52 protein-coding genes, 2 tRNA genes and 1 pseudogene (1 of these 55 running past the window's edge) are annotated in these 57,671 nt (G+C 41.7%); 17 read left to right on the top strand and 38 right to left on the bottom strand.

Annotated features, from left to right (window positions below; translation table 11 throughout):
* On the top strand, positions 1-288 hold the end of the coding sequence (locus PPBDW_RS14580) for a DUF1481 domain-containing protein (RefSeq protein ID WP_036788934.1). Its footprint begins 387 nt before the window's first position; only the last 288 of its 675 coding nucleotides appear in the window; its start codon lies beyond the left edge, outside the window; its stop codon occupies positions 286-288.
* Between the two features lie 67 nt (positions 289-355).
* Here the strand turns inward: PPBDW_RS14580 and purD are convergent, their stop codons facing one another.
* Positions 356-1,642 carry a phosphoribosylamine--glycine ligase gene (gene purD, locus PPBDW_RS14575; RefSeq protein ID WP_036788932.1) on the bottom strand — a complete coding sequence of 429 codons (1,287 nt, stop codon included), beginning with the start codon at positions 1,640-1,642 and terminating at the stop codon, positions 356-358.
* A gap of 137 nt (positions 1,643-1,779) precedes the next feature.
* Positions 1,780-3,372 carry a bifunctional phosphoribosylaminoimidazolecarboxamide formyltransferase/IMP cyclohydrolase gene (purH, locus tag PPBDW_RS14570; RefSeq protein WP_036789004.1) on the bottom strand — a complete coding sequence of 531 codons (1,593 nt, stop codon included), beginning with the start codon at positions 3,370-3,372 and terminating at the stop codon, positions 1,780-1,782.
* 227 nt (positions 3,373-3,599) lie between these two features.
* Between purH and zntR the strand changes: the two genes are divergently transcribed.
* Positions 3,600-4,070, top strand: a complete 471-nt coding sequence (zntR, locus tag PPBDW_RS14565) for a Zn(2+)-responsive transcriptional regulator (protein WP_045043676.1) — start codon at positions 3,600-3,602, stop codon at positions 4,068-4,070.
* Here the strand turns inward: zntR and PPBDW_RS14560 are convergent.
* Positions 4,067-4,267 carry a hypothetical protein gene (locus PPBDW_RS14560; protein ID WP_036788930.1) on the bottom strand — a complete coding sequence of 67 codons (201 nt, stop codon included), beginning with the start codon at positions 4,265-4,267 and terminating at the stop codon, positions 4,067-4,069. The genes zntR and PPBDW_RS14560 overlap by 4 nt on opposite strands.
* Before the next feature lie 183 nt (positions 4,268-4,450).
* On the opposite strand from PPBDW_RS14560, the gene ppnP reads away from it, so the two are divergent.
* The gene (gene ppnP / locus PPBDW_RS14555; RefSeq protein ID WP_036788928.1) at positions 4,451-4,732 is read left to right on the top strand and encodes a pyrimidine/purine nucleoside phosphorylase; all 282 of its coding nucleotides are present in this window, start codon (positions 4,451-4,453) and stop codon (positions 4,730-4,732) included.
* Between the two features lie 67 nt (positions 4,733-4,799).
* Here ppnP and malI read toward each other — a convergent pair whose 3' ends face one another.
* A complete protein-coding gene (gene malI / locus PPBDW_RS14550) occupies positions 4,800-5,828 on the bottom strand; it encodes a Mal regulon transcriptional regulator MalI (protein ID WP_036788926.1) in 1,029 nt (342 codons plus the stop codon).
* Between the two features lie 282 nt (positions 5,829-6,110).
* On the opposite strand from malI, the gene malX reads away from it, so the two are divergent.
* From malX to PPBDW_RS14530, 4 genes are all read left to right on the top strand, one after another.
* Positions 6,111-7,700 (top strand): maltose/glucose-specific PTS transporter subunit IIBC, encoded by a 1,590-nt coding sequence (gene malX / locus PPBDW_RS14545; protein ID WP_036788924.1) that lies wholly within the window; start codon positions 6,111-6,113, stop codon positions 7,698-7,700.
* Between the two features lie 75 nt (positions 7,701-7,775).
* A complete protein-coding gene (locus tag PPBDW_RS14540; RefSeq protein ID WP_036788922.1) occupies positions 7,776-8,960 on the top strand; it encodes a MalY/PatB family protein in 1,185 nt (394 codons plus the stop codon).
* A gap of 198 nt (positions 8,961-9,158) precedes the next feature.
* On the top strand, positions 9,159-9,326 hold the full coding sequence (locus PPBDW_RS14535) for a hypothetical protein (RefSeq protein WP_155395133.1): 168 nt from the start codon (positions 9,159-9,161) through the stop codon (positions 9,324-9,326).
* A gap of 326 nt (positions 9,327-9,652) precedes the next feature.
* Positions 9,653-10,876 carry a tyrosine-type recombinase/integrase gene (locus PPBDW_RS14530; protein WP_036788921.1) on the top strand — a complete coding sequence of 408 codons (1,224 nt, stop codon included), beginning with the start codon at positions 9,653-9,655 and terminating at the stop codon, positions 10,874-10,876.
* A gap of 283 nt (positions 10,877-11,159) precedes the next feature.
* On the opposite strand, the gene PPBDW_RS14525 is transcribed toward PPBDW_RS14530, so the two are convergent.
* The 19 genes from PPBDW_RS14525 to acs all read right to left on the bottom strand — a co-directional run bounded on the left by PPBDW_RS14525 (position 11,160) and on the right by acs (position 31,154).
* Positions 11,160-11,870 carry a hypothetical protein gene (locus PPBDW_RS14525; protein ID WP_036788919.1) on the bottom strand — a complete coding sequence of 237 codons (711 nt, stop codon included), beginning with the start codon at positions 11,868-11,870 and terminating at the stop codon, positions 11,160-11,162.
* Between the two features lie 59 nt (positions 11,871-11,929).
* The gene (locus PPBDW_RS22875) at positions 11,930-12,064 is read right to left on the bottom strand and encodes a hypothetical protein (RefSeq protein WP_258179316.1); all 135 of its coding nucleotides are present in this window, start codon (positions 12,062-12,064) and stop codon (positions 11,930-11,932) included.
* A 3-nt stretch (positions 12,065-12,067) separates the two neighbouring features.
* A complete protein-coding gene (locus PPBDW_RS14520; protein WP_036788917.1) occupies positions 12,068-12,187 on the bottom strand; it encodes a hypothetical protein in 120 nt (39 codons plus the stop codon).
* Positions 12,188-12,379: 192 nt separating this feature from the next.
* Complete coding sequence (locus tag PPBDW_RS14515) at positions 12,380-15,625, bottom strand: type I restriction endonuclease subunit R (RefSeq protein WP_207860796.1); 3,246 nt, start codon at positions 15,623-15,625, stop codon at positions 12,380-12,382.
* Positions 15,625-17,004: a restriction endonuclease subunit S gene (locus PPBDW_RS14510; RefSeq protein WP_036788913.1), complete on the bottom strand. Its 1,380-nt coding sequence runs from the start codon at positions 17,002-17,004 to the stop codon at positions 15,625-15,627. Before PPBDW_RS14510 ends, PPBDW_RS14515 begins: the two co-directional genes overlap by 1 nt.
* Entirely contained in the window at positions 17,004-19,370 is a 2,367-nt protein-coding gene (locus PPBDW_RS14505) for a type I restriction-modification system subunit M (RefSeq protein WP_036788911.1), read from the bottom strand. The genes PPBDW_RS14510 and PPBDW_RS14505 overlap by 1 nt, the downstream gene beginning before the upstream one ends.
* Positions 19,371-19,486: 116 nt before the next feature.
* Entirely contained in the window at positions 19,487-20,056 is a 570-nt protein-coding gene (locus tag PPBDW_RS14500; RefSeq protein WP_036788909.1) for an HGGxSTG domain-containing protein, read from the bottom strand.
* Positions 20,057-20,524: 468 nt separating this feature from the next.
* On the bottom strand, positions 20,525-20,935 hold the full coding sequence (locus PPBDW_RS14495; RefSeq protein WP_052671703.1) for a hypothetical protein: 411 nt from the start codon (positions 20,933-20,935) through the stop codon (positions 20,525-20,527).
* Positions 20,936-20,937: 2 nt separating this feature from the next.
* Complete coding sequence (locus PPBDW_RS14490; RefSeq protein WP_036788905.1) at positions 20,938-21,144, bottom strand: helix-turn-helix transcriptional regulator; 207 nt, start codon at positions 21,142-21,144, stop codon at positions 20,938-20,940.
* 87 nt (positions 21,145-21,231) lie between these two features.
* Complete coding sequence (locus PPBDW_RS14485) at positions 21,232-21,816, bottom strand: hypothetical protein (protein WP_036788903.1); 585 nt, start codon at positions 21,814-21,816, stop codon at positions 21,232-21,234.
* Positions 21,817-21,951: 135 nt separating this feature from the next.
* Positions 21,952-22,248 (bottom strand): DNA-binding transcriptional regulator Fis, encoded by a 297-nt coding sequence (gene fis, locus PPBDW_RS14480; protein ID WP_005372656.1) that lies wholly within the window; start codon positions 22,246-22,248, stop codon positions 21,952-21,954.
* A gap of 23 nt (positions 22,249-22,271) precedes the next feature.
* Entirely contained in the window at positions 22,272-23,237 is a 966-nt protein-coding gene (gene dusB / locus PPBDW_RS14475; RefSeq protein ID WP_036788900.1) for a tRNA dihydrouridine synthase DusB, read from the bottom strand.
* A 176-nt stretch (positions 23,238-23,413) separates the two neighbouring features.
* Positions 23,414-24,298 carry a 50S ribosomal protein L11 methyltransferase gene (gene prmA, locus PPBDW_RS14470; RefSeq protein WP_036788898.1) on the bottom strand — a complete coding sequence of 295 codons (885 nt, stop codon included), beginning with the start codon at positions 24,296-24,298 and terminating at the stop codon, positions 23,414-23,416.
* A 167-nt stretch (positions 24,299-24,465) separates the two neighbouring features.
* The gene (panF, locus tag PPBDW_RS14465; RefSeq protein ID WP_036788896.1) at positions 24,466-25,920 is read right to left on the bottom strand and encodes a sodium/pantothenate symporter; all 1,455 of its coding nucleotides are present in this window, start codon (positions 25,918-25,920) and stop codon (positions 24,466-24,468) included.
* Positions 25,913-26,194, bottom strand: coding sequence for a YhdT family protein (locus PPBDW_RS14460; protein ID WP_036788894.1), 282 nt, complete (start codon positions 26,192-26,194; stop codon positions 25,913-25,915). Before PPBDW_RS14460 ends, panF begins: the two co-directional genes overlap by 8 nt.
* 195 nt (positions 26,195-26,389) lie before the next feature.
* Positions 26,390-27,733, bottom strand: coding sequence for an acetyl-CoA carboxylase biotin carboxylase subunit (accC, locus tag PPBDW_RS14455; protein ID WP_036788892.1), 1,344 nt, complete (start codon positions 27,731-27,733; stop codon positions 26,390-26,392).
* Between the two features lie 15 nt (positions 27,734-27,748).
* Positions 27,749-28,210 carry an acetyl-CoA carboxylase biotin carboxyl carrier protein gene (gene accB / locus PPBDW_RS14450; protein WP_036788890.1) on the bottom strand — a complete coding sequence of 154 codons (462 nt, stop codon included), beginning with the start codon at positions 28,208-28,210 and terminating at the stop codon, positions 27,749-27,751.
* A 26-nt stretch (positions 28,211-28,236) separates the two neighbouring features.
* Positions 28,237-28,689, bottom strand: a complete 453-nt coding sequence (gene aroQ, locus PPBDW_RS14445; RefSeq protein ID WP_036788888.1) for a type II 3-dehydroquinate dehydratase — start codon at positions 28,687-28,689, stop codon at positions 28,237-28,239.
* 515 nt (positions 28,690-29,204) lie between these two features.
* Entirely contained in the window at positions 29,205-31,154 is a 1,950-nt protein-coding gene (gene acs / locus PPBDW_RS14440; RefSeq protein ID WP_036788886.1) for an acetate--CoA ligase, read from the bottom strand.
* 359 nt (positions 31,155-31,513) lie between these two features.
* Here acs and PPBDW_RS14435 point away from each other — a divergent pair, with 359 nt between their 5' ends.
* Together PPBDW_RS14435 and PPBDW_RS14430 are read left to right on the top strand one after the other, a co-directional pair.
* On the top strand, positions 31,514-32,686 hold the full coding sequence (locus tag PPBDW_RS14435; RefSeq protein WP_036788884.1) for a 3-phenylpropionate MFS transporter: 1,173 nt from the start codon (positions 31,514-31,516) through the stop codon (positions 32,684-32,686).
* A 203-nt stretch (positions 32,687-32,889) separates the two neighbouring features.
* Positions 32,890-34,740: pseudogene (locus PPBDW_RS14430) on the top strand (hybrid sensor histidine kinase/response regulator); the annotation flags it as partial.
* 83 nt (positions 34,741-34,823) lie between these two features.
* Here the strand turns inward: PPBDW_RS14430 and PPBDW_RS14425 are convergent.
* From PPBDW_RS14425 to aspA, 4 genes are all read right to left on the bottom strand, one after another.
* On the bottom strand, positions 34,824-35,453 hold the full coding sequence (locus PPBDW_RS14425) for a response regulator (RefSeq protein ID WP_036788882.1): 630 nt from the start codon (positions 35,451-35,453) through the stop codon (positions 34,824-34,826).
* 124 nt (positions 35,454-35,577) lie between these two features.
* On the bottom strand, positions 35,578-36,078 hold the full coding sequence (locus tag PPBDW_RS14420) for a thioredoxin fold domain-containing protein (RefSeq protein WP_054262081.1): 501 nt from the start codon (positions 36,076-36,078) through the stop codon (positions 35,578-35,580).
* A 137-nt stretch (positions 36,079-36,215) separates the two neighbouring features.
* On the bottom strand, positions 36,216-37,523 hold the full coding sequence (locus PPBDW_RS14415) for an anaerobic C4-dicarboxylate transporter (protein WP_036788880.1): 1,308 nt from the start codon (positions 37,521-37,523) through the stop codon (positions 36,216-36,218).
* Between the two features lie 112 nt (positions 37,524-37,635).
* Positions 37,636-39,096: an aspartate ammonia-lyase gene (gene aspA / locus PPBDW_RS14410; RefSeq protein WP_080888944.1), complete on the bottom strand. Its 1,461-nt coding sequence runs from the start codon at positions 39,094-39,096 to the stop codon at positions 37,636-37,638.
* 449 nt (positions 39,097-39,545) lie between these two features.
* Between aspA and PPBDW_RS14405 the strand changes: the two genes are divergently transcribed.
* Entirely contained in the window at positions 39,546-40,040 is a 495-nt protein-coding gene (locus PPBDW_RS14405; RefSeq protein ID WP_036788878.1) for an FxsA family protein, read from the top strand.
* 81 nt (positions 40,041-40,121) lie between these two features.
* Here the strand turns inward: PPBDW_RS14405 and PPBDW_RS14400 are convergent, their stop codons facing one another.
* Positions 40,122-41,477: an MATE family efflux transporter gene (locus tag PPBDW_RS14400; protein WP_036788876.1), complete on the bottom strand. Its 1,356-nt coding sequence runs from the start codon at positions 41,475-41,477 to the stop codon at positions 40,122-40,124.
* A 207-nt stretch (positions 41,478-41,684) separates the two neighbouring features.
* On the opposite strand from PPBDW_RS14400, the gene PPBDW_RS14395 reads away from it, so the two are divergent.
* Together PPBDW_RS14395 and groL are read left to right on the top strand one after the other, a co-directional pair.
* Positions 41,685-41,975 (top strand): co-chaperone GroES, encoded by a 291-nt coding sequence (locus PPBDW_RS14395; protein ID WP_036788874.1) that lies wholly within the window; start codon positions 41,685-41,687, stop codon positions 41,973-41,975.
* A 42-nt stretch (positions 41,976-42,017) separates the two neighbouring features.
* Complete coding sequence (gene groL, locus PPBDW_RS14390; RefSeq protein WP_036788872.1) at positions 42,018-43,661, top strand: chaperonin GroEL; 1,644 nt, start codon at positions 42,018-42,020, stop codon at positions 43,659-43,661.
* 890 nt (positions 43,662-44,551) lie between these two features.
* Here the strand turns inward: groL and PPBDW_RS14385 are convergent.
* The 3 genes from PPBDW_RS14385 to epmB form a co-directional block, all read right to left on the bottom strand.
* Positions 44,552-45,010 carry a hypothetical protein gene (locus PPBDW_RS14385; protein ID WP_036788870.1) on the bottom strand — a complete coding sequence of 153 codons (459 nt, stop codon included), beginning with the start codon at positions 45,008-45,010 and terminating at the stop codon, positions 44,552-44,554.
* A gap of 404 nt (positions 45,011-45,414) precedes the next feature.
* Positions 45,415-46,317, bottom strand: a complete 903-nt coding sequence (rimK, locus tag PPBDW_RS14380) for a 30S ribosomal protein S6--L-glutamate ligase (RefSeq protein WP_036788868.1) — start codon at positions 46,315-46,317, stop codon at positions 45,415-45,417.
* 453 nt (positions 46,318-46,770) lie between these two features.
* A complete protein-coding gene (gene epmB, locus PPBDW_RS14375) occupies positions 46,771-47,793 on the bottom strand; it encodes an EF-P beta-lysylation protein EpmB (RefSeq protein WP_036788866.1) in 1,023 nt (340 codons plus the stop codon).
* 33 nt (positions 47,794-47,826) lie between these two features.
* Between epmB and efp the strand changes: the two genes are divergently transcribed.
* Positions 47,827-48,393, top strand: a complete 567-nt coding sequence (efp, locus tag PPBDW_RS14370; RefSeq protein ID WP_036788864.1) for an elongation factor P — start codon at positions 47,827-47,829, stop codon at positions 48,391-48,393.
* A 138-nt stretch (positions 48,394-48,531) separates the two neighbouring features.
* Here the strand turns inward: efp and frdD are convergent, their stop codons facing one another.
* The 4 genes from frdD to frdA are packed head-to-tail and all read right to left on the bottom strand — an operon-like array spanning position 48,532 to position 51,845.
* Positions 48,532-48,894, bottom strand: coding sequence for a fumarate reductase subunit FrdD (frdD, locus tag PPBDW_RS14365; RefSeq protein WP_036788863.1), 363 nt, complete (start codon positions 48,892-48,894; stop codon positions 48,532-48,534).
* A gap of 10 nt (positions 48,895-48,904) precedes the next feature.
* On the bottom strand, positions 48,905-49,288 hold the full coding sequence (frdC, locus tag PPBDW_RS14360) for a fumarate reductase subunit FrdC (RefSeq protein WP_036788861.1): 384 nt from the start codon (positions 49,286-49,288) through the stop codon (positions 48,905-48,907).
* 2 nt (positions 49,289-49,290) lie between these two features.
* Positions 49,291-50,031, bottom strand: a complete 741-nt coding sequence (locus tag PPBDW_RS14355) for a succinate dehydrogenase/fumarate reductase iron-sulfur subunit (protein ID WP_036788860.1) — start codon at positions 50,029-50,031, stop codon at positions 49,291-49,293.
* Complete coding sequence (gene frdA, locus PPBDW_RS14350) at positions 50,031-51,845, bottom strand: fumarate reductase (quinol) flavoprotein subunit (RefSeq protein ID WP_036788858.1); 1,815 nt, start codon at positions 51,843-51,845, stop codon at positions 50,031-50,033. The genes PPBDW_RS14355 and frdA overlap by 1 nt, the downstream gene beginning before the upstream one ends.
* Before the next feature lie 554 nt (positions 51,846-52,399).
* On the opposite strand from frdA, the gene epmA reads away from it, so the two are divergent.
* Positions 52,400-53,371, top strand: coding sequence for an elongation factor P--(R)-beta-lysine ligase (gene epmA / locus PPBDW_RS14345; RefSeq protein ID WP_036788856.1), 972 nt, complete (start codon positions 52,400-52,402; stop codon positions 53,369-53,371).
* A gap of 259 nt (positions 53,372-53,630) precedes the next feature.
* On the opposite strand, the gene PPBDW_RS14340 is transcribed toward epmA, so the two are convergent.
* The 3 genes from PPBDW_RS14340 to rsgA all read right to left on the bottom strand — a co-directional run bounded on the left by PPBDW_RS14340 (position 53,631) and on the right by rsgA (position 56,751).
* On the bottom strand, positions 53,631-54,356 hold the full coding sequence (locus PPBDW_RS14340) for a carbonic anhydrase (protein ID WP_107187125.1): 726 nt from the start codon (positions 54,354-54,356) through the stop codon (positions 53,631-53,633).
* Between the two features lie 252 nt (positions 54,357-54,608).
* Positions 54,609-55,475, bottom strand: a complete 867-nt coding sequence (gene asd / locus PPBDW_RS14335; RefSeq protein WP_036788993.1) for an archaetidylserine decarboxylase — start codon at positions 55,473-55,475, stop codon at positions 54,609-54,611.
* A 223-nt stretch (positions 55,476-55,698) separates the two neighbouring features.
* Entirely contained in the window at positions 55,699-56,751 is a 1,053-nt protein-coding gene (gene rsgA / locus PPBDW_RS14330) for a small ribosomal subunit biogenesis GTPase RsgA (protein ID WP_036788851.1), read from the bottom strand.
* 72 nt (positions 56,752-56,823) lie between these two features.
* Between rsgA and orn the strand changes: the two genes are divergently transcribed.
* The 3 genes from orn (at position 56,824) to PPBDW_RS14315 (ending at position 57,671) form a co-directional block, all read left to right on the top strand.
* Positions 56,824-57,369 (top strand): oligoribonuclease, encoded by a 546-nt coding sequence (gene orn / locus PPBDW_RS14325; RefSeq protein ID WP_036788849.1) that lies wholly within the window; start codon positions 56,824-56,826, stop codon positions 57,367-57,369.
* Positions 57,370-57,500: 131 nt separating this feature from the next.
* Positions 57,501-57,577: transfer RNA gene (locus tag PPBDW_RS14320), tRNA-Met, on the top strand.
* 21 nt (positions 57,578-57,598) lie between these two features.
* Positions 57,599-57,671, top strand: a tRNA-Gly gene (locus PPBDW_RS14315).

Genomic DNA, 57,671 nt, shown 5'->3' with positions numbered 1-57,671 from the left:
ATTACTAAGTTACGTCGGCAGGCGGCTGGATTAGCGACGAGAGTTGAACAACTTAGTCATCGCCAGCAAACTTGGGTGCAGGGACATTGGCAACAACAGCAGTTTATTCCCTGTCAGCAGCATCAAGCGGTTGAAGTGGTGGCTCAAGCGACAGCAGAAAAATTATCAGGCCAAGGCTATATGGCGGTAAGCGGTCAGTTGCAAGGACAACAATTAAACGTTGATAATATTTTATTGCAACGCAAGCAACAACAGTGTTTGGTTGCACCGAATTTATTGGAAAATTAATTTATTCGATGATTTATAAACAAAAAACGCGCCATGTGAGCGCGTTTTTTAGTTATGGATTGTTGCTTTATTGTTCGCGAGCAATAGCACGGTAGCCAATGTCATCGCGGTGGAACATTCCATCCCATGATATTTGTTTTGCTAACGCATAAGCACGCTGTTGAGCCGCTAATACGGTATCACCCATTGCCGTGGCACATAATACGCGACCACCATTTGTCACCACATCAGCGTTAAGATTATTCGTCGTACCTGCATGGAAGATTTTTTCTCCTGCTAGCTCTTGCTGAGGTAAGCCGCTAATAATATCGCCTTTGTGGTAATCGGCAGGATAGCCGCCAGCAGCAAGTACTACTCCGATAGCTGCACGTGGATCCCATTTTGATTCAACGGTATCAAGTTTGCCGTCAATGGCTGCTAAGCAAAGTTCAACTAAATCTGATTGCATGCGCAGCATAATAGGCTGAGTTTCTGGATCACCAAAACGACAGTTATATTCGATCACTTTTGGAGTGCCGTCAGCCATTATCATTAAGCCTGCATAGAGGAAACCAGTATAGGGTGCCCCCTCTGCTGCCATGCCTTCAACGGTTGGATAGATAACTTCTTGCATCACACGATCGTGAATTTGTTGAGTGACGACTGGCGCTGGCGAGTATGCGCCCATGCCGCCAGTGTTAGGACCGCTATCACCATTGCCGACACGTTTATGATCTTGGCTGGTGGCCATTGGTAGTACATTCTTACCATCAACCATGACGATAAAGCTCGCTTCTTCACCATCAAGAAATTCTTCAATCACCACACGGTGACCAGCTTCACCAAAGGCATTACCTGCGAGCATATCGCGTACTGCAGCTTCAGCTTCTTGTTCCGTCATGGCGACAATCACGCCTTTACCAGCCGCTAAACCATCTGCTTTAACCACAATTGGTGCGCCTTTTTGCTTAAGATAAGCCAGTGCTGGTTCGATTTCAGTAAAGTTTTGGTAATCAGCGGTAGGGATCTGATGACGGGCTAAAAAATCTTTGGTGAAGGCTTTAGAACCTTCAAGTTGTGCTGCGGCTTGGGTTGGGCCAAAAATAGCTAATCCTACGGCACGAAACGCATCAACCACACCAATTACCAATGGCGCTTCAGGGCCGACAATGGTTAGTTCAATGTGATTACGTTGGGCAAATTCAACTAAAGCATTAATGTCTTCAACGCCGATGTCGACATTCTCTAATTTTGGTTCAAGTGCAGTGCCAGCATTACCTGGAGCGATAAAGATTTTTTCCACATTTGGATTTTGTGCCACTTTCCAACCCAATGCATGTTCACGGCCGCCATTACCAATAATTAGTACTTTCATCATTTTCCCTTTGAGCGCTGCGCTAAAATTAATATTTTAAAACCGTCGTAACAGTGAACTGCTACGGTATTTCACTACTGTAAATCAATTCAGGCTCGATGAAGAGCCTGAATCTATTCTATCCGTTATTAGAGGTATTAATGACGGAAGTGACGCATACCAGTAAAGACCATTGCCATGCCGTGTTCATCAGCGGCTGCAATGACTTCATCATCGCGCATAGAGCCGCCAGGTTGAATAACACAAGTAATGCCGGCTTCTGCTGCGGCATCAATACCATCACGGAATGGGAAGAATGCATCAGAGGCCATTACACTTCCTGCGACTTCTAGATTTTCGTCAGCAGCTTTGATACCCGCAATTTTAGCTGAATAGACTCGGCTCATTTGACCAGCACCGACACCGATAGTCATATTACCTTTGGCATACACAATCGCGTTTGATTTAACGTATTTCGCCACTTTCCAACAAAATAACGCATCACGTAATTCGTCAGCTGTTGGTTGACGTTGTGAGACGACGGTTAGATCATCAAGCGATACCATGCCTTGGTCACGATCTTGAACTAGCAAGCCACCATTGACGCGTTTAACATCAAAAGCTGTGGTTGTGGTTGACCATTCGCCACACTCAAGTAAACGCAGGTTTTTCTTGGCAGCGATAATTGCTGTTGCTTGCGGTGAGACTTTAGGGGCAATAATCACTTCAACAAATTGACGATCAACGATAGCTTGCGCGGTTGCAGCATCAAGTTCACGGTTGAAAGCAATAATGCCGCCAAAGGCTGAGGTTGGATCAGTTTTATAAGCACGATCGTAAGCTTCAAGGAGGTTGTCACCTAGCGCGACGCCACATGGGTTAGCGTGCTTTACAATCACACAAGCAGGAAGGTCGAACTCTTTGACACACTCAAGTGCCGCGTCAGTATCAGCAATGTTATTGTAAGATAACGCTTTACCTTGCAGCTGAGTCGCGGTTGCCACAGAGGCTTCTTGTGGATTCGCTTCAACATAGAATGCGGCTGCTTGGTGGCTGTTTTCACCGTAGCGCATGTCTTGTTTTTTCTCGAATTGCTGATTGAAAGTGCGTGGGAATTTCGATGCTTGGTCACCTTCTTTGTTGTCGCCATACGAAGGCACCATGGTACCGAAGTAATTAGCAATCATACCGTCGTAAGCGGCAGTATGTTCAAAAGCTGAGATAGCAAGATCAAAACGCGTAGCATGGGTTAATGAGCCGTCATTGGTACTCATTTCAGTAAGGACGCGATCATAATCATGGGCATTGACCACAATCGTCACATCTTTATGGTTTTTAGCGGCTGAACGCACCATAGTTGGTCCGCCGATATCAATATTTTCTATTGCGTCTTCTAAACTACAATTTGGGTTAGCAACGGTTTCAGCAAACGGATATAGGTTAACTACCACCATATCAATTGGATTAATGCCGTGTTGTGCCATGATGGCATCATCAATACCGCGACGGCCTAAAACGCCACCGTGTACTTTAGGGTGAAGGGTTTTTACACGGCCGTCCATCATTTCAGGAAAACCCGTGTAGTCAGAAACTTCAGTGACTTGAATGTTCTGTTCTGCAAGTAAACGCGCGGTACCACCCGTAGATAAAATCTCTACGCCGCGGTTGGCGAGGGCGTGAGCGAATTCAACAATACCAGTTTTGTCTGATACGCTGAGCAGCGCACGGCGAATAGGACGAACGTTTTCCATTGCTACCATCTCTCTAATACACAGTGAATAGGATATTTTCCAACGCCAATCTCAGTTGGATTAGATTGGCGTTGGGAAATATCCTCGGCTAAAATCGAGCAAAGCCAAGAATTAGTGAACGATATGTATCAATCAGGTACCTATTCTACATGAATATTGGCATTGCGCAAACGTTTGCTATTTGAGGGTGATCACTGAAATATAGCGCTAGGCTAAAGGGTGTTTGAATGTATTTAATTGGGCAACTAGCAAAATTATGTAATGTCAGTAGTGATACATTACGTTTTTATGAGAAAAATGGTTTGATAGAACCTGCGGGTCGCAGTGATAGTGGTTATCGCTTATACAGTGAAGGTAATTTATCTCGCGTTAAATTTATTTTACGCGCTAAAGCGATTGGGTTAAGCCTTGGTGAGATTTGTGAGTTACTTGATATTCGACTTGAAGCAAGTCAGCACAGTTGCGCTGAAGTAAAAGCGATAACGCAAGCTAAATTGGATGAAGTTGATAGTAAAATCGCTGAACTACAACGGATTCGAGGTGCATTAAAAAAGATCAATGATGCTTGCTGTGGTCACCGTAATGATGATGCCAGCCATTGCTCTATTCTTGGTGCGTTGAATGACAGCGACGATATGGCGAACCCAGAAGTAAAGCCAGAGCCTTGTAGTTCAGGACAATGTCATTGTGATGATTAATCACTAGTCGCTTGTTTGACATTTTCAATCACATCTTTGGTGGTATCACGAAAGAAATGACCGGTGGCTTTGGTTGCGTCACGAGTCGCATGACCGACTTCGGTTAAACCTTGTTTCATGTCTTGTTTGTTTTGGCTTGAGCAACCTGCAACAGCGAAGATACTTAAAATGATGGCTGCGATAGTTATCTTTTTCAATGTTAATGACTCCAACAAATAACAATTGGGTCTAGTGTAGCTTTTTTTAGTCGTGATCCAAGTCAAAATCTGGTTAGTTTGTCATATTTTTGACGAGTATTTTTCGTTAGTGGTTCATTTAAAATTGTGATAGTTTCAGGTCTTCGAAAATTTGCTTTACCCGTTTAGCAATAAGGAAATTCAATGTTAAAAGTGAATGAATATTTTGATGGCCAAGTAAAATCTGTTGGCTTTGAATCTGCAGGCGATCATGCAAGTGTTGGTGTGATGGTTGCGGGTGAATACACCTTTTCGACAGCTGCCCCTGAGCGTATGACGGTAGTGAAAGGCGAACTTACCGTGAAATTACCTGGCCATGTTGATTGGGAAACCTATGGTGCAGGTGATGATTTTGAAGTCCCTGGTGATAGTGCATTCCACGTTAAAGTAACTAAAACTACTGCCTATTTATGTGATTACTTATAAATTACATAAGTACTGAGCTGTCATTAAAAAAGCTTCGTTACGACGAAGCTTTTTTATTGGCTGTTATTTAAGCGGAATCACGACTGATAAGTTGTGGTGCAAGTATTAAACGTTGAATCATACCATCGTCGCTTTTCATGCGAGCAAGTAAACGTCGGCCAGCGTGTTGGCCTATTTCTCTTATCGGTGAACTCACGACAGTCAGCGACGGTTGGCTTAATGTGGCTTCAGCCATATCATCAAAGCTAATGATAGCCACTTGTTGATCAATATAATTATCTTTACCAACACTTTTACCACTGCGCTTAACACCATATAGTGCCCCTAATGCAATTGTGGGGCTATGACACAAGATTGCGGTTATTTTAGGGTGCTGGGTTAATAACTGCTGCACTGTCGTTGCGGCATGTTGTTGTTGATTATCAGCTTCAAGGATCCATTCATTTTTAAACGGTAATCCGTATTGAATCAGGGTGCTACCAAAGCCCCCTAGCCGTTCTGCTCGAGTTAAAGACTCACCAGAGCCACCGACATAGGCAATATGACGATGGCCTTGTTCAATAAGATATCGACTAGCAATTACCGCTGCCTGGTGGTTATCTGGGCCAATATAATCAACCTCATTATTAACCGTTGCTCGTGCTAAACAAACCGCAGGGATCCCCGCTTGCTGCGCCATTGTAATCACGGTGGCTGTGGCTTCTCTTACTGGGCTAAAAGCAATGCCAGCGACACCTTGTTGAATCATTGATTGCACACATTGGATTAATTTTTGGGGACAGCGATTCGATTGTGCCAAAAATAACAAATAGCCTTGTTGTTCTAATTCATCACTGATACCGGCAGTAATTTCAGTATAAAAAGGATCGGTAATATCCGTTAAGACCAAGCCAATTAAATTGGAGTGAGAGGTGCGTAAATTCGCCGCCGCGGTATTACGAACATAACCTAATGCGGTAACGGCTTGGTTTACTTTATCAATGGTTGCAGGGGAGATTCGCCCTTTGTTACTGAGCACTAATGAGACGGTAGAGACAGATACATCAGCATAGGCCGCGACATCAGTAATTTTGATTTTGGGTGTCTTACTCGCCATAAGTGAATGGATCCTATTCATAATGTTACATTTAAACGTTATATCGATAGCGATTATTCTAACAGCATCACAAATTTGGAAATGGGTGTTAACTCGCTATATTTCCGTGATCTTGCTAGCGATAAAAGTTGATAAAACGTTTTATCATCTGTTGCGTAATTTATCAAAAGCGTTGGCAGAAGTCTTGAGCTCATCTTTGTCGACGTTTTTTTTCAATAAAGAGCTAAAACGATTTACCTCTTTATTATCGACATTGAATGTCTCGTTAGTGAGTGACTCATTATGGATAAATCTGTACCTAAATCTGCACCTAAAACGACCCTATGGGAATTTTTTCAAAGCTTAGGCAAAACCTTCATGCTACCGGTCGCATTATTGGCGTTCTCGGGGATTTTATTGGGGATCGGTAGCTCATTATCGAGCGCTGCAGTAAAAGAAAGCATGCCCTTTTTAGATAACACCATTTTGCAATTGTTGTTTATGTGGATGACTAAAATTGGTCTAGTGGCCTTTATTTATCTACCTATTATGTTTGCTGTTGCGATTCCATTGGGGTTGGCGCGTGAAGAAAAAGGGGTTGCTGCTTTTGCTGGTTTTGTCGGTTACTCGGCCTTAAACCTGTCAATTAATTTCTATTTAACTGTTGCGGGTGTTATTGGTAATCCAACGGAAGAAAAAGCCTATGGAGTTAAGTCAATCCTTGGGGTTGAATCAATCGATACGGGTATTTTAGGGGCCGTAATTGTCGGTATTATTGTTGCAAAACTGCATGCACGTTTTTATACCTATAAAATGCCCGATGCGTTAGCTTTCTTTGGTGGGGCTCGCTTTGTACCGATTATTTCAACCTTAGTCTTAGGTGTGGTGGGTCTAGTTGTACCTGTGGTATGGCCATATTTTGCGATGGGGATCGCTGGGATTGGTAACTTGATCTCTCATGCAGGTCCGTTTGGTCCATTCTTATTTGGTACTGGTGAGCGTTTATTATTACCGTTTGGTTTACACCATGTTTTAGTTGCATTGGTACGTTTTACTGAGGCTGGTGGCTCTTTAGAAGTGTGTGGAAAAACCGTCAGTGGCGCACTTAATATTTTCTACTCAGAGTTAGCTTGTCCAACATCTCAAGGGTTCTCTGGCTCTGCAACAGCCTTTTTATCACAAGGTAAAATGCCAGTGTTCTTAGGTGGCTTACCTGGTGCTGCTTTAGCTATGTATCATTGCGCCCGTCTTGAAAATCGCAGTAAGGTAAAAGCGTTATTATTATCTGGTGTTATCGCTTGTATTATCGGTGGTATCACTGAGCCGCTAGAGTTCTTGTTCCTCTTTGTTGCGCCAGCGCTCTATGTTGTGCATGCAATTTTAACCGGCGTTGGCTTTATGGTTATGGGCTTACTCGGGGTAACAATTGGTAATACTGATGGCAATATCATCGATTTCTTAATCTTTGGGGTATTACAAGGCACCGCAACTAAGTGGTACCTAGTGCCATTAGTCGCTGCAGTTTGGTTTGTGGTTTATTACAGTGTGTTTCGATTTGCGATCACTCGCTTTAATCTTAAAACGCCAGGTCGTGAAGTTGAAACTAAAGAAGCGTTAGCATTTGCAGTAACTGGTGAGAAAACCACGGGTTATAAAGGCGATATTATTTTAGCTGCATTAGGTGGCGCGAATAATTTAGTGTCACTTGATAATTGCATTACTCGTTTACGTCTGTCAGTGAATGACATGAGTTTAGTTAATGATGCAGTGTTAAAAGCTAATGGTGCACTTGGGGTGGTGAAGCTCGATGCTCACAATTTGCAAGTGGTGATTGGGCCTCAAGTTCATATGGTGAAAAACGAAATTCAAGGGCTGTTACCCGCTAGCGCATAACTTACCAGCGGAGCTTAAGGCTCCGCTTTTTTGTAATATTTTTATTGTTTCAGCTCCATTGTTGGTGAGGTTGTTATGTTTGATTTTTCTATTCCTGTTAATCGTTATGGTACCTATTGCACCCAATGGGATTATGTTGCTGATCGTTTTGGCAGTGATGATTTATTACCGTTTACGATTTCAGACATGGATTTTGCCGTAGCTCCGTGTATTCAACAGGCATTAGCGAGACGATTAGATCATGCGGTGTTTGGCTATAGCCGTTGGAATCATGCTGATTTTAAAGAGGCGATTAGTGGCTGGTTTCAGCGTCGTTATCACAGTGATATCGATAGCAATAGTATTGTCTACGGGCCGTCAGTGATTTATATCATTTCGCAATTGGTGCAGTTATGGACTGACGTTGGAGATGGCGTATTAGTACACACTCCCGCTTATGATGCTTTTGCGAATATGCTCAATGCTAATCAACGTCAGTTGTTAACCAGTCCGTTATTGAAAACCGAAGCTGGTAGTTATGAGATTGACTGGCCACAGTTTGAAGCTCAAGCAGCGCGTGCTGAATGTAAGGTATTGCTATTGTGTAGCCCTCAAAATCCAACTGGACGGGTATGGACGCGGGATGAATTGGTGCGTATGGCTAAGATTTGCCAGCAGCATAGCGTTAAAGTCATTTCAGATGATATTCATATGGATATTGCTTTTAGTGATTATATTCCATGGTCACAAGTGGCATGTGATCAGCAGTGGGCATTAGTTTCTTCTGCTTCTAAATCTTTTAATATTCCAGCGCTGACAGGCGCGTATGCTGTGATTGCTGATACAAGTACGCGGCAAGGGTATTTAACTCAGCTCAAAGCCGCTCATGGGCTGTCATCACCCTCTATCCTAGGGGTTATAGGTCATATTGCTGCTTATAATGATGGTGAAGCGTGGCTGATGAGTCTGAAAGATTATCTGCATGCTAATTTGGAATATGTTGCAGATACATTAAATCAGGCTTTTCCGATACTCAATTATCAAGTGCCGCAAGGAACCTATTTAGCCTGGATTGATTTAAACCCACTTAAGATTGATATGGATGCATTGCAGCAATTATTGATTAATAACTATCAAGTCGCGATCATGCGTGGTGATACGTATGGGATCGAAGGTAGTGGTTATGTGCGTCTAAATGTTGGTTGTCCACGTAGCAAGGTCGAGGTTGGAGTCGCGGCTTTAATCGCAGCATTGCAAGAACTTAGAGTCGATAATCTTTAACTAAGCGGTACGGTGATTAACGCTATCTAGAGATGGCGTTATATTGATGAGCTGTAATTAGGATGGGTTTTAAATCGTAAATCAGCTCGTAAAGTGATTAACATCAATTAGTATTATCTTCTTTGTGCAACTTGTTTTATTTGACTCTGGTTTCATATATGCTCTCTATTGCTTATATGTGTTTCAAAGGAGTTAGACATGGACCAGTGCAGTAATTGCCAGTCATATGATATGGAACGAGTACACCGTAAATTTTATCAACGATTATGGGTACGACGTATTAGCGTATGCCGTCAATGTGGAAATATTCAAAAAACATTTAAATATGCTTTCTTAGGTAAGACCAATTCTACTGAAAATCTATAGTGGTAGGTTGCGATGTGTTTATCGTCGCCCAGTGAAATTTGTTTACCTAATCATGATGTGTTTAAAACGAAAAAGCCCATTTCATCGTGATGATGAAATGGGCTTTTTTGCAATAATTAAACCAGAATGGTTTAGTTCATGCCGTATGAATTAATTTAGTGTTTTGGTTTGTGTTGGGTTGTATTTGCTTGTTGTTGTAAGTGTTTGTTTGTAATTGGTTTTTTGTTGATTTTTGTCTATGTTGGTATTGGCAGGTTTTGATTTTTATGATTAACTAAGGGTACATGTGAGGGTACATGAATGGTTTGTGCCCATGGAGAAAATAAATGCCACGGTTATTTGATAAACATTTAAAAGCAATGCTAGATAAACCTCAGACAGGAATAGTTACTTACTCTGATGGGGATGGCTTAGGTGCAAGGGTGTCATTAACAGGTAAGATTCGTTGGCAATACCGCTATAAAATAAATAATAAAAATAAGCGGTTTGATTTAGGGGATTACCCTGAACTTTCACTATCAAAAGCACGAGAAGTAGTGATGCAGTGTCGTTCATGGTTAGCTGATGGATTAGACCCAAAACATCAACGCACAATTCAAATGACAAAAACATTGAATCCAGTAACGGTGAAAGAGGCGTTAGAGTATTGGTTAGTTGAGTATGCTGAGGGAAATCGAGCTAATGTTGAGAAACATCGTGCTCAGTTTAAGCGACATATTTATTCCTATATTGGTGATTTACCTATAGAGCAGCTGGAAACGCGGCAGTGGTTAGAGTGTTTTGATCGTATTCGAAAAGGGGTGAGAGGCGAGCAAAAATCAGCACCAGTTGCTGCTGGATATATTTTACAAAACACAAAACAAGCATTGCGTTTCTGCCGAGTTCGTCATTATGCACATACTCGAGCCTTAGATGATTTGATGATTTCTGATGTCGGTTCTAAACAGCGTAAAAAAGATCGAGTATTAACCGATAAAGAACTAGCAGATGTGTGGGGAATGGTACAAACCCCAAATGCGCGTTACATGGCTTATTATCCTAATTTAATTAAATTATTAATTATTTTTGGTGCTCGAACGCAAGAGATTCGTTTATCTACATGGGATGAGTGGGATTTTGAACAAGGTTTTTGGACTGTCCCTAAAAGTCATAGTAAAACAGATGCCGTTATTATTCGTCCAATACCTGTAGAGATTGTTAGTTGGCTATTAGAATTAAAGTCAATGAGTGGTAATGAGTATGTATTAGGTGAGTTGAAGTCACCAGAAGCGGTAAGTGTTCAAGGTGGTAAAATGTGGAAGCGATTAGACCATAAAGACAAATGGACGTTACATGATTTACGTCGAACGCTAGCCACTAAACTGAATGATTTAGGTGTTGCACCGCATGTGGTTGAACAATTACTAGGTCATAGTCTTGGCGGAGTGATGGCTATTTATAACAGAAGCCAATATTTACCTGAGAAAAAGGCTGCGTTAGAGCTATGGTTGGATAGATTAGATTTACTGATAAATCCTGCTGATAATGTATTAGTAATGAAGCAACATTAAGTTTTCAAATGTAAAAAAGCCAGACGATAAGTCATAAAGACAAATGGTCTGGCTTTACCCACCCCTATCCCATATTACTAAGGATTGTTTCAGCTACTTGGCGTACCGTTCACCTAGCCAGTGGCAAATCACTTAGTACCGGAAATGCTTTAACACGACCTAATACCATTTAGGTAATTAGGTGGTGCAGCTAATGCTTTAGCATTTAAGTAAAGTTGCGTATCCAACTTTGTGTAGGAGATAAGTTCTCCTCGGACTGTTTGGGTTCGATAATTCTAGAATATTATTCTAAAACTTCAATGTCTTTATGTGAGTAACCTAATTTTAGTAAGTTTTCCCTAAGAATAAAGGGTAGTGTCATTAGGTCTGACTTACCAATATCATCTAAGCGGTTGTTGATTAATCCCGTATGAGAAAAATGATCAATAGAATCGATTACTTGCTCATAATTAGTTCGTTTATATCTTGATAAAGTTATCCATGATGCTGTTTCAGAAGGGTGGCTTAACTCTAAAGATATCTTTTGTTCAGTTTGTCTATCATTCGAATATAGTGAAAATTGAAAGTCTCTTCTCTGGTGTAAAATATAAAAAATATGATCGCTATTTTTTATAATTATTATGCGGTAATACGTTATATTTTTTTTATAGCCATGGGATCTCAGATGGTGTTTAAGAATGATTTCACCTGAAACTTTAAAATAATTTACTTTATTTAAAGTATTACCATCTTTTTCGAATTCTTCTAATTCATAAAAAAGATGTTCCATCTTTCGCTTCAATAGATGTTCAAATTCTTTGATGAAAAAATTCATTTGGCGCTCAGTTGCTAGCGCCTTCCCATTACGCCAACGTGATACTAATGCAGTCGATTTCGGACTCAACCCTGCTTTTTCTGCAATGTCGTGATTTGTATAACCATTTTCGATAGCTAGTTTGATTAACTGTTTTGTATAGCGATACGTTTTTTTTGTATTTTCTTTTTGTTCTGTCATTGTCTTACTAACCATTGAAAATGGCTGGAGGATTGATTTTATATCCACCAGCGAAGTACTTAATTATCTAGATAATCATCATTATTTGGATTATGTGCATCAGCCCAATCATCCATATCAGCATCATTATTGGGGTTGTTGATATCAGACCAAATATCTAGTTCATCTTGAGTCATATCTGATGAGTCAGGCATAGCTTACTCCTTATCTTTTAATTGGCGGCTACGGTTATCTAAAACTTTTTGATAAGTTTTATTCGTACCTGTTGTTCCTTTGTTTTTATTTGCTTGATCTGCTTTGTGATTGTTATTGTTCATAATGTGTTACCTCATTCGTTTCGTTGAGGTAACTATATGACTATGAAGAATAAATATTAAGTGATGAGATGGTGATAAATCAGTGATATTTAGTGATTATCAGTGATACATAATCAACTGGCTAAAAAGCAAGCAATAAAAAAGGCTATAGGTAAGTGCCTATAGCCTTTTTTATTATGATGTCAGGGCTTATTACTGTCCCTTCAACATATCAAACACTATCCGAGCAAAGCCTTTCGCCAGTACTGGGTTTGATAGGTATTGCATCATCATTTCTTGGTGTGATTCATTACTATCCATTACCGCATCATCAATTGCTTGTGGGAAGTCGCCTAGCATTGCTTGATCACGAGTATTGTTAGTAATCTGGGTCATTACTGCTTCGTTTTCTGATAACTTGTCACGTACAGTCTTGGCGTAGTTAATCAAATCACTATCGGTCAAGTTCTCAGTACTGAACAGCTCGTTTAAGCGGTTAAGGATCAGCGATAAGAAGTCTTCTTTCTTATCCTTAGGCTTAGCCGTACCAACGTCAGTAGTCGGCTCTAGCTTGTAATCCTCAGCATCTTCTTTGAGTTTGATATCTTGTTCACGGATCTTTGATAAGCGGTAGTGGCTCATTTCGACGTTGCTTAAATCAATCTCATCCTCTTGCACGTTTTGCTCATGCAGTAGGGGACGTAGATAACGGGCAAACAGGCTCAGTTTCTCAAGCTCTTTATCTTCATAATCGACAATTTGTGACATGAACTCAAAGAAGCGCACAAAGCTACCTAAGTCTTTCTTAAAGATTTCTAGGCGGTCTTTTTCCTGCTTACACTCTTTAAAAGCATTTTCAGCATTGGCAATTAGAACTGCATCTTTGGTCTTCTTGGTGCGCTCGAACATATCTTTCGATTGAATATACGCCTCAATCGCTGATTTATAACGATGCTGCCAACGGTCAACCGCAGGTTTACAGATATTACTTACCGCTGCGTTAGATTTTTTCTTTGTTAGGAAGGCAACACAGAATTGCTCAACCTCATTCCATAAGAAAATGCCGCTAGAACGTAGCTTTTCATACAAATCAAACACAAGGTTAGGATCGGTGACATCCACCAGCTCAGCAGTTTGATAGTAAGGTTGGAACGCTTCGAGAATATCATCAGGCTCGTTAAAGAAGTCCAACACAAACGTACCGCTTTCAGCCTTACCAAGATAAGTACGGTTTAAGCGTGAGAGGGTCTGTACGCACTCCACACCACCTAAAGGCTTATCAACATACATCGCACACAGTTTAGGTTGGTCAAAGCCTGTCTGGAACTTATTAGCTACCAGCATCACTTGGTAATCATCACTATCAAACGCTTTACGCATATCCCGTTTTTTTAAATTCGGGTTCATGTTGTTTTCAGTGAATTTCTGATTAAGTAGCGCAAGGCTATCAGGATCGTTGTCGTTAAATTCTACTTCACCCGAAAACGCCACCATTGCTGCAATGCGTTGGTAGTTGTTATCGGTAATGTATTTATCAAATGCCAGCTTATAGCGTACCGCTTCTTTACGAGAGCTAGTTACCACCATAGCTTTTGCCTGACCACCTAATAAGTGCATTACATGGTTTTTGTAGTGCTCAACAATCACTTTTACTTTCTGTGAAATGTTGTAATCGTGCAAGCGAACCCACTGATTAAGCTTGGTCTTGGCTTTCTTGCTATCGACTTCTTTATCAGCGGCTTCCATCTTCTGTACTAGCTTATACGCCACTTTATAGCTGGTGTAGTTCTTGAGTACGTCTAGGATAAAGCCTTCTTCGATTGCCTGACGCATTGAATACATATGGTAGGCTTGTGGCTTGTTTGCTTCAGACGCTGGTTCATCAGGGTTCGGTAAGCGACCAAACAGCTCTAATGTCTTGGGTTTAGGGGTAGCAGTAAATGCGTAGTAGTTAAGATTATTACTGTTCCTACGTGCTGCCATGGTTGCATCAAGAATATCTTCTGACGATAGCATCACATCATCATCGGCTTCTTCGGTCATCAATACTTCTTTAAGCTTGCGAGCAGTAGAGCCACTTTGTGAGGAGTGGGCTTCATCGGCAATCACGGCATATTTACGTTGTTTTAAGCTCACGCTGTTTTCAATCGCACGTAGTACATACGGGAAGGTTTGAATCGTCACAATGATGATAGGCTGTGAGTTCTCAAGCGCAGCCGCCAGCTTTTCAGACTTAGAGCCGTCACCTTCTTTGTTGTTGATGCGTCCTACCACACCATCAGCATGTTCAAATTGATAGATGGTGTCTTGAAGCTGATCATCGAGTACGGTGCGGTCTGTTACCACAATCACCGAATGGAATTGCTTTTCACCTTGCTCATCATAAAGGGTAGAGAGCTGGTGGGCTGTCCATGCAATCGAGTTTGATTTCCCCGAACCTGCACTGTGCTGAATTAGGTATTTGTTGCCTGTACCTTCGGTAATAGCAGCACCGATAAGTTTATTCACCACATCCCACTGATGGTAACGAGGGAAGATCAGCGTTTCTTTCTTGTATTTGCGTCCTTCCCAATCTTCTTTTTCTTCAATTTGCAGGTGAATGAAGCTACCTAAGATTTTAAGTAGGTTCTCAGGCAGTAAAACTTCATTCCACAAATAATCGGTGGCGTAACGGTTTTGATCGTCGGGTACATCGTTGCCCTTGCCGCCGTCTTTTGTGCCTTTATTAAAGGGCAGGAAGAAGGTGTCATCGCCATCTAGCTTGGTTGCCATGAAGACTTCGTATTGGCTGACAGCAAAGTGTACCAATGCACCACGTTTGAAGGTTAATAATGGCTCAGGCTTTTTGGTTTCAGGATCTTTGGGTAAACGAGTTTGCTTGTATTGCTTAATAGCATTGTGTACCGCTTGTTTGAACTCAGATTTCAGCTCAAGGGTTGATACAGGTAAGCCATTTACAAACAGCACCAAATCAATACGCCATGCTTTGGCTTTCTTGCCTGTTAAGGCTAAGTGCTCGGCAGTAGCGTAAGGGCTATAAACTAACTCAGGCACGACACGACAGATATTCTGCTCATAACGTGCCAGTGTTTCAGGGTTGAGGTTGTGCTCAGGCTTAAACTGACACAGCGAGAAACGAGCATTGCGAATCTTCAAGCCATGACGAAGCACGCCCAATGTGCCGTAAGTGCGAGAAACGGCATCTGTAGCGTTACTGTCGGCTTTTTTTAGTTGTGCCACCAGCGCATCAAGAAAGTGACGCTCGGTGTCATTGGGGTACACCTTGGAAAACTTTTCCCACTCTTTAGGTTGAGTGTTTTGCACAAAGTGCAGTGTATCTTCGCAATATAGCGCACGTTCACGATCATAACGGTCAGGTTTACCTCGTTTCCAACCGTTAGCGACCATTTGAGCGATCATTTCGTCCTGAAATATACGTTCTTGAGTGGTGTCATTAATCATGCTGTCACCTCCTGTGCAGCCTCATTTTCATCACTGCTGGTAGTCGGTGCGATCCAATTGCGAACGTCAATCTTGCCTGTGACTGCTGCTGAAATAAGGGCGGTGCGGCGTTCTTGCATTAATGTAATTGTTGATGTTGCTTTATTTATCAGAACATCAAACTTAAATGACTCTTGTTCTATATAGTTGCTAATTGAATCTTGCTCTGTTTCTGATGGTAATAAAACAAAGCAATCACCTAGTTCTTCTGCATTTAAATGCGGTTGAGCTGCTCTAGTTTTTTCTAAATCAATTTGATTATTTCTAATGTAATTGGATAAAAGAGCATAACCTAAAAAACGAGGGGTACATTTCGTTGGTGATACAACCATATCAAATCCTGCAATACTACCCGCATAATTGCGAGGAATAATAGATGAATCACCTGTTCCAGCACCGCTACGGACAACGATAATATCTCCTTCTGTTAGCCATACTATTCGTTGACTTGGAATATCATTAGGATCAACTAAGACAAGGTTAACTTCTGAAATTTTCCCCGATCGTATATTAGTAGCTCGGATCAGGGGAATACCACTATCTCTATACTTAGGTGGCTCTCCAATTCCATAACGTATTTTGGATATATGCTTTAAAGGAGCGGTCCTCCAATGCTCTGGCACTTCACCCAACCATTCAACACCCGAATCTTTCATTGGCGCTTGCGGATTTAGCCCTTTTGTCACTGCATGGCTAATCACGGCTTGGCGTTTTTCTTTTAGCAGTTTGATAAGTTGTTGCTGCTTTTCGATAAGCGTGTCGATTTTTGCCGTTTCGTAATCGAGAAAAACTGCGATTTGAGTTTGCTCAGCTAATGGTGGATAACAGACAGTTAGATTTTCTAATGTTCCCATACCAATATTTTGTTGAGTACCAAATGTCCAACTTAGTTGAACCGATTTCTGGAAAAAATCGGAACGAAGACTATTCAATAAAAAATAAGGATTATAGGATTCCTTGCATCTCATTACCGCAAGAGGCGACCAAATATTAAAGCGTTTTTGTGTTTCAACAATCGCAGTGATCCCTGTTGTAGCACCTGACTTGATCATATAAACGTCATGAAGTCGTGGGCTATATTTTTGGCTAAAAATTTCGTCATCTTTTTCGGAAATATGACCACGAATTTTATTAAAATTAATACGACCACTAGAGACTGCTTCAGCAGATACAAATGGAATACCTTCATCAAGAAATATAGGCGTTGAATGTGGACCATCTGTAATCGGCATCGATAAAATGTGTTTTATATGAGTAATCTCCCAGTGTGATGGGATTTTATCAAGCCACTTATTATTAATATTTTTATATTCAGCATATGCCTGATACTTGCTCATTACGAACGTACCTCTTGCAGTAGACTCATAATCTCATCGCTGACTAATGCTAAATCTTCATCAATGGCTTCGAGCGCACGAGGTGGTTGGTAGACGTAGAAATGGCGGTTAAATGGAATTTCATAACCCACAATGCCAATCTCACCATCTTTCTCATCACGCTTATCGGCGTTGATCCACGCATCGCTAACGTGTGGCAATACTTCACGTTTCACGTAACTTTCAATCAGCTCAGTGGTGGTGATGCTTGGATTTAGTGGTACGTTCTCGTTATCACGTAAGTCGCCATCTTGTTGGAACTCAACCACCTTACCGTTGTAGTTAAATGAACCGTATAACGGCTGTGCGGCTTCTTTGATGACTTTCTTCACCACAGGCTCGGCTTCTGGATTCTTGAACGTTACCGCATCAAAGAATTGTTTCTTCTCTTTGGCATCAAACTTAATACCCGTTGCTTTGAATGCGCCTTTCATGGTGATGTCGAATTGGTTGAAATCGTTGCTTACCAGATCTCGACCACCAGCCATCTCTTTACTAGCAGACATATCTGCAACTGCCGTTTGTAGCTGTTGTGCTTTGTCCATTAGCGAGCGTTGGAATGACCATAACTTGCTGTCTAACAGGTCTTTGATTTGTTTTTCTTTCAGTTCGCTAAATTCGGCTTTGATGAGTGCACGTACTTCGGTTTCAACTTCCGCAAGGTAGCCGTAGTTCTCTGCGTTCCATGCTGTACCAAACTCGTTATATAAACGCTCCATTGGGGCATTGAGTGGCTTGGGTGCAAAGCGAAGGCTTTCAATCGCTGCATCGGTGATTTGTGCAGATAGGCGTAGTGGGCGTTCAATGGTTAAACGACGGTAGCCAAAGTCGGTGCTGTTGAAAATCTTACTGGCGAATGTCTTTGGTGCTGCTGTTTTGCTGGTGGACGATTGACGACCACGGTTGGATTTTTGCTCTGCTGGCTTATCTAGCTCACGGGCATCAACCACTTCAAAGTTACCAAAAGTACGGGTGATGAGTTTGATGTCGTCTTCGCTCATTAGGTTACGTTTAGAGCCTAACGATTTACGCATCTTGCCACACAGGTTAGAGCCATCAATAAGTTGAACTTTGCCCTTACGCTCAGATTTTTTCTTGTTGGACAGTACCCACACATAGGTCGCAATGCCTGTGTTGTAGAACATATCGGTAGGTAGGGCGATGATGCCTTCTAATAAATCGGCTTCAAGAATGTAACGACGGATCTCACTCTCACCGCTACCTGCACCTCCCGTGAACAGTGGTGAGCCATTTAGGATAATACCGATACGACCGCCATCATTTACGCTGCCATCAACGTTGTGAGTATCACGCATCTTGCTGATAAGGTGCATCAAGAACAGTAATGAGCCATCAGACACGCGGGGTAAACCTGCACCAAAGCGACCATCAAAACCTTTTAGGGTATGTTCGTCTTTGATTTCAGCTTCGATTTTCTTCCAATCGACACCAAACGGTGGGTTAGACAGCATGTAATCGAATTGGTCTGCTGGTAGTTGGTCGTTAGATAGGGTGTTACCTAGCTTGATACGGCTAACGTCTTGCCCTTTGATTAGCATATCGGCTTTACAGATAGCGTAAGACTCTGGGTTTAACTCCTGACCAAAGGCACGCATAACCGCTTTAGGGTTCAATTCGTGCACGTATTCCATACCTGATGATAAGAAACCGCCTGTACCTGCTGTTGGGTCGTAGATAGTACGAATGATGCCATCTTGTGTAAGGGCTTGATCGTCTTCCATGAATACCAGTGATGTGGTTAAGCGAACGATGTCACGAGGGGTGAAGTGCTCACCTGCGGTTTCATTTGAGCTTTCAGCGAAGCGGCGGATTAATTCTTCAAACACTAAGCCCATTTCATGGTTAGATACTTTGCTTGGGCTAAGGTCAGTGGTTGCGAATTTCTTTACCACTTTGAATAGCAGGTTTGCGTCATCCAATAAGCCGACAAATTCATCAAACTTGAAGTGTTCAAAGATTTCACGGGCATCGGTAGAGAAACACTGAATGTAGTTTTCTAGGTTATCTTTAATGTCACTTTGACCCATCTTGCCTAGGTTCATCGGTGAGGTATTGAAGAACGACAAGCCATTGGTCGCACGTAAGATCATTTTCTCCTGCGCTTCTTCTGGAAGGTTCATTGCCTTCACTTTGTCAGCTTGAGCAACAACAGCATCTTTGCTTTCTTCCAGTACACACTCAAGGCGACGTAACAGGGTGAATGGCAGAATCACACGACCGTATTGAGATTGTTTGAAATCACCGCGAAGTAGGTCAGCTACAGACCAAATGAAGGCAGCGGTTTGGGTAAAATTAGAATTAGGCATGAAGGCTTCTTAATCAAAGTGACAATAAGATAATTGCGCGCATTGTAGCAGAAGGGATCATGGTGAACATCCACCAGCTTCTCGAATTGGGTGGTTTGCTGGTGGACGAATAATTATTATTTTATGTCTAAGGCTGTACCTTTAAGAGGGTTATGTTTATTAAGCCAATTATCGAGGTATTCCCGTTGTGGTTTGCTTAATTCACCATTGTAACTACTAGGCGTTAACTGAGGCAGGTAAACGGTAAAGCTAAGGTGCGAGCTGTGTTGTTCTTGGTAATAACGGTCTAAGGCTATTTGCAACATCAATAATTCATTGGCTGAGGTTAATTCCATGATTTGATACTTGAGCATTTCAAGCGGTATACGATCTACATCAATTAAATGAAACACCTGTTGCCAGTCGATAGGTTCAGTGGTCATTAGCGCATGTAGTTGTTCAAAGCATCGGTATGCCCGTTGTTGGTAATGTATGGGTATAAGTTTATCAAAGTACCAACAGGGGAATTGTTTTAAGGAATTGAGGCGAGATGCCATCTTCCCTTGTTCTGTTTTTGCCCCTGTTGACTTTCCACCATGCAGTTTGCATCTTCCATTGCGCTTATTGCCTTTACGCTTACAAGGTTCGCCACTACGGGTTTTTGCACCACACAATGGTAATGATTCAAGGTTAAACCGTTTGTTCATTAGGTTGGCTCCTATAAGTGCGCATTATGCTGGTGGGCTAATTGCGCAGTTATTGGTTCGGTTCATGGGGTTTGTTTGAAGAAAAATTAATTTAATGACCACTTGTTAGCTTTAAAGGTGTGTCATTCAATAGCATGGCTTTCAGATTTTGACTGAATTGTTCAACCTTTTGTACGTATTGCGGGGTTTGTTTGTTATAGCTAGGGGTTGAGAGCAAAACCAGCATTTCTGTTATTGGGGCTATAGGATTAGATTGGGCGTTATTAAATATTTTATTAGTGACCATTTTAATTACTCAAAGCATGGTAGATATATTATAGATGAGGCTCATTTTGACCCCATAAACAATCGAAAAACGGCTTGTTAAGGCGTCTAAAACATCCCATAAATCATTTTAAAGTGGTGATGAATTCACCTTTTGGTGTTTATCAGCGACCTTAAATTAGATTTATGGAGCTATTGAGAGCCTCAAAAACGTAAAGAACGTTTTTTGTATGTGACTACGCCATCGTCAAAACGAATATTGGCTGGTGGCTCATCAATATCTAGCCATGACAGCGCATATAAAATTGGCTGTTTATGAAAATGTTGTGCTCTACTGATACGAATCCAATCATGTTTTTCTAGCTCATCACGACACTTGTATAAACGTTTTTTCTTCCATCCCCATTCTTGCATGATAGAAAGTGTTGCTTTTAGCGTGCCATTATTGAAGCCCGTATATTGTTTCGTTATAAGCCAAAGTAATGCCTGTGCGTCATGATTTAATGTTTTGTAGTCTGGATGGTCGAAAATTTGATGCAATGCTTTAGTAAAACGCTCACTATTTTTATGGCGTCCATTTGGAAGCATACCTTTACTATTAGCTTTTCTTCCCATGATTAACGAGCCTCAATCCATGCTAAAAGCTCACTAAGCCGCCATGCGCAGCTTCTAGCACCAAGATGAATACGAGCAGGGAATAGGCCTTTTTTTTCTAATTGATAGCACTGGGCACGACTAATAGACGTGATCAAGCGCCGCTCATCTTCTCTAATAAGACGTTCGGTAGTAATCGTTGCATTTTTAGGGCTGAAAGTTGATGTCATCAGATAATCCTCTTTTGATTTCATATGTATTCAATGGAATTCATTATGAATAAAGGGAAATACTGATGCTCGACAGCCGCTAGCGATTTAGATTAAATTTGGGTTTTGTTTAAAAAATGCTTCTAGCAGTGGAAGTGCTACCGCGCAACTTCGGCCTCGACTTAAGATATGCTCTGGTACAAGACCCGTTAATGCTTTTCGAATAATGCTAACTGAAGGAATAGGTAAGCTTACGAATAAGTAATTCCCAAGGTATTGGAGTAGCGCACCTACTTTCACACGTTGGCCACCTGTAAATTCGACAAACTTTATAACTGCTTGTACAAGTTTTTCGATGAACGGGCGTTTAGCCAGATAGCTAACTCGACCACCATAAATAACCTGCACAATACTCGTTATAGCTCGCTTCAATGCTGATGTTATGGGGTGGCAAGTCCCTATATACTGCTGGATGTCTTTATGACGTAAGACTCGCTGGTAGATATCATCTCTATACTGCAAGTGTTCTTCTTTTACTGTTGCATAAGTAATTGCACGAATAGTTTGAGTGATAGCATTGAGTGGGCTTGGGATCTGCTCAAGTTCTGATGACATTAGCACGCGATGACTGAATAATTCGGGGCTATCTTGTATTTTGCTTATGTCGATATGAATAAAGCGAGTATTCGTCATTATTTTACGTCTTACTTTGGATGGGTATAAGGGGTAAACAAATATTCAGGGGTACATATGAGGGTACATATAAACAAAAAGCCATTTCCATGCGAATGAAAATGGCTTTCTTTACAACACTTTAGTCACTTTTGACTAGTTCATGCCGTATTTCTTAAGCTTCTTACGTAGCGTACCACGGTTGATACCCATCATGGTTGCAGCGCGAGTTTGGTTACCACGAGTGTACTGCATGATAGTGTCTAGTAGTGGTTGTTCAACTTCTGCCAGCACAAGCTCGTACAGATCGTCGACTTCCTGACCATTTAATTGAGCAAGGTAGTTTTTAAGGGATGCCTTCACTGAATCACGTAATGGTTTCTGTGTGATTTGGTCTTGTGAAGTTACAGTTGTTACTGTTAACGCTTCGGAAGTCAGATTTTGTTCGAACATAATTCTGTAAGCTCTTCTAGTATTTATGCAACGTTTTCGAAGTAGCCTTGCAGCGCATCGATTTGCTGTTGAGCATCCTCGAGTGCGTTGAAGGTCCGGCGGAAATCACCTGCTGGTGCATGCTCTTTCAAATACCAAGACACGTGTTTACGTGCAATGCGTAATCCTAGGTAATCACCATAAAATTGGTGAAGTTCCTTAACATGACCCAACATAATTTCACTGATTTCGTCAATTGACGGTGCAGCGAGGTGTTCACCGGTTGTTAAGTAATGGTGGATTTCTCTAAAAATCCACGGCTTCCCTTGTGCAGGTCGGCCAATCATTAGAGCGTCGGCACCGGTATAATCCAGTACAAAGCGTGCCTTCTCCGGGCTATCGATATCACCGTTAGCGATAACTGGGATTGAGATGGCTTGTTTCACCGCTCTAATGTAGTCATATTCCGCTTCACCTTTGTACATGCAAGCCTTGGTACGTCCATGAAGGGCGAGGGCCTGTATGCCGCATTGTTCGGCGAGTTTAGCTATGTTGACACAGTTCCTGTTGTCCAGATCCCAGCCCGTACGGGTTTTAAGCGTAACAGGCACATCTACTGCGTCCACCACTGTTCGAAGAATATCTTCAATAAGATTGGGATACTGCAGTAGCGCAGAACCGGCTAATCGTTTATTTACTTTCTTGGCTGGGCATCCCATGTTGATATCGATGATTTGCGCACCGTTTTCAACACTGAATTGCGCAGCTTCGGCCATCAATTTTGGATCAGCCCCTGCTATCTGAACCGAACGAATCCCTGATTCACCTTCATGAACCATGCGATTGAGCGATTTAGACGTCTTCCAGAGATCTGGATTTGACGACATCATCTCGCTAACTGCCATGCCTGCACCGTAGCGAAGGCATAATTCACGAAATGGCCGATCGGTCACACCCGCCATTGGCGCGACTATCAGTTGGTTTTTAAGTTGATATGGACCGATATGCAAAATGTCTCTACCTGACTATGCCAGTAAGGGCGCGCATTTTACGCATTTTTTACGCTGCTGAAAAGGCCAATAATTGAGCATGATGATTTTGTTTGTCAAAATCGTATGATTTTCAATCAATTGACCCGATAAATTAATTAATAATAATCAACAGCAGCAACCAATTACCGTAAATTTTATGCTTTATGACCCGAGATACGACACCACTCTTCGCGTGCCATTACTGGATCTAATGTGATTTCATCGCTGTAATAGGTCGCAACATCTTGGGCTTGGCTCTCAAGTACACCAGAGATTGCAAGATCACCACCCTTTTTAACCAAGCTCTTAATCACTGGCGATAATTCACGCAGTGGGCCGGCTAGAATGTTAGCAACGACCACGTCAGCTTGAATGCCTTGTGGTTGATCTTGGGGTAGATATAGCTCTAGATTGTCTGAAACGCCATTGCGCTCAGCATTATCACGAGAAGCTAAAATAGCCTGTGGATCGATATCAATACCGATCACTTTTGCTGCGCCTAATTTAAGCGCGGCAATGGCTAAAATGCCTGAACCACAACCAAAATCGATAATGGTTTTACCAGTTAAATCTTGGCCGTCTAACCATTCAAGACACAATGATGTGGTTGGGTGAGTACCGGTACCAAATGCTAAACCTGGGTCTAACAAGACATTAACGGCATTTGGTTCAGGTGCTTCACGCCAACTTGGGCAAATCCATAAACGGCGACCAAAACGCATTGGGTGGAAATTATCCATCCACTCACGTTCCCAATCTTTATCTTCTAACTGCTCGATTTTATAAGCAAAATCATCAGCAATTAGCGGGCTGTTTTTTAGCATGTTCAGCACGAAATCCATGTCGGCTTCAGCATCATACAAACCAATTACGTCAGTATCACCCCATAAACGGGTTTCACCTGGCATAGGCTCGAAAACTGGCGTGTCTTGTGCGTCAAGGAAAGTGGCGGATAGAGCACCAGTCTCTTCCATTAGCATGTCGCCAATTGCTTCTGCGTTCTCTGCAGTAGCGTTCAGTTTAATTTGAATCCAAGGCATGGGTTATTCGCTTATTTTGTGACTACTTGAACATAGGGGGCGCAGTCTAGCATGAAATTTCACCAATCCCCATTAGCAGATGCTAAACAATAGATAAAAAAAAGAGCGTATCGGCAGATACGCTCTTGGTTATTTTTAGTTATGTTGGCGAAATTAACCGTAAAAGATCAGTTAACGTCGGCGATTTTCTGTTTATTTGGGCGTGCATAACTGCCGATAATAAAGGCGATTAAGCCAATGATTAATGTCGGTACAATCGCATGCATACCACCCATGTCGGGTTTACCTAATGACAGTCCTAAATAGGTGGTTAGGCCAACAATCATCGAGGCAAACGCGCCTGTTGCTGAGGCTTTTTCCCAATATAGCCCCAATACTAATGGCCATAGGAATACCGCTTGTAAGCTACCAAAGGCGAGCAGATTGAGCCAAATGATCATATTGGGTGGGTTCATTGCAGCGACAAAAACCAGTGCTGAAAAAATAGCGGTAACCCATAATGATAACTTGGGCAATTTGGTTTCGGCAGCTTCACCTTCGGCTATCTTAGGGTTAATGTAATTAATGTATAAATCTTTCAGTAAGGTCGCAGATGCTTGAATTAATTGAGAGTCAATGGTCGACATAATTGCTGCCATTGGACCGGCTAAGAAGATCCCTGCAACGGCTGGTGGTAATACTGTCACCATTAAAGTTGGCATGATTTGATCAGGACTAGCGATATCTGGCACGATTGCGCGGCCGAGCGCACCGGCTAAGTGCATGCCGAACATTAATAGGGCGACCATAATGGTACTGATAACCATCCCTTTGTGTAGTGAGCGACTGTCTTTGTATGACATGCAACGTACAGCGGCATGAGGTAAACCGATAACTCCAAAACAGACTAAGATCCAAAAACTCAGCATAAACGGTTGGCTTAAAAAGTGATTGGGACCATAAGGTGATACTAAGGCTGGATCGATATCATGCAGTTTTGTCACCAACGCACCCACACTGCCTCCGGTATGAATGATCCCCGCTAATAGTGCGATCGTACCGATGATCATCATGATCCCTTGAATGGTATCGGTCATTACTACAGCGCGAAAGCCACCAATGGTGGTATAGAGTCCAACCGTGATAGCAAACAACATTAAGCCGTGAGTGTAAGACAGGCCAGTGACGGTTTGTAGTAACCGTGCCCCACCAACAAATTGCACTACCATGGTGCCAAAGAAGGCTAATAATAGTGATAAGGAAGCAAAGATCACTACGCCTCGGTGTTGGTAGCGAGCATATAAAATATCATTAAGAGTTAATGCATTATGACGTCGAGATTCAATGGCAAACTTTTTACCGAGTACGCCTAATGTCAGCCATGCTGCGGGTAATTGAATCATGGCCAGTAATACCCATCCAAGACCCATCTTATAAGCCGCTCCTGGGCCGCCAATAAAGGTACTAGCACTGGCATAAGTGGCCGCAAGGGTCATCGCGAGTACAAAGCCACCCATACTACGACCACCGACGAGATATTCGGTAAGGAAATTGCCTTTACCCTGAAAACGGCGAGTATAGAGTGCAACCCCAAAAACGGCGGCTAAATAGAGCACTAAGGGAATGATAAGTTGGCTATTCATGTGGTTTATCGTCTGTTATTTCAAGAGGGAGATCGTGGTAAATAAATTTGACCATCAGGGCACAAAGTATCGTAAAAACAATCGGGCCAATAATGCATGACAGCAAAAACCATAATGGGAAACCAAAATAGAGGGTTGGCATACTGAGGTCATTAATAGCGGGGGCAAACCCATAGGCGGAAACATACCACCAAAGAAAATAAGCTAACGCAAGTCCTATCGCCCAGCGCGCTTCTTTATGCGCTTGGCGATAGCGGGCAGAAAGCGTTTTCATGCGGTTTCTCCAGTTGTTATTGGTAAATGACTTATCAGTGAATTGAAATAATCAGTGATAGCGGTCAAAAAAGGGGGCTATTGTGGCAAAAGATAGGGGTTTATGCCATGTCTAGTACGTAGCACATAGGATGTGCTGTTGTTAAAAATAAAAAAGGCCACCCTTAGGCAGCCTTTTTAACGTTAAATAACGTTATTACTGTAAACCAAGCTTCTTTTCAAGGTAGTGAATATTAGCACCACCTTTTTGGAAGTTTTCATCAGCCATAATATCTTGCTGAAGTGGGATATTAGTTTTAATACCATCAATGATCATTTCACTTAATGCATTACGCATACGTGAGATCGCCACATCACGGTTTTCACCATAAGCAATCAACTTACCAATCATTGAATCATAGTAAGGCGGTACGGTGTAGCCTGTGTAGATATGAGATTCCCAACGAATACCCATGCCACCTGGTGAGTGGAAACGGGTGATCGTGCCAGGACAAGGCAGGAAGCGCTCAGGATCTTCAGCATTAATACGACACTCAACGGCATGGCCGCGAATTTGAATGTCTTTTTGGCTAAATGATAACGGTTGACCGGCAGCAATGCGTAATTGCTCTTTAATTAAGTCAACGCCAGTGACCATTTCAGTTACTGGGTGCTCAACTTGAATACGGGTATTCATTTCAATGAAGTAGAACTCACCGTTTTCATAAAGGAACTCGAAAGTACCTGCGCCGCGGTAATTGATTTCTAAACATGCACGCGTACAACGTTCACCGATGTATTTACGCATTTCTTCGGTAATACCTGGTGCTGGTGCTTCTTCAACTACTTTTTGGTGGCGACGTTGCATTGAACAGTCACGCTCACCTAAATGAATTGCACCACCTTGGCCATCAGCGAGTACTTGTACTTCGATGTGACGTGGGTTTTCAAGGTATTTTTCCATGTAAACCATGTCATTATTAAAGCAAGATTTTGCTTCTGCACGCGTCATGGCAATCGCTTCAGTCAGTTCTTTTTCAGAACGTACTACACGCATACCACGACCGCCGCCGCCGCCAGATGCTTTAATGATAACTGGGTAACCAATGCGTTTAGCGAAAGATTTGTTTTTCGTTTCGTCGTCATCAAGTGGGCCATCAGAACCAGGTACACAAGGTACACCGGCTTTTTTCATGGCATTGATAGCTGATACTTTATCGCCCATTAGACGAATAGTTTCAGCTTTAGGGCCAACAAAAATAAAGCCAGAACGCTCTACTTGCTCGGCAAAATCTGCATTTTCAGACAGGAAACCGTAACCAGGGTGAATCGCTACTGCGCCAGTGATCTCTGCTGCACTAATAATACGAGGAATATTAAGGTAGCTATCGATACCGCGAGCGGGACCAATACACACTGATTCATCAGCTAATAATACGTGCTTTAGGTCACGGTCTGCTGTTGAGTGAACAGCAACAGTCTTAATACCTAATTCTTTACATGCGCGAAGAATTCGAAGTGCAATTTCACCTCGGTTCGCAATTACTAATTTATCTAACATAGCCAGGAGCCTCGATTACTCGATGATTACAAGCGGTTGGTCGAATTCAATTGCATCGCCATCGACTGCAAGAATCGCAACGATTTTACCTGCTTTGTCTGCTTGAATTTGGTTCATCATCTTCATTGCTTCAACGATACATAGCGTATCGCCAATGTCGACTGATTGACCCACTTCAGCAAAGTTCTTTGCTTCAGGGCTTGGAGCACGGTAGAAAGTACCTACCATCGGTGATAGTACTTTATGGCCAGGAGCAACAACAGGTGCTTCTGGTGCTTGGAATGATGCAGGTGCTTCCGTAACAGGTGCTGCTTGAACAGGTGCAGCCATAGGAGCAACAGCATATTGTTGTGGCATTGCAGTTGCAGGAACACTGCGACTGATTCGAACTGACTCTTCACCTTCAGAAATTTCTAGCTCTGCAATACCAGATTCTTCTACTAGTTCAATTAGCTTCTTAATTTTACGAATGTCCATTATTTTTCTCTTTATATATTGTTCAGTTAGCTATCTGCATGCAGGCGATTAACCGCTGCCTGTAGGGCGAATTCATAACCGTCAGGGCCAAGGCCACAAATCACTCCTACGGCTTTATCCGATAAGTAAGAGTGATGACGAAAAGGTTCACGTGCGTGAACGTTAGATAGATGTACTTCAATAAACGGAATAGCAACTCCAAGTAAGGCATCACGAATAGCAACGCTAGTGTGAGTGAAGGCTGCTGGGTTTATTATAATAAAATCCACGTTAGCATAAGCTTGGTGAATCGCATCAATTAACTCATGTTCTGCATTCGATTGAATGTGCTCTAACGTCACACCTAAATCAACGGCTTTGGTTGTTAGTTGGTGCACGAGTTGCGTGAGCGTTTGCTGACCATAATGGTCGGGCTCACGTAGACCTAATAAATTTAGGTTAGGTCCATTAATAAGTAAAATTCGTTTAACGGTCGGCATCTTGAGGTCTCATCACTGGTTTATGAGGTTAAACTCGAACAACTTGTGGCTATCTACAAGTTGACTTCCATGTGTCCGTTTTTTTACTGCTAAACATTAATTGTGAACCAATTATAGAGAATTCAACGCAAATCGCAGCAAAATACTGGTCTAATCACCACATTTTTGCGCGAACAGGTGTAAGCCGTTGTAAGAATGTTAGTAGATGTGAATGCGTTCATCCTACGTCAATGTAACGTAACTAAGTGCAAGAATTTAGTAATAAAACTGTGTTTTTGTTAGTTATTACTACGGTGTGATAATGGCGCTAAAAAAACACGATTTAAAGGGTTATTTAATGGTGTTATTTCAATAAATATTATCAATGCCGAGCAGGTTAACACGATATTTTAGCCTTAAATAGCTTATCCTAAGCTGAATTGATTTTAAATTATCATTAATAGCGGCCTGAAAAAAGACCGCAGGTTGCGGTCTTTAGATTCAGTTTAATTAATTTGTTATTTTGTTAATGAGCTTCAAAGTAATTGCTGTTTCTCTGCAATGAGTTTATCAACCACACTTGGATCAGCCAATGTCGATGTATCACCAAGAGAGCCTGTATCACCTGTAGCAATTTTGCGTAGAATACGGCGCATGATTTTACCTGAGCGAGTTTTAGGTAATGCATCGGTCCAGTGAATAAAGTCAGGGGTTGCAATTGGGCCTATTTCTTTACGTACCCAATCTTTTACTTCTTTATGTAACTCGGCATTAGGAAACTCACCGTCATTAAGGGTGATATAAGCATAAATTGCTTGGCCTTTAATTGGGTGCGGTATGCCGACAATCGCCGCTTCTGCTATTTTATCAAATGCGACTAATGCCGATTCTATTTCAGCCGTTCCCATTCGATGACCCGAAATATTCAGCACATCATCAACACGACCTGTGATCCAGTAATAACCATCCTCGTCGCGACGAGCACCATCTCCAGAAAAATACATGCCAGGGAAGGTTGAGAAGTAGGTTTGTTCAAAGCGCTCGTGATCGCCCCACAAGGAACGCATTTGTCCTGGCCATGAGTCGGTCATGACTAAGTTGCCGTCGGTGGTGCCTTCTAAAATATTGCCAATGTTATCAACTAATGCGGGTTGTACGCCGAAAAATGGTCGAGTGGCTGAGCCAGGTTTGAGTATGGTTGCACCAGGGAGGGGAGTAATGAGAATGCCGCCAGTTTCTGTTTGCCACCAGGTATCAACGATTGGACAGCGACTGTCACCGATAGTACGGTGATACCACTCCCATGCTTCAGGATTAATGGGTTCACCAACGGATCCCATGATACGTAACGATGATCGTTTCGTGCCAGCAATTGCTTCATCACCTTTGGCCATTAAGGCTCGAATCGCGGTTGGGGCTGTATAGAGGATATTGACTTGGTGCTTATCTACTACTTCGCTCATGCGGCTAGTGGATGGATAGTTAGGCACGCCTTCAAATAGAACCGTGGTCGCACCGTTAGCTAATGGTCCGTAAACTAAATAACTGTGGCCGGTGATCCAGCCGACATCAGCAGTACACCAATAAACATCGCCAGGTTGATAGTCAAAGACATATTTAAAAGTCATCGTAGCATAAACAAGATAACCGCCAGTGGTATGCAGTACGCCTTTAGGTTTACCAGTCGAGCCTGAGGTGTAAAGAATAAACAGTGGATCTTCTGCATTCATTGGCTCTGGAGCGCAATGGGTTGAAGTTACCGCTGTTGCTTGATGCCACCAGACATCGCGTTCATTGTGCCATTCAATATTGCCGCCAGTACGTTTAAACACCACTACTTTTTCAACACTGGTAACGTGCGGGTTAGCCAGCGCATCATCAACGTTTTGTTTTAAAGGAACCGCGCGTCCACCACGAACCCCCTCATCAGCGGTGATCACAACTTTGGCATTAGAATCAATAATACGACCAGCAAGAGCTTCCGGTGAGAAGCCTCCAAATACGATGGTATGTACAGCGCCAATGCGAGTACAAGCCAGCATTGCTACGGCCGCTTCTGCTACCATTGGCATGTAAAGACAGACGACGTCACCTTTACGTACTCCTTGGCTTTTGAGTGCATTGGCAAATTGACATACTTGTTGATGAAGATCGTTATAGGTTAGGGTCGCATCGTCATTAGGATCATCACCTTCCCAAATAATTGCTGCTTGATCGCCACGATCAGCAAGGTGGCGATCAATACAGTTAGCCGACACATTAAGTTCACCGTCTTCAAACCATTTAATACTGACATGGCCACTATCAAATGAAGTATTTTTAACCTTAGTGTAAGGAGTGATCCAATCAAGGATTTGTCCATGTTGACGCCAAAAACCTTGAGGGTTTATCGTTGATTGCTGGTACATCTCACGATATTGGTCATTATTAATATGAGCATTGCTCGCAATTGCATTATCTACCGGGTAAATATGAACCTCACTCATCCCTGTTCTCCTTGGGTTATTTCCCTATTGGGTGTTGTGTTTGTAATCTTGTACAAACAACGGTTTCGACGGTATTAATCGTTAAAGTGGGGGATTCTGTGATTAACGACAATTAGACTTTAGGATGAGATTGCGGCAAAAAGGGAATAATTAACATGTTGCATAAATGTTGCATTGCGTTTTGTGCGCTATCTTGGCTGTTAAGTTTGTGAGTGTACTAAAATTGCGTGTGACAATGGTCGCAACTAGGTTGCAAATATTTGTTATTTTCGAGTAAAGATTACTGAATCATTACGGAATAGTGGTTGATTTACGGCATAATAGCTTAGTTTTTCATCTACCACATTTTGAGACCGATTATGTTTAAAAGTAAGCCTTATGGCTGGACATCCCAATATCTATTGGGATTTTTCTTTTCTTACGGGGTGTATTTACCCTTTTGGGCGATTTGGTTTAAACATATAGGGGTCAATGACTCTGATATTGGTTTGCTATTAGGGCTAGGTTTTGCAGTGCGCTGTATTGCCAATCTAGTGATCACTCCTCGTATCCATAAAGTTGAGCATTTAATTCCGGCACTACGTGGTTTTACATTACTTGGGCTGGTGGCATGTATTATTTATATTGTCTGTGGGGGGCATTTATGGGCACTCGCGGCGGTGACCGTTTTATTTAACTTATCTGCTGGGCCGATTGTGCCAATTTCAGATGCTATTACTAACCATTACGCTAAAGAAGGCCATTTAGATTATGGCCGTACCCGTTTATGGGGTTCAATTGCTTTTATTGTCGGCTCGACTATAGTGGGTTTATGTGCCCAGCGTTATGGGGCAGATATTATTCCATGGGTTGCTTTAGCGGGCTTAGGCTTTGCACAAATAATGGCAGCGCGTAACCCCGTTGTTATGCCGGTGGATGTTAATAGTCATCAGCAGGTTCGTCCTGCGTTAATGCATATTTTGCGTGATAGCTCAGTGATTAAATTGATGTTGATTACAGCATTGTTGCAGGGTAGTCATGCTGCTTATTATGGTTTCAGTTCGATTTATTGGCAAAAAATTGGCTTTGATGAGTCGGTGATTGGTTATTTATGGAGTTTCAGTGTTGCGGCTGAAGTTGGAATGTTTCTGGTTAGTAAGCGCTTATTTGCCAACTGGTCAATTAATAATATGTTCCGTTTAGCTGCTATTGGCGTGTTAGTTCGTTGGGGATTAACCGCGACCATTACTGATCAGTGGGCAATGTTTGCGGTGCAGTCACTACATAGTGTGACCTTTGCTGCTGCTCACTTAGCTGCGATTCGTTATATTGAACGCTCACCAAGTAATCATATGGTAGCACTACAGTCGTTGTATAACGCGATTCCGTTAGGTGCTGTGATGGCTATTTTAACCTCAGTGAGTGGTTGGATTTATGGGGATTGGGGCGCCGATGTATTTTGGGTAATGGCTGTAATGGCAATACCTGTATTCTTTATTAGGTTGCCATTACCCGATAAAAAATCTCAAGTATTAACCCCACAAATAAATTGATTATTAGGTAAATTCCAATAGCGATGATGAATAAGCGTACCGAGTAATGGGTGCGCTTTTTTTTATTTGAATTTTAACTCGTACAGCGTAATAGCAATATTAACGTTATCCTAATTTTTGTGATCAGTATCGATTGAGTCAAGGTCAATAACTCCGTTACAGTGAGGTGGGATAATCAAGGGATGTTGATAATGAATGCAAGCATTACAGTGATGGAGCTCGAAACATTAGCGGCAAGGTTTGTCGGACGTAAACGCATTCAGCAGGCTTTTGCACAATTCTCTCAGCAGCAACAATGTCAGCTGTTAGCCGATCAACAAGCATCACCAGCAATAATATTGCATACGGAAAAAGTCTTAGCCTCTGTTTTTGGTGAGGTATCAGCAAAGTTGGTACTCACATCCGCATTGCAGAATCGTGATATGAAATTGGAAGATGTTGCGACTATTGTTGATGAAGCATCAGCGATGTTTGATTTTAGTCGCGGCTTATTACAAGGAGCGATTGAACATATTAGTCAAGGGATTGCTGTGGTTGATAAACAATTACGGTTGGTAGCGTGGAATCAACGTTACTTAGAATTATTTTCCTTTCCCATTGGATTAATTAAAGTTGGACGGCCTATTGCAGAAGTGATCCATTATAACGCTGAACAAGGTTTATGTGGTGAAGGGAATTCTGAATGGCATGTTGCCAAGCGAGTGCAACATCTGCAGCAGGGAACAGCCCATACCTCATCACGAGTACGTGCTGATGGTCAGGTTATTGAGGTTCAAGGTAATCCAATGCCAGGTGGTGGGTTTGTGATGAGCTTTAGCGATATTACCGTTTTTCGCCAAGCTGAGGCTGCTCTGAAAGAGTCCAATGAGCAGCTTGAGGAGCGAGTAAAAAAACGTACTCAGCAATTGGAACAACTGAATCAGCAATTGGTTGTGGCAACTCAACAAGCAGAATCACAAGCACGCTCTAAAAGCCGGTTTTTAGCAGCAGTGAGTCATGATTTAATGCAGCCACTTAATGCCGCAAGGTTATTTTCATCGGCATTAGTTGAAATAAATGAAGGTCAACAAAGTGCTCGCTTAGCTGCCCACATAACCAGTGCTTTAGGTGCGGCAGAAGATTTGATTGGTGACCTATTGGATGTATCGCGCTTACAAGCTGGCAAGTTAGCCGCTCATATAGCGCCAGTGCGAGTGAGTGATGTACTGAGTGTGTTACAAGCGGAATTTGGGGTGTTAGCTAAGCAGCAGCAAATTGATTTTAAGGTGGTGATGAGTAACGCGGTGATCCTTTCTGACATTAAATTACTTCGACGTGCGTTACAAAACTTTTTAACCAATGCTTTTCGCTATAACCCTAAAGGACGAGTGCTATTAGGCGTGCGTCGCCGTGGCGAGCAACTGGTGATTGAGGTTTGGGATAATGGTCCTGGTATCCCCATCGAGCAGCAAGCAGATATTTTTGATGAATTTACTCGAATGGACCAAACTGGCGCTGAACATGGTTTAGGGTTGGGGTTAGCGATTGCTCGAGGTATTTCTCGAGTTTTAGATCATCCCTTAGGGCTGCGTTCATGGCCTCAACAAGGGACCGTATTCTCATTAGCTGTCGGGCGTAGTTCACCCTCAATGTTGTCATTACCAACGTCATTATTATCTCACTCTGCTGGTGCTTCATTAGCTGGATTAAAGGTGCTATGTATTGATAATGAGTCAGAGATTTTAGTCGCGATGAAAACGTTATTAGAGCAATGGCACTGTGAGGTGCGTATTGCTGAAAATAAAGCTCAAACAATGCAACGACTTATCGATGGTTGGCAACCTGATGTAATCTTAAGTGACTATCACCTTGCAAAACAGCAAACGGGGTTAGAGATTTTACAGTTATGCCGTTCACAATTAGGTTTGCACTTTAAAGGGGTGGTGATTAGTGCCGATCGGTTAACGGACAATCAAGCAATAATTCGCCAGCAAGGATTTGGTTTTTTAAGCAAACCGGTTAAACCGCTTAAGTTGCGATCTATATTAAATAATTGTTTATTAATAAAAAAATAATAATAGACGCTCAAATAAGAGCGTCATTTAACTGTGATGGTGATATGCGTCGTTATGGAAGAGAATGTAGCGACGTTATCAGGCTAATTGATTGCTAATTGTTGTAATAATATTACCGCTTGGGTGCGATTTTTGACTTCAAGCTTGCGAAAAATGGCCGTCATATGTGCCTTGATCGTTGCTTCAGAGACACTCAGTTCATACGCTATTTGTTTGTTTAGCAACCCCTCAGTTAGCATGGTTGATACTTTGTATTGTTGTGGTGTTAACGCTGCAATTTTGGCTGATAGTTGCTGATGATGATTATTGTGGCTGATAGTGGTGGGGAAATAAGGTTCACCATTGAGGATCTGTTTTAAGGCGGCTAATAATGTCGGCATCTCACTGGATTTGGGAATAAACCCAAATGCGCCATGATTATAAACTTGCTGAACAACCTGGTCTTCTTCACTGGCAGAAATTACCACAATGGCTAACTCTGGATATTGTTGACGTACTTGAATTAGGCCAGACATACCATTCGACCCCGGCATTTTAAGATCGAGTAATAATAAGTCAATATCACCGTTTTTTTCTAACAATGAAAATAAAGAATCTTGTGAATCGGCCTCGAGGAGGTTGGCTCCACTGATCGCCATCTGAATCGATTGCAAGAGGGCATTACGAAATAACGGGTGATCATCGGCGATAACAATGGTGTATGGAACGTCCATAGCGATGCCTATTGAAGTAATTGATTTTTTGACGTTAACATTTCAGTAACTAAGGTGCAATTTCGTCACGGCTGAGATTGGATCTTGATCGCGCTTGAAAGTACCACTTTTGTAATTATGTGCGTCATTGCACGTTATTTTGTGAGGTTGATGGGGGTAAAGAGAATATTGGTAGTTGTAAGTGCTGACTAAAATTATCTGCATTGATAAAGCCATTGATTTTTGCCTGTGGTAAGGGGTTACCTTGAGGATCCCAAAATAATAAGCTTGGAAAGCCGATAACATTAAGATATTGCATCAATGCGATATCGGTGGCGTTATTGGCAGTGACATTGGCTTTTAAGCGGGTGAATTTATTAAGTTGAGGAATAACATTTGCAGCGGGAAAGGTCTGTTGAGTCAAAGCAACGCAGGGTGAGCACCATTCAGCGTAGACATCGAGCACTACTGGCCGTTGTTGTTGAGCCGCTATTTTAAGAGCGAGTTTTAATTCTGAAATTGAACTAACAGTGGTAAATGTCAGCGCCATAGGTGTCGACTTTGCATATAGTAAGTAGGTACTTACCATGATGATTATGACGGTGGTTAATCCCCAAAAAGCATGTTTTATCTTAATCGTGACCATAAATAGCCATCCCTGTGCGAGTGAGTATTAGATATTGTTAATCTAAAAGATCCTCTTTTCAGCTTAGCAAGTATTTATCACCAATAAAAAAAAGCTGCTCGAAAGCAGCTTTTTAATCATTCTGTGTTAGTTGTAAATTATAAAATAAAGCTACCAAATAAAAAGCCTAAAGCCACCGATGTTGCAATGGTAACCACACCCGGTATAAAGAATGGATGGTTAAAGACCCATTTACCAATTCGAGTTGAACCTGTGTCATCCATTTCTACTGCGGCTAATAGTGTTGGGTAAGTTGGTAAGACGAATAAAGCACTTACTGCGGCGAATGAAGCCACCATTGTTAGTGGAGCCACACCAATCGCTAATGCTGCAGGCATTAATGCGGTTGTAGTTGCACCTTGAGAGTAAAGTAGCATTGAAGCAAAGAATAGAATTAACGCTAACATCCAAGGGTGGCCACTTAATAATGAGCCTGCAATTTCTTTAATGCCGTCAACGTGCGCATTAACAAAGGTTGCACCTAACCATGCTACACCAAGAACACAGATACAGGCTGTCATACCTGAACGGAATGTCGGTGCTGATGGGATTTCAGCGGCATCAATTTTGGTTACCCATACAGTTATCGCTGCTGAGGTTAGCATAACGGCAATAATTGCTTCGTTACGACCTAATGTTGGATCAGTAATTAAACCGACTGAATGAGAAATAGCGGCGGCATAACACACGACCAGCACAATGGCAGTAATAAAAATATAAGTTGCTTTACGTGCCGTTGGCTTAATATCACGCTTGCCAGTTTGTTCAATATTGACTAAACCTTTAGCTAAACGGTCTTGATAAACAGGATCATCTTTTAGTTCACAACCCATAAAGTTAGCCACAAAAGCACCGACCATACAGGCAATAAAGGTGGTTGGAATACAAATAGCCAATAGCGTTATGTAACTCACGCCAACGGGTTCAAGGATACCAGAGAAAAACACGACCGCTGCTGAAATAGGTGAGGCAGTAATCGCGATTTGTGATGCAATAACGGCAATGGAAAGTGGGCGAGAAGGGCGAATGCCTTGACCTTTAGCCACTTCAGCAATAACAGGTAGGGTGGAAAAAGCTGTATGCCCTGTACCCGCTAACACCGTCATAAAATAAGTTACGATAGGCGCATAAAAAGTGATACGTTTCGGGTGTTTACGAAGAAAGTTTTCTGCAATCTCTACCAGCCAATCCATACCACCGGCAACCTGCATTGCGGCAATGGCAGTGATCACTGACATAATAATTAAGATAACATCGATAGGGATCAGCGATTCGCTGGTTGGTACCCCAAATATTAATGATAATACTAAAACACCGGCACCACCGGCAAAGCCGATACCAATACCGCCAATCCTAGAGCCTAAATAAATAAAACCTAGAACGACTAAGAGTTCAAGTCCAGTCATACAATTTTCCTGTCTAAAAGTTTAAAAAATAAAAATAAAAAGAGGATTTGTTCACAAAAAAAAAGCGGATAATCAAGTGACAATCCGCTGGTATTCTCAGTCGCTAACGTTTTTAGTTGTAACGTTTAGCTTTATATTGAGGATGCATTAAGTTCTCGATGGAGAAGATATCATCTAATTGCTCTTCAGTCAGTAAGCCACGCTCAAGGACGACTTCACGTACGCTCTTACCTGTCTCAGCACAAATCTTACCGACAATGTCACCTTCGTGGTGGCCAATGAATGGATTTAGGTAAGTAACGATACCAATAGAGTTAAAGACGTAGCTTTCACAGACTTCTTTATTTACTGTGATCCCTTCGATGCACTTATCGCGTAAGTTAATACAAGCATTTTTCAATAGACTAATAGATTCGAAAATTGCTTGACCAATAACCGGCTCCATTACGTTCAACTGTAATTGACCTGCTTCTGCTGCAAAAGTGATAGTGGTGTCGTTACCAATCACTTTAAAGCAAACTTGGTTAACCACTTCAGGGATAACTGGGTTTACTTTTGCTGGCATAATTGAAGAGCCCGCTTGCATTTCAGGTAGATTAATTTCGTTTAGACCTGTACGTGGGCCTGAAGAAAGTAAACGTAAATCATTACAAATTTTAGATAATTTAACTGCAGTACGTTTTAGTGCGCCGTGAACCATTACGTAAGCGCCACAATCAGAGGTTGCTTCAATTAAATCCTCTGCAGCAACGACTGGTAGCCCGGTGATTTCAGCAAGGCGTTGAACAGACAATTGTTGGTAACCTGTCGCAGCGTTTAGACCAGTACCGATCGCTGTCGCGCCAAGGTTAACTTCAAGTAGTAGTTGTGCTGTGTATTGAAGGTTTTTAATTTCTTCTTTTAGTAATACACCGTAAGCATGGAATTCTTGACCAACAGTCATTGGTACAGCGTCTTGAAGCTGGGTACGGCCCATTTTCAGAACACTTGCAAATTCAGTAGCTTTAACATCAAATGCAGTTTTTAAGTAATCCAGTGCTTCCAGCATATTAATGATGCTGTTGTATACCGCAACGCGGAAACCTGTTGGGTAAGCACAGTTAGTTGATTGTGATTTGTTAACATGATCATTTGGGTTAACGATATCGTAGCGACCTTTTTCTTCACCCATAATTTCAAGCGCAAGGTTAGCGATAACTTCGTTAGTGTTCATATTAACCGATGTGCCAGCACCACCTTGGAAAACATCAGATGGGAATTGATCCATGCAACGACCATTTTCAAGGATGAGATCACATGCTTGAACAATGTAATTACCGATATCAGAAGGAATTGCGCCAAGTTCTTTGTTGGCCATTGCTGCTGCTTTTTTGGTAAATACCATGCCACGTACAAATTCAGGAACATCTGAAATTGTTGTGTTTGAAATATTGAAGTTCTCAATTGCACGTAATGTGTGAATACCCCAATAGGCATCCGCAGGTACATGACGTTCGCCAAGTAGATCTTCTTCGATACGAGTTGCAACATTGATTGTTGCTTTATTTTTTTCAAGATCAATCATCTGAGACATAATATAGCCCTTTGCAAATCTTTATAATTAAAATCAATAAGTAAGCCAACAGTTGTAGCGATAATCCATTGTCGCAAAGTTGTGGCTAGATGATCGTACCTGACACCTTAATTGATGCCGATAATACTCCCCTCAACCGCTAAAAACCTAATCCAGATCACTTTTTACGAGAGCTTGTTAATCTTTGCACGGAAACGCGATCTCTTTCACATTTTCTGTTAACAGTAGCACGCTATTTTGCTTCTAAAATGAAGAAAAATGACAGGATGTGAATAAAATGTAGGAAGAGGTAAGACTGTTTTGGGAGCTGATTCAAATTATAATTTTGTATTATTTGTTAACACTTTTCAACGAGCTAATAAAATTTGTAATGAGTAATTAGATCTATAATAAGGTAAGGTCATACGACAAGGCGTCAGCATAAATTTATTTAATGAAAGGGGTTGTTTGTGTTTCCACTATTAATGTTGCTATTTATTGTGGTGCCGATGGTTGAGATTGGCTTATTCATTCAAGTGGGTGGGTTATTAGGTCTATGGCCAACAATAGCGATTGTTTTTTTAACTGCGGTTATTGGAGCATCGTTGGTAAGAAGTCAAGGAATAGCGACCTTAACCTCAGTTCAGAAGAAGCTGCAACAAGGTGAAATGCCAACTCAAGAAATAGTTGAAGGAATGTTGTTAGCAGTGGCTGGGGTGTTATTATTAACGCCAGGATTTATGACAGATGCTTTAGGATTGGTCTTATTATTGCCGCCATCAAGGGCTAAAATTGCCCAATTATTAATGCAAAAAGTCACTCTAAAAAGTAACTTTAATCAATTCGGTGGTGGTTTTTCACATCACACCAATTCACATGATGCAGCTAATGGCGATGTGTTTGATGGTGAGTATGAACGTAAAGATGACCATAAAAATAACAATTCCAATCATCGATTGCCGTAAATGAAACATAGAAGAAACAAAAATATTACGCATAAAAAAGCAGCCGAGGCTGCTTTTTTTTATTCATGCTATTCATATTAATCACGAGAGTGAAAGCATGTTTTTTCGTAGTTTTCGAGCATAGCAATAAGCACCAATACCACTGATGATATTAGCTACTGCAATACCAATAAATAGCCCTTCAGTTCCATAAATATAACTACCTATCCATGCCGCTGGTAGTAATAGCACAAATAGCCGCAATAGATTCCAGCATAGTGCATTAATGGTTTTATGTAAGGCATTAAGGGCGCTAATTAACAGCATGCAAATCGCTTGTAATCCATAACTAGCAGGCACCACTAATAAATAATGCCATAATTGTTCTTGAACCACGCTGTCTTTAGAGAACAGTGCCGCGAGTGGCATACTTAATGGCACCATCGCAATAAAAACCAACAATTGAAACCCGATAGCAAAATGCATGGCGGTAAAGAGGGCGCTAAAGGCTCGTTGTGGTTTCTCCGCGCCTAAGTTTTGCGCCATAAAAGGCATTAATGCTGAGCCAAGTGCCATCATTACAATCACTAATAAGGATTCGACTCGCATCGCTGCACCATAAGCAGCAACAGAAGCGGTACTTTGACTTGCCAATAGTGCCATTAATAACGCTCCCGATAGTGGGTTGAGCGCAGTTGACAAGCCTGCTGGTACGCCAATGTGCAAAATTTGTTGCCAATCGTGTTTCAATAATCGCCATTGCGGTAAGATCAGTAACTTTTCACGTTTATAAAGCAGATATAATGATGCGATAAGTGCAAATACCCAACTAATACCACTGGCAATGGCAGCCCCTTGCACGCCTAAAGCGGGGATAGGGCCGTAGCCAAAGATCAATAAAGGATCTAATAGGCCGTTAATGACACCAGCGATCACCATGATCTTTGCGGGACTTTTCGCATCGCCAGTGGCGCGAATAGCACTATTACCTGCCATTGGGATCACGAGTAATGGAATCGCGAGATACCACACTGTCATATATTGTTCGATAATCGGTAGTAACTCAGCTGAAGCCCCCATTAAGGTAAATAATGGTTTAATGGTAAGCAATCCAATGCTCGAGCCAACAATCATTAATAGCAGACTTAGTAGTAACCCATGAGTGGTAATACGGGCTGCACTGTGGTTATCGCCTTGACCGAGCATGCGTCCAATACTGGTTGATATACCAACGTTCATTCCCATAGTGATACAATTAAGGCCAAAGGTAACTGGAAAGGTGAAACTAACCGCCGCTAGTGCATTGGTGCCCAAGCGTGAAATAAAGAAAGTATCGACTAAATTAAACATTAAAATCGCGATCATGCCAAACACCATTGGCACTGCTAAACGACGTAATGCATCAGGAATTGGTGCTGATAATAATCCATGTTTATCTGACTTGGGTTGGGTTGCCATAGTGGTCTCAAAATAAGGATGCCTGCATACCCTAATGCAAAGTGTGTGATCGGGCAAAATTTCTCAAATAAATAACAAAAAAAAGCCGTCTAAACCTTGGGATTTAGAAATTAGACCCAACATCTTAGTCATATAGAAAGTCATACAAGTTAGAGCTTGTAGGCTTAAAATCATGGACATTACCTTAATTATCAGGAGAGACGACCAATGAACATTCGTCCTTTACACGACCGAGTTATCGTTGAACGCCAAGAAGTTGAATCTAAGTCTGCCGGTGGCATCGTTTTAACTGGTTCAGCTGCTGAAAAATCTACTCGCGGTAAAATTCTTGCTGTAGGTAAAGGCCGCATTTTAGAAAATGGCACCGTACAACCACTTGACGTACAAGTGGGCGATGTAGTTATTTTTGCTGAAGGCTACGGTACTAAAACTGAAAAAATTGACGGTAAAGAAGTTCTTATCATGTCTGAAAATGACATTATGGCAATCGTTGAATAATCCGATCACATTAAATTAAGAATTAAGAAAGGAAATCCTAAGATGGCTGCTAAAGACGTTAAGTTTGGTAACGACGCACGAATTAAAATGCTAGAAGGTGTTAACATTCTAGCTGATGCGGTAAAAGTAACATTAGGTCCTAAAGGCCGTAATGTTGTACTAGATAAATCATTTGGTGCACCAACTATCACTAAAGATGGTGTTTCTGTTGCGCGTGAAATTGAATTGGAAGATAAGTTCCAAAACATGGGCGCACAAATGGTGAAAGAAGTTGCATCGCAAGCGAATGACGCTGCGGGTGACGGTACAACAACTGCAACGGTACTTGCCCAAGCGATTATCGCTGAAGGTCTAAAAGCGGTTGCTGCGGGTATGAACCCAATGGATCTTAAGCGCGGTATCGATAAAGCTGTTATCGCTGCGGTTGAAGAGCTAAAAACATTGTCTGTACCTTGTGCTGACACTAAAGCAATTGCACAGGTAGGTACTATCTCTGCAAACTCTGATACAACTGTTGGTAACCTTATTGCAGAAGCAATGGAAAAAGTAGGTCGTGATGGTGTTATCACGGTTGAAGAAGGTCAAGCACTTCAAGATGAACTTGATGTTGTTGAAGGTATGCAGTTTGATCGTGGTTACCTATCACCATACTTTATCAATAACCAAGAAGCAGGTTCTGTGGATTTAGAAAGTCCATTTATCCTATTGGTTGATAAGAAAGTATCAAATATTCGTGAGCTTCTTCCTGCTCTAGAAGGCGTAGCAAAAGCGTCTCGTCCACTACTTATTGTTGCAGAAGATGTTGAAGGCGAAGCGCTAGCAACATTAGTGGTTAACAATATGCGTGGTATCGTTAAAGTTGCTGCTGTTAAAGCGCCTGGCTTTGGTGATCGTCGTAAAGCAATGCTACAAGATATCGCGGTACTGACTGCTGGTACTGTTATTTCTGAAGAGATTGGTCTAGAGCTTGAGAAAGTTCAACTAGAAGATCTTGGTCAAGCTAAGCGTATTACTATCACTAAAGAAACCACGACTATCATTGATGGTGCTGGTGAAGAGAGCATGATTCAAGGTCGTGTAACTCAAATTCGTCAACAAATTGAAGATGCAACTTCTGACTACGATAAAGAAAAACTTCAAGAGCGCGTTGCAAAACTTGCTGGTGGCGTTGCGGTAATTAAAGTTGGCGCAGCAACTGAAGTTGAAATGAAAGAGAAGAAAGACCGCGTTGAAGATGCATTACATGCAACTCGTGCAGCGGTTGAAGAAGGCGTTGTTGCTGGTGGTGGCGTAGCACTTATTCGTGCAGCATCTAAAGTAGTAAACCTTGTTGGCGATAATGAAGAGCAAAATGTAGGTATCCGTGTAGCACTTCGTGCAATGGAAGCACCACTTCGTCAAATTGTTAAGAACGCAGGTGATGAAGAATCAGTTGTTGCTAATAATGTTCGTGCTGGTGAAGGTAACTACGGTTACAACGCTGCAACTGGCGAATATGGCGATATGATTGAGATGGGTATTCTTGACCCAACTAAAGTAACCCGTTCAGCTCTTCAGTTCGCAGCATCTGTAGCAGGTCTTATGATCACTACTGAAGCGATGATTACTGATAAAGCATCTGATGCTCCTTCTATGCCTGATATGGGTGGCATGGGCGGTATGGGCGGTATGGGTGGCATGATGTAAGATATTTATAACCGTAGAGATTAAATTCTCTGGGTTATAAAAGTTGTTGCCATAAAAAGTCGAGCTATGCTCGACTTTTTTATTGCCTGAAGATAATGATTTACGCTGTGTTTGATTAATTTTCATTGCAGGCTTATATGGGGAGTTCGTGCGGGATATTTCTCGAAAAGCTGTACGTAAATAAACATCAATAGAAACAACAGCTTAAGCTTATAAGTTAAGGGTTGGTTGGTGAGTGAAGAAATGTACATGTTTTTGCTGTTTATTGGCAAAAAACCTGAACGTTGTTGGTTGCTGTTTTAGCGATAGAAGTTTTTAAACCAATAATAGTAAGTAGCTGCAAAATGGCTACTATTCATATTATTGTTACTTTTATATCTATTAGATGAAATGTTGATTATTTGCTGAATTTTATCTATTTAATCATGATCAATATTTTTGATGATAAATTACAAGATAATAAAATATTAATTTATATTATGTTTTTATACTTTAAGTTGTCAGTACAGTTATCTAGTGATTTAACTGTCTTTTTATGATCGCGTTAAATTCACCTCCTTGGTACGATCCAGTTGTTTAATTTGATAATGGTGAGCAGTTATTTGCTCGGTATTGATGGTGTGCTTTTATAGTCTAGTTATGTGTGAGTAACCATAAAACGGCAACTTAAAAGCAAGCCATAGTCTTTAGTTTGCATGGAAAAAAGCGCGAAAAGCTGTACGTTAAATATAGTTATTAAAAATCAGTACGTTAGAGGTGTTTTACTTGGAGGTAATAAGCGGCTGGACTTTTGTACTTAAAAAAGGTGTTATTTTAAGCTAAAGCTGTACAAAGGGTGGGTTACATTAAGCCCTGATGCGTTGACACCGAGGGCTGAATTTTTATATACGTTAGTTATTGCTTGGTAGGTATTCTTTGTTTAGTTCAACCCACGCTGCCATAAAGCAAACGACAAATGATTGAATGTAACCACGTAGATCAATCTCTCCCTGTACGAGCACATCATCTGCGTTAGACTCCATGTTAAATGATACCGTACGATCTTTGATACAAAAGAACACACGGCCGATTAATACAAAGTTGTCACCATTATCATCTGGGTTGTAGACCATTCCTGCACCAATTTGATCATGTTCAGCAATTTGTAGTGCACTAAATGCTAATTTTTCTGCGCCCTCAAAACCAAAACCAGCATAACGTTTACCTTGGTCTTGTTGTTGCAGTAATTGCGACAGCAGTTGAGTGTAAGTAGTCAGTGCTTCTTCTGGAATTTCATTGGTGTTTACCTGCCCCATACTATATGGCTTATCATCTTCTACCATTTCAACATCATAGATAAAATCAGTCATTGCGAATCCTTGGTTAGTCTTATCGTCATCATATTGTTTATACGTTAGCGTAATTTGATGGTACGAGGTAGTACTAATCAAGATATTGATTATGAGTATTTTAAGGATCACATCTTTATACGAGTACTACGGTCCTTGTTGATGGCGATATTTATAGGGATATAGAAAGATAGTGCACTTTTCCTATGGCAAACCCTCGTCGGCAGTTCATTGAGTAAAAAGCATAAAAAGCTGTACGGTTATTTGTTACTTAATATCAATGAGTTACGTTATTTTTTGTCTTTTTTATTAAACTCACAATAATGGACACCTTTTAGCTGTTTTTAGTCGAAAAAGCTGATCGGTGTTGTTTAGTTAATAAAAAAGCAGCCTTATTAGACTGCTTTTTGATGATTTTTTATAAGCTATTGATTTTGTAGGTGACGACGACTTTTACCTGCATTTTTTTCAATATAGTCAATAATCATACCGGCAATATCTTTACCTGTTGCTGCTTCTATACCTTCTAAACCTGGTGATGAATTAACTTCCATGATCAGTGGTCCACGTTTAGATCGTAATAAATCAACTCCTGCAACACTCAGCCCCATCGCTTTTGCTGCTGCAATTGCCGTTTTACGTTCTTCTGGCGTAATTCGAATTAATGAAGCACTGCCACCACGGTGTAAGTTGGAGCGGAACTCTCCCTCTGCTGCCTGGCGCTTCATTGACGCGATCACTTTATCACCAATTACAAAACAACGAATATCTGCACCACCGGCTTCTTCAATATATTCCTGAACCATGATATGAGCTTTAAGACCCATAAATGCCTCAATAACACTTTCAGCTGCTTTTTGAGTTTCAGCAAGTACAACGCCAATCCCCTGCGTCCCTTCTAAAAGTTTTATTACTAGCGGGGCGCCACCGACCATTTTAATCAGATCTAAAACATCATCAGGTTTACTGGCAAAACCCGTTATCGGCATACCGACACCTTCACGGCTCAGTAATTGTAATGAACGTAGTTTGTCGCGAGAACGTGAAATCGCAATAGACTGATTCACAGAAAACACATCCATCATTTCAAATTGGCGTAATACAGCGCAACCATAGAAGGTAATGTCTGAGCCTATACGTGGAATGATAGCATCAAAGCCAATAAGATCAGTGCCTTCAAAATGAATAGAGGGTTGCACCGAATTGATATTCATATAACAACGAAGGGCGTTGATAATGACTGCTTCATGACCTCGTTGCTGACAAGCTTCGTGAAGGCGGCGAGTTGAATATAAGTTTGCGTCCTGTGACAAAATGCCAATTTTCATTACGGTACTCATGTAAGGGAGCGAGTTGGCAGCAGCGGTGACGTTTGGCGAACGCCGATACGATAAAGGGCTGCTGTATGAGGCGCGACTATGCACGTAAATTGTAGAAAAATCGAGATCTGCCACGATGATTTTTTTTAATGGTGAGCAAGAGTAATATTACTAACAATTCAAAAGTAACATCATAGGCCAATAGCTATCTAGTTATATAGCATCAAAAGCTGTACAGGCTGTACGCTCGTTATAAAACAATGAGTTATGTCACAATATTGATTGGCCTATAATAGGCTAAATGGTTGGTGTATGTTTTAGGTGTTTTTTTTATGAAAAGCTGTACGGTACGATAATTAATATCGTCAATAACAGCCTCTTACTGACCCGTAATGACGAGCCAGTATGGTAATAGTGATATAGCGTGAGGGTATTGAGAAGGTTACGATATAGAAATGAAAATTACTCAAGATAAAGATCGAGTGGTGTTTTACTGCTTCTGCCGCCAATTTCACGGGCTAATGTTGGTACTAAATAGCCTGAGACATTATTGATCACTTCAGCCATTAGGCTTCGTGCTTGCTGGTCACTGACAAAGAAATGCGCAGCTCCTTGAACATGATCAAGTACGTGTAGATAGTAAGGTAGGATACCGGCATCAAATAATGCTTCGCTAAGGTTTGTCAGTGCTGTGACGGAGTCATTAACGCCTTTAAGTAGCACGCTTTGATTTAACAATGTGACCTTAGCTTGCTTGAGTTGTGTCATTGCAGTCGTTAGGTCGCTATTAATCTCATTGGCATGGTTTATATGGGTCACCATGATAATTTGTAAGCGACTGGTGGCAAATAGTTCACACAGTGCTGGTGTGATTCGATGTGGGATCACTACCGGCAAACGGCTGTGGATCCGTAACCGTTTAATATGGGGAATCGTGGCAATATGTTCGAGTAGCCATGTTAGCTCATGATCTTTTGCCATTAATGGATCACCACCGGATAAGATCACCTCATTAATTTGTGGTTGACTGGCGATGTAATCAAGGCTCTGTTGCCATACTGCTTTATTGCCTTTGTTGTCTTGATAAGGGAAGTGACGTCGAAAGCAATAGCGACAATTAATGGCACAACCGCCTTTCACTATCATCAAAACACGGTTGTGGTACTTATGTAGTAGCCCTGGAATCGGGTTATCTTGTTCATCAAGGGGATCGGTTGAATAGCCTTGGTGGACTTCGAATTCTTGCTCTAGCGGCAGTACTTGGCGTAATAATGGATCGTATGGGTTGCCAACTTCCATTCTTTCTACAAAACTTACAGGAACGCGAAGCGCAAATAATTTTTTAGCAGCGAGACCTTTTTGCCAAGGTGTTGGATCAATTTTAAGCCAATTGAGTAGCTTTAACGGATCAGATATCGCATTAGCTAGATCATTCAGCCAGTTTTGCTCAACAGATGGCACGTTTCGGGGTATGATATGCGACATTAAATACAACTCGAAGATGTTAAGAGGATTAGAATGGCGTCTTTCAGCACCAATGAATTCCGCAGCGGAATGAAAATTATGCTTGATAATGAACCATGTGTCATTATCGAAAACGAATTTGTTAAACCTGGTAAAGGTCAAGCGTTCAACCGCGTACGAATCCGTAAACTTATTTCAGGTAAAGTTCTTGAAAAAACGTTTAAATCAGGTGAATCTGTTGAAGCTGCAGACGTAGTCGATACTGAACTTGATTATCTATATAACGATGGTGAATTCTACCATTTCATGAACAATGAAACATTTGAGCAAATCGCAGCAGACGTAAAAGCTGTTGGTGATAATGCGAAATGGTTAGTAGAAAACGACGCGTGTACGCTAACGCTATGGAACGGTAACCCTATCGTTGTTACTCCGCAAAACTTTGTTGAGCTTGAAGTAACAGAGACTGATCCTGGTCTTAAGGGCGATACACAAGGTACTGGTGGTAAGCCAGCAACATTAACTACAGGTGCTGTAGTTCGTGTTCCTCTATTCATCGCAATTGGCGAAGTTATCAAAGTTGATACACGCTCAGGTGAATACGTAAGCCGTGTGAAGTAATTCATATTGAGCTTTAAAAAAGGTCGCTTAGGCGGCCTTTTTTGTTGGCTTAAATTTATGCTCAATGATGTTTTCGTTAAAATTTAGCAATAAAAAAAGCACCGCTTGCGGTGCTTTTGGGATGGTATTTAGTAATGATTAAATCATAAATACGAAGATAATCGATAGTGCAGTGACTAGAAATGCTGCTGCATAACAAGCGATTTTACCAGCAACACCAGTATGGAACTTAAGGTCATGCATACCATGGTGTAGACGGTGCATACCATGCCACATTGGTAGTGATAAGGTGGCAATGACAAACAATGCGCCAATAAAGCTGGTTGCGAAGTCTGCTGCGCGCTCATAGCTAACGGCTTCTGGACTGATAATACCAAGTGGCACCATGATCCCAAGTACTAAAATTGTGACAGGGGAGATCATGGCAAACCAAGTACCACCGGCGCCAAATAGACTCCACCATACTGGTTCATCGGAACGTTTTGGATGTAAATTAATCACGAGCGGCTCCTTAAACTAGCGCTAAAACAATGGCGGTGATGACAGCAACAACTGCCCACTGTGCAAGAACGATAATCTTCTTATCTAGTTTCTTGCCTTTAATGCGAATTGGCACCACTTGCGGCATCATGCTAAAGAATGTTTGAGCGTGGAATAAGCTGCCAGCTAACGCAATAATATTTAGAATAATCACAATTGGATTAGCCATAAAATTCAGCCAACCTTGCCACGCATCAGGACCTTTTACTAAACAACCTAAGCCAAAGGTTAGACAGATAGTAAAGAAAATTAGCGGCAATACAGTTGCTTCACGCAGCATGTAAAAACGATAGAAAGAACTGTCTTTCCACCATGTACGCGTCATTTCACGAACGTAAGGTTTACGGTTGCTCATCCTTATGCCTCCTGAGGCTTCAACATTGCAATAACGAAATCTTTCGATGATTCCACTTTGCCTTGGTTTACAGCAGCTGCTGGATCAACGCTCTTTGGACATACTTCAGAACAGTAACCCACAAATGTACAGCCCCATGCACCATTCTCACTATTGATCAGCTCCATACGCTCATGCTGACCATGGTCACGGCTATCAAGATTATAACGGTGTGCTAGTGTGAGTGCTGCAGGACCGATAAATTCAGGGTTTAAACCGAATTGTGGACAGGCTGCGTAGCAAAGACCACAGTTAATACAGCCAGCAAATTGCTTGTATTTTGCCATTTGCTCTGGTGTTTGTAGGTTAGTGCCATCTTCAGGCTTACGATCGTTGCCGATAATGTAGGGCTTGATTGCTTCAAGACGCTCAATGAACGGCGTCATATCGACAATTAAGTCTTTTTCAATCGCAAAGTTAGCTAGTGGCTCAATTTTAACGCCATTTGGGTAATCACGAAGGAAGCTCTTACAAGCTAACTTCGGCACACCATTGACCATCATGCCGCATGAACCACAGATCGCCATGCGGCAAGACCAGCGGTAGCTTAGGTGCTTATCAAGGTGGTCTTTGATGTAACCTAATGCATCAAGTACTGACATGGTTTCATTGAACGGTACTTCAAATGCTTGTAAATACGGTTCTGCATCTGTTGCTGGGTCATAACGCAGAATTTCAATTTTTTGAATGCGATTGTCTGACATTATGCCTTTTCCTCTTGATTTACTTTAGTCGCGGCAGCTTCAGCGGCAGCAGCTTCTTCAGCAGCGGCACCGTATAAACGCGCTTTTGGCTGTGATTTAGTAATCGTTACATCACTGTAATCGATACGTGGTGCAGCACCATCGTTGTAGAATGCCAAACTGTGCTTGAGGAAGTTAACATCATCACGCTCAGTACAGTTATCATCTAGACGCTGGTGTGCGCCGCGAGATTCTGTACGTAGAATTGCTGAGTGCGCCATTGCTTCAGCAACATCCAAGCCGTAACCAACTTCAATTGCATATAGCAAGTCAGTGTTAAAGACTTTGCCTTTATCTTGAATGCTAATGTGTTTAAAGCGCTGCTTTAGCTCCGCTAGTTTATCTATCGTGGCTTGCATTAGATCGTGCTGGCGGTAAATACCGCAACCCGCTTCCATGGTATGACCCATTTCAGTACGGATTTGCGCCCAGTTCTCATCGCCTGTTTGTGCCATTAGGGCATCAATACGTGCTTGAACGGCATCAATTTGGGCATTGATTGAAGTATCATTCCAACCTTGGAATTCTTCAGCACGTTTAACCGCATGTTCACCGGCTACACGTCCAAATACGACAAACTCAGCCAGTGAGTTTGAACCGAGGCGGTTTGCACCGTGAAGACCAACAGAGGCACATTCACCAACAGCAAATAGACCTTTAATACGGGTTTCACATTGGCCATTAGTTTCAATACCACCCATGGTGTAATGCACGGTAGGGCGGATTGGAATCGGCTCTTTGGCTGGATCAACGTTAACGTATGCCTTAGCAAGTTCACAAATGAACGGTAAACGCTCATGTAAGTACTCTTCACCAAGGTGACGTAAATCAAGCATCACCACATCACCCAATGGATGTTGAATCGTGTTACCTTTTTGTTGTTCATGCCAGAACGCTTGCGAAACTTTGTCACGCGGACCTAGTTCCATGTATTTATTTTTTGGCTCGCCTACAGGTGTTTCTGGGCCCATGCCATAATCTTGGAGGTAACGGTAACCGTTTTTATTAACGATAATACCGCCTTCACCACGACAACCTTCGGTCATTAAAATACCAGTGCCAGGTAAACCTGTTGGGTGGTATTGAACAAATTCCATATCACGTAGCGGTACACCGTGGCGGAATGCCATTGCCATACCATCGCCAGTTACAATGCCACCGTTAGTATTACAGTGGTAAACACGACCAGCACCACCGGTTGCTAGGATCACTGATTTTGCTTTAATACAGATCAGTTCACCTTCAGCCATATGAATTGCAATAAGACCTTGTACTTCGCCATTCTCAATTAGAAGATCGACCACGAAGTATTCGTCATAACGTTTGATCTGTGGGTATTTGATAGAGGTCTGGAATAGGGTGTGTAGCATATGGAAGCCAGTTTTATCTGCCGCGAACCATGTACGTTCAACTTTCATACCACCAAAACGACGTACGTTCACTTCCCCGTTTTCTTTACGGCTCCATGGGCAACCCCATTGCTCCATTTGGATCATTTCACGGGTTGAATTCTCGACGAAATATTCAACCACATCTTGTTCACATAGCCAGTCACCACCGCCAACGGTATCGTTGAAGTGATTATCAAAGCTATCTTCGTCTTTGATAACAGCAGCAGAGCCACCTTCAGCGGCAACTGTGTGCGAACGCATTGGGTAGACTTTTGAAATAAGTGCAATTTCTAGTTCTGGGTTTGCTTCTGCAGCAGCGATGGCAGAACGTAGGCCTGCACCACCCGCGCCAATTACAGCGATATCTGTGGTAATAGTCTTCACAGCTATCCTCCGAAGGTAAGACGGTAAAAAAATGAAAAGACGCGTCGTGCGCATCTATCCTTGAAATCCTGCGGGTATTTTATGAAACCTCATTAAGATAAAATATGATGTAGACGCGTGTTTTTAACGAAATAATCAAAAAATGTAATCTGATTACAGAAATTGTGATTATTGTCACAAGTTGTCATGTTTTGGTGGTGTTAATTAGTTGTTTTGTTTGTGGTTAATTGTTTGTGGCTTATTAATTGTGTGTAACAAAAAAATGCTTTAACACCTTGTTGTAAAAGATTTAATAAGCCATTCGATGCATTCTATTAATGATGAATGTGATCTTTTTTTAATTATCCGTGTGTTTGTTGTTATTTTTTTGTATTTTTTTGTTGTTGTGGATATTGCTGCTTTAATGATTTTTGATGGTGTACCTGTTAATGCTATTCATTTTTATTCACAATGAGTGTTGATTGGTAGTAAATATAATTAGCCCAATACTTGGTTAGGTGTGTGGCTTTGTTAGAATAATGGTCTGATTTCCTTTTATATAAGAAGAAATGGTTATGTCTCAGCCTTGGCAGCCTACTGCTGATATTACTCAACTAAAACAGCGTGCTGTTTTACTCGCGACGATTCGTCAGTTTTTTGCAGCTCGTGATGTTATCGAGGTGGATACGCCAGCCATGAGCCAGGCGACAGTGACGGATGTTCATTTGCATGCGTTTAAAACCGAGTTTGTGGGGCCTGGTTATGCTAATGGTCAAACATTGTATTTGATGACCAGTCCTGAATTTCACATGAAACGACTATTGGCTGCTGGTAGTGGGGCGATTTATCAGATATGTAAATCATTTCGTAATGAGGAGTCGGGACGTTACCATAATCCTGAATTTACGATGTTGGAATGGTATCGACCAGGATTTGACCATCATCAGCTAATGGCTGAAATGGATGTGTTATTGCAGCAAGTATTAGGCTGTGGTGCTGCTGAAAAAATGACGTATCAACAAGCATTTATTGATGTGTTAGGCGTGTGCCCATTAGAAAGCACGATGACAGAGTTAAAAGCTGTTGCTACTCGGTTAGGGTTGGCTGATATTGCTGAGCCAGAGCAAGATCGTGACACCTTATTGCAATTACTGTTTAGTATTGGTGTTGAAGCTAAAATTGGTCAACAAGTGCCAGCTTTTGTATATGATTTCCCGGCTTCACAAGCCGCGCTAGCTCAAATTAATCCCCAAGATCCACGTGTTGCTGAGCGGTTTGAGGTGTATTTTAAAGGGATTGAGCTTGCTAATGGTTTTCATGAGTTAGCAAATGGTGATGAGCAATTGTTGCGCTTTGAACAAGATAACCACAAGCGATTACAAATGGGTTTACAGCCGCAACCTATCGACATGCATCTCGTTGAAGCATTACGGGCTGGTTTTCCTGATTGTGCAGGGGTTGCATTAGGGATTGATCGGGTGATTATGTTGGCATTAGAACTTGATCATATCGATCAAGTAACGGCTTTCCCAATTGAAATTGCTTAAAGATTTGTAGCAATACAGCAGTGTAAAAAAGCACGGTTATTATAGCCGTGCTTTTTTTGTCGTCAGATAGCGGTTATGCACCAGTTAGTGATTATCAATAATCTCATACTGAGGGGACGTGCAATTAACGCCGAAGATCTTATTGGGTGTAAATGATGATGGGGTCAAACAGCAAGTAGGATTTCAAGGTGTTTAAACCGTTAAAATATTCTAGCCGGACTTAATCATTGTTGCAACTGATTATCATTTACATTGGTGTTTATTCGATCACAATTCGAGCATTAAGAGGTTGTAAGGGACGGTTATTATCACCCATCATTTGGTTAAGTTGCTCTATTTGAGCCGCTGAGCTTGTAAGATGGCTTTGCATAACATACCAACGCACACCTTCTGTACATGGTGGTGTGGTTAATGAACCATTATAACGGAAATATTGACGTTCACGCGGCAGTAGTGCGTTTGGAGCTAGGTCACCAGTAAAATCAATTGTCTCACCTTTGGTTGGAATCTTTTTTAGTAAGGTGGTTAATTCATTATTTGCTCGAGGACCATTTTCAAACATCACCGCAATTACAGCAATATGGCCACTTGCATCAACATTAACGAAATGTGCTTCTAATGGGTATTGCTTGCCGTCAATATAGTTTTCAGACGGAGTATGGAAATGGAATTGTTTAAGTGTGTAAGTATCGCCATCGATAATGACTTTATTATCACCGCTAACATTGGCTGAGATAGTATGACCGTTATTAGTGAGGCTAGTGATTTTACCTTCATAATTGATCTGTAATGGTTGGGTTTGCGTTTGAATAGGAGACTCGATATCAATCGGGCTCTGATTTTCGCCGCCACAAGCTGGGTAACTATCAACCCAATGCTCAGTACCTTGTTGATCGCCGTATCCCCATGCCGCATTAGCGTGTGCAGAAAGAGAAAAGCAGGTCGCTAAGGCGAGTACTAATGCCGATACTGTGTTTTTTTTCATTATGATTACCTATGAGTATGAGAGTTATCCCGACCTAACAGTAGTACTGGGTACGCGAGATGAAGCACTAACGTTAGCATAGTAATGTTTTGATTTGATATTGAAAAATACTATTAAAGAATAGCTTTAGTGATAGCTGTAATATAAAGCAGAGATATAGAGCACCAATAAACAAAAATGTTGTGCTTTATTAGGTATTAACCAATGTCGCGGGGTAATCGTTACCCCGTCAACAATAGTATTGGTAGTATTTTATTTAACTAGACGCTCAGCATAAGGTTGTCCCATGCGGGTAACTTGACCTGGTTGCATGTTGTCTACAAAGCAGATGCTATCTTTAGGAAATAAGTTAATCACAGTTGAGCCCAATTTAAAGCGACCCATTTCTTGACCTTTCTTTAAACAAATAGCTTGTTCTCCCGTTGTTGGGTAATCCCAACGACGAACTTCTGGACCCGTAGGTGGCGTCACAGTACCAGCCCATACGGTTTCGATGCTGCCAACAATAGTCGCGCCAACGAGCACTTGTGCTAATAGGCCAAACTCAGTTTCAAACACACATACAACACGCTCATTACGGGCAAACAGATTAGGAACATTGGTTGCGGTGAGTGGATTTACAGAAAAAAGGTCGCCCGGAATATAAATCATTTTGCGTAATACACCATCACATGGCATATGAACTCGGTGGTAGTCACTTGGTGAAAGGTACAATGTCGCAAACTCTCCCCCCATAAACTCATCGGCTAAATCGCTATCACCACCTAATAATTCACAGGCATTAAAGTAATGGCCTTTGGCTTGGAATAAGCGCCCAGCTTTAATTGGACCGAATTGGCTTACACAAGCATCAGCGGGGTGACTAATGATTTGCTGATCGTTGTTAATTGGGCGAGCACCTTCCATTAGTTCACGTACAAAAAAAGCATTGAAGGTTGGGTAAGCCATTGGATCCGGATTACGCGCTTCAGCCATATTGACGTTATATTGTTTGATGAACCAACGAATAATAGTAGTAGTTAGTTTTCCACCTTCATAAGCCGCTAGTTTACCCACAAGACGGGTTAACGCATGCTTTGGCATGCAATATTGAAGGCCAATCTTAATCTTATCTAGCACAATCATTCTTCCAGTAAATATTAATTAATCAATAAGTTAGTTATTCTTTGCTTATTTGGAAGAATAACGTCAACCCGTAATAGTACCGAACTATTTTAATAATGTCAGTTATTGTGGCGTTATAGCTGCAGTAGATAAGTTAAGTTTGTCGGTGTTGATTTGAATTGTAGTCGATAAAAAATAAGCCTAAAAAATAATGAAATTCTTTAGGCTTATTCTATTTTTAGTTTGGTTTGTTACGTGAAAATTGGCGGTTAGCCACTGTTTCCGACATACTTTCAATAATCTTATGGTAACTATTGTAGCGTTCGCGACTAATATCACCACGCTCAACGGCTTCGCGAATGATACAGCCAGGATCGTTCCCGTGTGTACAATCACGGAATTTACAGCCACCTAGATATTGACGAAACTCAACAAATGCTTCGGTAATTTGTTCTGGTTCTAGATGCCATAGACCAAATTCACGTACTCCTGGGGAGTCGATTAAATCACCGCCATCAGCAAAGTGATATAATCTCGCAGCCGTAGTGGTATGTTGGCCTAAGCCAGAGTTAGTCGAAACATCGCCAATATCAGCCTCAACGTCTGGCATTAATGCATTGACCATACTTGATTTTCCAACACCAGATTGACCGGCAAAGATACTGACATGATCTTTTAAATCAACCTTCAAATCCTCAAGCCCTTCACCAGTATCGGTACTGACTAAGCGTACGCTATAACCAATATTTTGGTATTGCGTTAACTTACGTTCAACGTCAAGTCGTTGTTCCGCTGTCAATAAGTCGACTTTATTAACCACAATTAGCGGTTTAATGCCGATAGTTTCAGCTGCAATAATGTAACGGTCAATGATGTTAAGCGATAGCTCGGGTAGAATCGATGACACAATTACAATCCGATCAACGTTAGCTGCAACCGCTTTTACACCATCGTAATAGTCAGGGCGGGTCAACATTGATTTGCGTTCATGTACCGCTTCTACAACGCCTGCAATACCTTGTAATGCTTCAACACCTGGACGCCAAACGACACGGTCTCCAGAAACGAGGCTCTGAATACTGCGACGTAGGTTACAGCGATGAATAATACCCGTTTGCGGATCTTCAACATCTGCGTGCTGACCGAATCGAGTAATAACTAGCCCTTCACGGGCATTTTCCAATAGGGCTTCATCCCATTGGACTTCATTTTTAGCGCGATCGAGGCGCTTATTTTGGTTAGAGCGGACACGTCGGCTCTGACCTTGAGTTAGTTTTTTCTTTTTTGCCACAAGAATATCGTTCTGTTTGGTTGGCTTTCGGTATTATCATACATGGTTTAGTCACAAAAGAGGCAATATCGAATGACAATCAGCGATCAGAATCTTATTTGGATTGATCTGGAAATGACCGGATTGGATCCAGAAACTCATAAAATCATTGAAATCGCCACAGTTGTGACCGATCCACAGCTTAATGTGTTGGCAGAGGGCCCCGTTCTAGCTATTTATCAGCCAGAAGCTGAATTAGCAAAAATGGACGATTGGTGTACAACCACACACACTAATAGTGGTTTAGTCGAGCGTATTCGTCAAAGTACTATTACTGAAGCGCAAGCGGTCGCTCAAACCATTGCTTTTTTAGAACTGTGGGTGCCAAAAGGTGTATCACCTATTTGTGGTAATAGTATTGGTCAAGATCGTCGCTTCTTATATAAACATATGCCGAAGCTTGAACAGTATTTCCATTACCGTTATCTTGACGTTAGTACACTGAAAGAATTAACACGTCGTTGGAAGCCTGAGTTACTTGATGGCTTTTCTAAACAAGGTAGCCACTTAGCATTAGATGATATTCATGATTCAATTGCTGAGTTGCGCTATTATCGTGAGCATATTTTCACTATTTGATGTGAAAATAAGCAGTTAGAAAATAATCTGCGGTTTTTGGTTTAAGAACTATTGCATCCGACAAATTTAGTCGTATAATGCGCAGCCTCGAAAGGAGATAACGTGTTTGTTTCCTTTCGTTAAAAATCGGACGCGGGGTGGAGCAGCTTGGTAGCTCGTCGGGCTCATAACCCGAAGGTCGTTGGTTCAAATCCGGCCCCCGCAACCAAATCTCTTTTAGAGATGTGATGCGACACTAGCTCAGCTGGTAGAGCGCAACCTTGCCAAGGTTGAGGTCACGAGTTCGAACCTCGTGTGTCGCT

Source organism: Photobacterium kishitanii, assembly GCF_000613045.3.
GTDB lineage: Bacteria > Pseudomonadota > Gammaproteobacteria > Enterobacterales > Vibrionaceae > Photobacterium > Photobacterium kishitanii.
The sequence above is the reverse complement of the archived record's forward strand: the minus strand, read 5'-3'. Positions and strand labels throughout refer to the sequence as shown.

Bases quoted from the DNA above. Each gene is read 5' to 3' on its own strand.
- purD (WP_036788932.1), bottom strand. From the start codon at position 1,642: ATGAAAGTACTAATTATTGGTAATGGCGGCCGTGAACATGCATTGGGT.
- purH (WP_036789004.1), bottom strand. From the start codon at position 3,372: ATGGAAAACGTTCGTCCTATTCGCCGTGCGCTGCTCAGCGTATCAGAC.
- zntR (WP_045043676.1), top strand. From the start codon at position 3,600: ATGTATTTAATTGGGCAACTAGCAAAATTATGTAATGTCAGTAGTGAT.
- ppnP (WP_036788928.1), top strand. From the start codon at position 4,451: ATGTTAAAAGTGAATGAATATTTTGATGGCCAAGTAAAATCTGTTGGC.
- malI (WP_036788926.1), bottom strand. From the start codon at position 5,828: ATGGCGAGTAAGACACCCAAAATCAAAATTACTGATGTCGCGGCCTAT.
- malX (WP_036788924.1), top strand. From the start codon at position 6,111: ATGGATAAATCTGTACCTAAATCTGCACCTAAAACGACCCTATGGGAA.
- PPBDW_RS14540 (WP_036788922.1), top strand. From the start codon at position 7,776: ATGTTTGATTTTTCTATTCCTGTTAATCGTTATGGTACCTATTGCACC.
- PPBDW_RS14535 (WP_155395133.1), top strand. From the start codon at position 9,159: ATGGACCAGTGCAGTAATTGCCAGTCATATGATATGGAACGAGTACAC.
- PPBDW_RS14530 (WP_036788921.1), top strand. From the start codon at position 9,653: ATGCCACGGTTATTTGATAAACATTTAAAAGCAATGCTAGATAAACCT.
- PPBDW_RS14525 (WP_036788919.1), bottom strand. From the start codon at position 11,870: ATGACAGAACAAAAAGAAAATACAAAAAAAACGTATCGCTATACAAAA.
- PPBDW_RS22875 (WP_258179316.1), bottom strand. From the start codon at position 12,064: ATGCCTGACTCATCAGATATGACTCAAGATGAACTAGATATTTGGTCT.
- PPBDW_RS14520 (WP_036788917.1), bottom strand. From the start codon at position 12,187: ATGAACAATAACAATCACAAAGCAGATCAAGCAAATAAAAACAAAGGA.
- PPBDW_RS14510 (WP_036788913.1), bottom strand. From the start codon at position 17,004: ATGAGCAAGTATCAGGCATATGCTGAATATAAAAATATTAATAATAAG.
- PPBDW_RS14505 (WP_036788911.1), bottom strand. From the start codon at position 19,370: ATGCCTAATTCTAATTTTACCCAAACCGCTGCCTTCATTTGGTCTGTA.
- PPBDW_RS14500 (WP_036788909.1), bottom strand. From the start codon at position 20,056: ATGAACAAACGGTTTAACCTTGAATCATTACCATTGTGTGGTGCAAAA.
- PPBDW_RS14495 (WP_052671703.1), bottom strand. From the start codon at position 20,935: ATGGGAAGAAAAGCTAATAGTAAAGGTATGCTTCCAAATGGACGCCAT.
- PPBDW_RS14490 (WP_036788905.1), bottom strand. From the start codon at position 21,144: ATGACATCAACTTTCAGCCCTAAAAATGCAACGATTACTACCGAACGT.
- PPBDW_RS14485 (WP_036788903.1), bottom strand. From the start codon at position 21,816: ATGACGAATACTCGCTTTATTCATATCGACATAAGCAAAATACAAGAT.
- fis (WP_005372656.1), bottom strand. From the start codon at position 22,248: ATGTTCGAACAAAATCTGACTTCCGAAGCGTTAACAGTAACAACTGTA.
- prmA (WP_036788898.1), bottom strand. From the start codon at position 24,298: ATGCCTTGGATTCAAATTAAACTGAACGCTACTGCAGAGAACGCAGAA.
- panF (WP_036788896.1), bottom strand. From the start codon at position 25,920: ATGAATAGCCAACTTATCATTCCCTTAGTGCTCTATTTAGCCGCCGTT.
- PPBDW_RS14460 (WP_036788894.1), bottom strand. From the start codon at position 26,194: ATGAAAACGCTTTCTGCCCGCTATCGCCAAGCGCATAAAGAAGCGCGC.
- accC (WP_036788892.1), bottom strand. From the start codon at position 27,733: ATGTTAGATAAATTAGTAATTGCGAACCGAGGTGAAATTGCACTTCGA.
- accB (WP_036788890.1), bottom strand. From the start codon at position 28,210: ATGGACATTCGTAAAATTAAGAAGCTAATTGAACTAGTAGAAGAATCT.
- aroQ (WP_036788888.1), bottom strand. From the start codon at position 28,689: ATGCCGACCGTTAAACGAATTTTACTTATTAATGGACCTAACCTAAAT.
- acs (WP_036788886.1), bottom strand. From the start codon at position 31,154: ATGAGTGAGGTTCATATTTACCCGGTAGATAATGCAATTGCGAGCAAT.
- PPBDW_RS14435 (WP_036788884.1), top strand. From the start codon at position 31,514: ATGTTTAAAAGTAAGCCTTATGGCTGGACATCCCAATATCTATTGGGA.
- PPBDW_RS14425 (WP_036788882.1), bottom strand. From the start codon at position 35,453: ATGGACGTTCCATACACCATTGTTATCGCCGATGATCACCCGTTATTT.
- PPBDW_RS14420 (WP_054262081.1), bottom strand. From the start codon at position 36,078: ATGGTCACGATTAAGATAAAACATGCTTTTTGGGGATTAACCACCGTC.
- PPBDW_RS14415 (WP_036788880.1), bottom strand. From the start codon at position 37,523: ATGACTGGACTTGAACTCTTAGTCGTTCTAGGTTTTATTTATTTAGGC.
- aspA (WP_080888944.1), bottom strand. From the start codon at position 39,096: ATGTCTCAGATGATTGATCTTGAAAAAAATAAAGCAACAATCAATGTT.
- PPBDW_RS14400 (WP_036788876.1), bottom strand. From the start codon at position 41,477: ATGGCAACCCAACCCAAGTCAGATAAACATGGATTATTATCAGCACCA.
- PPBDW_RS14395 (WP_036788874.1), top strand. From the start codon at position 41,685: ATGAACATTCGTCCTTTACACGACCGAGTTATCGTTGAACGCCAAGAA.
- groL (WP_036788872.1), top strand. From the start codon at position 42,018: ATGGCTGCTAAAGACGTTAAGTTTGGTAACGACGCACGAATTAAAATG.
- PPBDW_RS14385 (WP_036788870.1), bottom strand. From the start codon at position 45,010: ATGACTGATTTTATCTATGATGTTGAAATGGTAGAAGATGATAAGCCA.
- rimK (WP_036788868.1), bottom strand. From the start codon at position 46,317: ATGAAAATTGGCATTTTGTCACAGGACGCAAACTTATATTCAACTCGC.
- epmB (WP_036788866.1), bottom strand. From the start codon at position 47,793: ATGTCGCATATCATACCCCGAAACGTGCCATCTGTTGAGCAAAACTGG.
- efp (WP_036788864.1), top strand. From the start codon at position 47,827: ATGGCGTCTTTCAGCACCAATGAATTCCGCAGCGGAATGAAAATTATG.
- frdC (WP_036788861.1), bottom strand. From the start codon at position 49,288: ATGAGCAACCGTAAACCTTACGTTCGTGAAATGACGCGTACATGGTGG.
- PPBDW_RS14355 (WP_036788860.1), bottom strand. From the start codon at position 50,031: ATGTCAGACAATCGCATTCAAAAAATTGAAATTCTGCGTTATGACCCA.
- epmA (WP_036788856.1), top strand. From the start codon at position 52,400: ATGTCTCAGCCTTGGCAGCCTACTGCTGATATTACTCAACTAAAACAG.
- PPBDW_RS14340 (WP_107187125.1), bottom strand. From the start codon at position 54,356: ATGAAAAAAAACACAGTATCGGCATTAGTACTCGCCTTAGCGACCTGC.
- orn (WP_036788849.1), top strand. From the start codon at position 56,824: ATGACAATCAGCGATCAGAATCTTATTTGGATTGATCTGGAAATGACC.